The sequence below is a fragment of the Limnothrix sp. FACHB-1083 genome (genome assembly GCF_014696485.1).
Classification (GTDB): Bacteria; Cyanobacteriota; Cyanobacteriia; order CACIAM-69d; family CACIAM-69d; genus CACIAM-69d.
In genome coordinates, this window is record NZ_JACJQD010000003.1 from 1 (window position 1) to 57,671 (window position 57,671).

The window sequence follows — 57,671 nt, forward strand, 5'->3', positions numbered from 1 at the left end:
ATGTCCATTGGGCATCCTGCCGTGTTTATGGGCTTTGCTGTGACCGCACAGAGGGCATTCCATGGCGTGAACCTTCATCCATCAGTCTCTCTACTCTATCAATCCCACATTAGATTGACGTACGACCACCCTTTCCACCTACTATTCACTTAATACTTTACATTGGTAAGGCAGCTCCAGGGTTTTTGTCGGAGCGTTTTGACTCCTATCTGAAAGAAAAAAATAGCTCAAAAGCCCGTAAAAAACTCAGCTTTATGTTGAATAAATACGAAAATCAGCTTTTCTTCTGGTGGGCTGCATTGCCTCGGCTTTACGTTGATGTTGTTGAGGAACATTTACTTATGTGCTGCCAGCCTCCGTGCAATGAAAGAATACCCTCAAGAGAACGTTTATGGGGTACATTTAGAGAAGCTTTCTAGATTCAATTTTGGCTTTTAAAGACAAGCTATTGAGGAGCTAATTATGTCTCACTATGTTGCGGCGATTGAAGCACGGATGGGCGACTGGCGTTACTATGTCACCGTCATGAACCTTGGAGAAATTGCTGCTAGATGCCAACTAGCAGAGGAGATTCATGCCAATCAAGATCTCGATGACATGATTCAGCGTGAGATTTCTGATCGTGTTCAGAAGGAAATGGTTCCCTACCTTCTGAACAACTCACAGCGCTTTTACGGTGCTTTGGTCGTCGCAGTGTATGGCGGAGAGCCTGAGTTTTCTATAGTTAAAGTCACTGAACATGAGCTGATTGATGATGTAGAAGACAAGCATAGTTATGGCTTTGGTCTATTGAGATTTGATGGTAGCCAAGCTTACTATGCTTTAGACGGTCAGCACCGTTTAAAGTCAATTCAAGAAGCAGTGAAGAAAAATCCTGATCTGCGCAAAGAACAAATTGCAGTCATCCTCTTGAAGCATGAAAATACGCAATCTGGTCTTGAAAGAACTCGTCGATTATTCTCCACGCTAAATCGACGTGCCAAGCCAACATCATCAGGGGTGAACATTGCAATTGATGAGGATGATCCAATCGCAATAGTCACCAGAAGATTGGTGAAAGAGAACGGCTACCTCTCGTCCCTTGTCCATTGCAAGAATCTTGGTTCAAAAACATTATCATCAGCTAAAAGTAACGATCCTTATGTAACGACGATTTCATCTCTTTATGATACTAATGAAATCTTTCTTGCCGCTTACAATAGTGGACTAGAAATCAGCCCAAAGTTCAAGCAATTTCGACCTTCCGAGGATGAGCTAGACGCTTACTACAATTTCTTGGAGGATTTGTGGACACATCTCCTAGAGTCTGCGCCGGGTTTCGATGAAGTACTTAATGGGCGGAGAAAGCCAGGTGACTTGAGAAAAGCCGTTGACTCTGAAGGCTTTATTAAAGTTGATGATCAAGGTAAAGCCATTTCAGGTGGTAATGTTCTTGCACGTCCTATTGGTCAGTTTATTGTTGCAGAGACTATGAAGCGTGCTGGAATACAAGGCAAGTCCATGAAGGATTGCGCAACGGCTATCTTGAGTAGCATCTCAATGGATATTGATGATGCACCTTGGGAAAATGTCATCTGGAATCCAGGGACAAGGACTATCAACGGTAATAAAGCTGGGCGACGATTATCAGTTGATATAATTTCCCACGCACTAGGATTGAAAACACAAGTCAAGGTGAGTGAGTTGCGTCAACAGTATCGGGACATGATCAACAATCCCAAAGCTAGTCTTCTATCACCAATCGAGTGGAGTGGTCGCCAATCACTGACCAGTGAGGAGTCGTCTGTAGAAACTCAACCTGGCACTACACCTTAACTGTCGTTTTCAATTCAAGGATCTAAGAAATTGTCCTAAATGATCTCCTTGAGTTCAGAGCCTATCTACTTTGACTATCATGCAACAACGCCGATCGATCCGCGTGTTTTGGATGTGATCGCCCCTTTCCATACTCACCACTATGGAAACCCTAGCAGTAATGATCATTTGTGGGGAGATCATGCAGAAACTGCGGTCAAATTGGCTAGTCAGCAGATTGGACAACTGATTAATAGCAACCCACGCCAAATCATCTTTACTTCCGGCGCTACCGAAAGCCTGAATCTTGCGATTCAAGGCACAATTGCTGCACTTTCTCCTAGAAATCAACTGCCCCGTGTTGCAACATTAACCGTTGAGCACAAAGCAGTTCTAGATACCTGCTATGCCCTAGCTCGACAAAAAAGAATCGAACATATCTTGATCCCTGTAGACAAACAGGCACGCCTTAATCTTGACGACTTGGATAAACTTTGTGCAGAGCAACTGGATTTACTTTGCATCATGGCAGCCAACAATGAAGTTGGCACAATCTATCCTGTAGCTCAAATTGCGGCGATCGCCCAAAGCCATCAAACTCCCTACCTCTGTGATGCTACACAGGCTCTTGGAAAAATCCCCCTCGATTTTGATGGCTGGGGAGTCACGATGTTAGCGATCTCAGGACATAAATGCTATGGACCCAAAGGCATCGGAGCCTTGATTGTCCAGCGTGGACATAGGATTGCGCCTCTTTTTTATGGTGGTGGTCAGCAAAATGGTCTTCGGCCAGGCACATTCAACGTGCCAGGAATTGTTGGTTTTGGTGAAACCTGCCGACTACGAGCTAGCGAAATGCAAGAGGATGAATGGCGCATTGCTCAACAGCGCGATCGCCTACAAACATTGCTAGAAGCGCAAATTCCCGGCTTGGCAGTTAACGGTGATCTCAAAAATCGCCTTGCCGGAAATTTACATATTTGCGTACCTGGTCTTCCCAACGGGGCAATTGTTGCGCGAGTTCGTCAGCAGCTTGCTATTGCCACAGGCTCTGCTTGTACCAGCGGCGTTGAAGCGCCTTCCCATGTTTTGCAGGCAATGCAGTTGCCCAGCGACCACCTAGAAGGCGCAATTCGGATCGGCCTTGGTAAATTCACGACCGATGATGAAATTGATCGCGCTGCTCAACTCCTCAGCAACGCGATCGGTCAAATTCGAGCCTTACTCTAGACTGCTCAACTCAACGACAACAGCCGCCTCAGCAAGCTCATCACCTCACCGGGATTTTGGGTCGGCTGCATCGGTGACCACTCATACAACTCCGCAAAGCCGCGCAGATACAACACTCGAATCGTGTTTTCCACCGCACGCGGCGACCCAATCACCATCACTTTCACCGTTTCGCGCCCATCCAATCGCGCGGGCAGGGAATCGAGCGCGAATTGCCCCTCAGTCAAGGATTCCGGGGCGATCGGCGTTTCCACAAAGTCAGTTACAGTCGTCATGGCCGTTCCTCCTGAAATGAATTGGCCGTTGGCACAAGCAAAGCAAGATCAATGAGGCATCAGTCTCTATCCCCCGTTGAATGTGGGATGTACAACAGCTTTGTCAAATCTCACTTACTTGGACTTGCCTTAAGTTTAATAGTCCAATCTGTATACGTCAACCGATCAATTTACTAGTCCAAATGGTAGCCAATTTACGAAACCTATAGGCTTTTGAGAGGATTGAGCCTATGGGGAAAGCCGGACAAGTTTTAAAGCAAGTTTTGACCTCGCACGAGGTCAGTCAGTATGCTCTCGCTGCCAGATTGAATATCGAGCGAACCACCGTATATCGCTGGTGCAATGGCGTTCGCGACCCTAGCGGTGACACGATCGTGGCGATCGTCACAGCCTTAAAAAAGCTAAATCCAGAAGCAGCGCGGGATTTCGTGCGGTTATATTTGGGCGAAATTGTGGAATAGCCGATCGCCCCACCCACTGTTCAACTCAACGACAACGGCAAGATTGGGGCATGGGGAAAGCAGGCAAAGCACTCAAGCAAGTCCTCGAGACTTACGGAATTACTCAGGGAAAGGTCTCCTCAGCCCTGGAAATTAGCACCTCGAACGTTTATCGCTGGTGCAACGAGGTGCGCGACCCAACCGCTGAACGGGTTTACGAATTGGCTCAGGCACTTCAGGAGATTGATCCAGCCGCCGCTCGGGACTTTGTGCGGTTATATTTGGGCGAATTCTTAGAGGAGCGTTAGCGATCGGGATCGCATTTACGGAAACTCCAACCTTTGCGACGATCGAGGGCATGGGACGTGCCGGACAAGCACTGAGAGCAATCCACAACATCAGCCAAAATCGACTGGCTGTTGAGCTGGGGTTGCGGCGATCAGTGCCCTATCGTTGGGTTCATGAGCTGAGCGATCCCACAGGCGCAACGATCGTGGCGATCGTCACAGCCTTAAAAAAGCTAAATCCAGAAGCAGCGCGGGATTTCGTGCGGCTATATTTGGGCGAAATCGTGGAATAGCCGATCGCCCATTTTTTTGAGTTTTTAGCCCCCAGCGCCTCCAATTTTGGCAAGTTGACGATCGGGCAATCTAAGAAGATCAATAGACAGTATTCAAGCTTCAAAAAAGATTTGCCCTTCAATCCACTGCTATGGAAACCAATGTTTTAGTCGTCGGAGCTGGGCCGGCAGGCGTGGCCAGCTCAATCACCCTCAGTCAGCGGGGAATTGACCATGTGCTGATCGATCGCGCCGTTTTTCCCCGCGACAAAGTGGACGGCAATGCCTTTGGCCAGGATCTGTTGGCCGCGCTCAATCGCCTCAATCGCCCTGATTTGGCAGCAGCCCTCCTCGCCAGCCCCGACCTGTTGCCTTGTCCGGCCGGCGCTTGGATTTTCAGCGATCGGGGCGATCGCTACCAACCCCCCTTGCCCCACCCGGCCGACCAAGCCCCGATTTACACCATGGATCGCCAGGCCATGGATGCCCTGCTGTTAGGGTTTGTGGATCGATCGACTGCGGATCTGCGGCTGGGCTGTGAATTGGTGACCCTAGAACCGGCCGGCGATCGGTTGGCGGCAGTGGTGAAAATCGGTGAGCAAACGGAAACCCTGCACACCAAGCTCGTGATTGGAGCCGATGGGGCCCGATCGCGCGTGGCCAGCCTGTTGCTGAACCAAACCGAAGACCCCACCGATCGGGCCCTGACGCTCCACCGCTACTACCGCAACGTGGCCAGCTTCGAGCAGCCTCACATCGAAGCACACTACATTCAGCCCCTCTTGCCGGGCTTTGTGTTCATTGCTCCCTTGGCCCATGGGCGGTTCAAAGTTGGCTTGGGCACTAGGGCCGATCGAATTGGTAACGACCCCGCCCGCCTGTCCGGGTTGCTGTCGGAAGTGATTGCCGCCAAACCCTGGTTGCGGGAACGCTTGGCAACCGCAGAACCCATCAGTGAGCCGGAAACCTGGCCCATGACCTTTGGCGGCTCGGCCCAGATCCGCCGATCGGGCGATCGGGTGTTGCTGGCGGGCGACGCGGCCGGCCTGTGCAATCCACTAACGGGGTTTGGTACGGCCAAGGCGATCGACTCGGGGCGGCTGGCGGCAGCCGTGGCCGCAACGGCCATCCGAGTTGGCCAGTTCGATCGCGCAGCCCTCTCCGCTTACGATCGCGACTTGCAACGACTGTTTGATCAGGAGTTTGTCCTGTCCCGTCGGATCAATCGCTGGAACCAGTCTCCTTGGTTGATGAACTTCCTGACCGGGCGATCGCTCCCTCGGCGCTTGCTGCAATCGGCAAAAACGCTTCGCCGTTGGGATGCCTTGGTGCAGGTTTAAGCAGGGGCGATCGGTTGCCCTGGGGTCAGTGGCCTTGAGCCTGAATGCGCAGATTAAGCAAACAGCAATCCAGTGTTAATGGTTGCTTAAGCCCAGACCGATAGAGTGGCCAAGCTCCAAGGCGCGATTCGATCGCTTGGGAGCCTCTGCCCACCATTGTTTCCTGTGCTGTATGGCCACCACAATTTCAACCTTCGATTGGAATAACCGTCCGCTGTTGGGCACAACAGCCACGACCAACCCCCGCAACCCTTCCCAAACCACGCCCGGTCAACAGATTTTTCTGGGCGGGTTTTCCGGGTTAGCCTTCGAGGGAAGAGATGCCAACGGGCGGTTGCAATTCCTGACCCATACTGATCGCGGCCCCAATGGTGAACCCACCAACCTGTTGCGCGACGTGCCCGGCAACGAGCGCCCCTTCGCACTGCCCGATTTTCAGCCGCAGTTAATTCGCTTTTCCTTGGATCCGGCCACTCGCACCTTCACCCTCACCGAGACGATCGGGCTGAAGGCCGCCGACAATCGCCCGATCACCGGCCTGCCCAACTTGCAAGCGGCCGCCTCCGGTGCAGCCTACACGGACGAAGTGCCCGTGGACTTGTTTGGCAACCGGCTCACAAATGACCCCGTAGGCATTGACTCGGAAGGGGTGGTGGTGGCCCCCGATGGGTCGTTCTGGATGGTGGATGAATATCGCCCCGCCATCTATCAGTTCGATCGCACCGGCAAACTCCTCAACCGCTTCATTCCCCAAGGAACCGCCGCCGCCGCTCAACAACCCACCGGCACATTTGGCACGGAAATCTTACCCGCCGTCTATGGGTCGCGCCGGGCCAATCGAGGGTTTGAAGCCGTGGCCTTGGATGGCAACAAACTCTATGCCTTCATCCAAAGCGCGATCGACAATCCCGACAGCACCGCCGACACCACCTCCCGAGGATCGCGCAACCTGCGGATTGTGCAGTTGGACATCAGCACCCGCGAAGTGACCGCCGAATATCTCTACATCCTCGATGACATCACCCGCAGTGGCGATGGCCGCACCGACAAAATTGGGGATGCCGTGGCGATCGGGGGCGGTCAATTTGCCGTCATTGAACGCGACGACCTGACCGACAACAGCTCCAACAAATTGATCTATCAGATCGACCTGGCTGGCGCGACCAACATCAACTCCCCCGCCAACTTGCGTCAACTGCCCCCCGGCAAAACGATCGAGCAGCTAACCTACGCAGAACTGAAAGCGGCCGGCATTGAACCCGTTGCCAAGCGTCTGCTCGTGAACGCCGCCGAAGCGGGCTATGTGAACGTGGACAAACCCGAAGGCCTGGCGCGGGTTGATGCCAACACCCTCGCGATCGTCAACGACAACGACTTCGGCTTGGCGGCCGACACCCTGCCCGGCAACGGAACCGTGCCCTTTGAAACGGAAGTCACCCCCGTGCGATTGGGCCTGATTCGGTTTGATGAGGCCCTGCCCGTAGCGCGGGAATTTCGCGGCACCAACGCCGCCGATCGACTCGATGCACGGGGTGGCGACAACCTAGTTTTCGGCAACCAGGGCAACGACAGCCTCGCGGGCAACCAGGGCAACGACACCCTCTACGGCAACCAGGGCAACGATTTCCTGCGCGGTGGTCAAGATGTCGATGTCTTGTTTGGTGGCCAGGGCGATGACCAACTGTTTGGCGACCTGGGCAGCGATTCCCTGTCGGGCGACCTGGGCAACGACACCCTGACGGGCGCGGGCCTCGACAGTCTCCGGGGCACTGGCGAAATCGACACCCTCGTCGGCGGAGCCGGTAGTGATTTGTTTGTGCTGGGCAACAGCAGCGGCGCGTTTTACAGCAACACCAACAACAGCAATCCCGGCTTGGGTGACTACGCCCTGATCACGGACTTCAGCCCCACGGACGATCGCCTGCAACTAACCAGCGGAGCCACCTACGTTCTCGGTACTACCACCGTGGATGCCACGGCCCTGGGTCTGTTCATCGACAATGACGGCACGGCGGGCCTCAGCGGCGGCGATGAACTGATTGGGGTGTTGCGCGGTCGCTCAACGGCGGAAGCCAGCGCGATCGCCAGTCGATTCCTACTGGTCTAGATCGGTTCCTCTCGCTCGGGTCTCTCGTTTTCACAGGGGGCAACGGCCCCTTGTGAAGCCCCCAAAAACCAAGCATTTCATCGTTTCGGTAAGGGGTTATCTTTTGCAGATTGCCGCTCGCTGGACTGCATTGGCAATCCGCCAGCGAAATTAGCCCGCAAGATCCGTATCCTCATAAATATCCGCGATCGCGATCGAAGCATTAACGCTCATCAATTGCACCGGATCGCTGGGGTTTGCCAGTTGCCATTCACCGTGATCGCTCTTTTGAAACACCTCGATCGCCTGGCAATCCGTCGAAACGAGCACGTATTCAGTCAGGCTGGGAATGGTTCGGTAGTCGGCGAATTTTTCAGTGCGATCGAACCGGGCTGTGCTGGGCGACAGCACTTCGATAATCAGGCGCGGATAACTAATATATTGCTCGTTATTCGGGCGATCGCGATCGTCGCAAGTCACCACAACATCGGGATAGTAGAAAGCGTTACTTGCCTCAATTCGCAGCTTCATTCCTACCAAGAAAACACGACAACCAGAACCCCGAAGCTGAGTTTTCAGGGCAACGAGTAAGTTACCAATAATTGCGTTGTGGTTGCGTGTGCCACCTGTCATGGCAAAGACTTCACCATCGCGGTATTCGTGGCGGATTGGGCTGATTTCTTCGGCAGCAAGGTAATCAGCCGGGCTGATATATAGCGGATCGGTGGCGAGCATGATGAGTCTGGTAGGGCATGGCTCGATCGTAGCAAGTCATAAATCCTGATCTCATCACCATCAAGCTTGGGATTGACCATCAAAGATGTATGAATATCGCTTCCCCGAAACAACAAAAATGGTTTGGCATGAAGCGCAAATGCCAAACCATCATGATTCAGTTTTATGCTGTTTTGACCGCTCATGGGCGCGATCAGGAGTGCGGGAAAGGAAGTGAAAAAAGACACCATGAAACGGCGATCGAGCGGGTTCAGAACGCCATAAGCAGAGTGGCATGGTTCAGCTCAGAAGTCAAATTCCGTCCGGATCCCCATCATCACGCCACACTTCCAGATCCAAATCGTTGAAATACAGCAAGGCGCTTTGAATTTGAGCGTTGGAACCGCTGAGTTCTAAGTCAAACCAACCATCGCTCTCTTGGTCGGATCCCAGCAGGGCTGCCAGCACATTCACCGTCAGCCCAAACCGGGAAATGATGGTGGAAATGACGGGATCGGGACGATAGTTACTGGGCACACGGATGCGCACCCGGACTTGCGATCGATGCCCCGGTTCTGAGTCGATCGGGGAATTCGTGACCGGAGAATTGGTGTGGATGGGGTCAGTCATCGGATTGCCTCCCGTCCAAAATCGGGATTGTGGGAATGGTGCGGGGCGATCGCGCTGGAGCCGTTGAGATCCATGGGCGATCGCCCCCCAAAACCTATTGCTTGGTTTGGATCTTGTCGAAAATGGCTCCATCGGCAAAGAACTGCTTTTGGACGGCATCCCAACCACCCAGTTCCTTAACCGTGAAGAGTTTGGTCACCTTGCCAAAGCGATCGCTAAACTGCGCTTCAATGGCCGGGTCGATCGGGCGGAACCCTGCTTCCGCAAAGGCTTTTTGGGCTTCGGGGGTGTAAAGGAACTTCACGAAGGCTTCTGCTACCTCCCGAGTACCCCGTTTGTCCACCACCTGATCCACCACAGCCACGGGGCTATCGATCGAAATATTCGTCGCCGGAACCACGTAATCGACCTTTTGGCCCTTGGCTTGGGCCAACAGCAGTTCGTTTTCGTAGTTAATCAGCACATCGCCTTGGTTTTGCTTCAAAAACACGTCCGTGGCTTCTCGCGCATCCCGAGGCAAAATCGGCACATTGGCATACACCGACTTCACGAAGGATTCTGCCTTCTCCGGTGTGCCGCCCGTTTGGGTCACTGCGCCCCATAGCACCAGGAAATTCCAACGGGCCCCGCCCGAGGTTTTGGGGTTGGCGGTAATCACCTTCAATCCCGGCTTGGCCAAGTCGGGCCAATCTTTCACGCCCTTGGGGTTGCCCGGCCGGGTCACCAGGGCCGCCACGGACTTGTGCACGATCGCGTCGTTCGGCGCTTCCTGTTGCCAACCGGGTTCAATTAACTTAGCCTTTTCAATTTTTTCCACATCCTGACCCAATGCCAGGGCCACCACATCCGCTTCCAAACCATCGATTACGGCACGGGTTTGGGAGCCAGAACCGCCATAGCTTTGGTTAATTTTGACCGTTTGGCCCCGTTCTTTTTGCCACTTTTCGACAAAGAGCGGAATGATTTTTTCATAGGCCGATCGGGTCACGGCATAGGACACCAAGGTAATTTCGATCGGTTCGTTATTAGCAGCCGATGCGTTGGCCGCTGGTGTGCCCGTCGCGGGCGAGCTACCGGCAGCCGGGGAGCCGTTGGCGTTGGGATTGTTGGAGCCAGTGCAGGCGGAAATCATCCCACTCGCGAGCAAACCCATGCCCAAGCAGGCAAGCAGGCGGCGGCGGCTGGGGCGATTTAAGCGAAAAGGCACAGTCACGATGCAAAACTCCTTGCAATTAACCCTGTTTAAGCGTGGGTCGCAGGGTGGGGTAAAAAAATCGGGGGTGGGGTGATTGTACGCCCCGAATTGAATTTCCAGTAAATCAGTCGGTTTACCGGAGATTAAATCGCCTCTGAGAATAACCCATGTTGATCCAAAAGTCCAGATACCCGATCGAGTTACCGGTGTTTTGATTGCAAGGGGCTTGGTCAGGGCAGCCACACCAGTAAAACTCGCCCCTAAAACCAGCGATAGCGCATCAGAATACTGAAACCGATGGCCACGGCGATCGCCCCCAGGAGCACCGATCGCAAGGGATGGGCATCGGGTGAAACCAGGCTGGTGGTGCTGGTGAGCCGACCCTGCACGAGATTCAGGCTTTCCACGTCAATCCAAGGAATGCCGCCCCGCCGCAGCCAACCGGTGACCATCACGGGGCTGCCGATCGGGAGTTCTTGGCGACTTTGACGGATCAAGGTTCCCAGCCAACCCCAACGGCTGGCCAGGTGCAAGGGCAAGAGGCCGCTGGGGGTTTGTAGCCACAGATCTTGCCATAGTCCATTGGCCCAGCCCGATCGCCCCAGGAGTCGTCCTGATACTTTCACCATCACCGCATCGATCGGGAGGGCGTTGGGTTCGGCCAAGGCGCTGGCCAGGGGCGGCCCATCCGCATGATTAAAGATCAGGGGTAAGCGGCCGCGAATTTCTGGAAAGAAGGCATTCAGCCGCAGGAAAATCCCCAGTCCGCAACCCATCCAGGCCAGGCCCCACAGCAGGGAGCGATCGGCCCACATCCAGCCGATCGGGTGGTTCAACAGCCGCCCCAATCCCCCAATCACCCACAGCAGCAGCGCCACCCCCACGCCGGCCACCATGCCCACCCAAGGCCCGGACTGTAGCCAAAGGGTTTGAGGGGTGGTGGGTCTCAGGGGGCGGGCCCGGGGCAAGGGTGGCAAGTAGCGTTGTTGTTGGTCTTGGGCCGCTCGATCGCTGGCTTCAAATTCCGGTTCCAATCGCCAGCGCACGGCCAATTCCGCCAGGGTGGCCATTCGCTGGCCCGTGAGCGGATGGGTGTGATTGAGCTGGAGCCAAGTGCGATAGGGATTGCGTCGGCCCCAGGCCCACAGGGGTTCGGGGGGCGCGATCGGGTGGAAGCTGCCTTCAATGGCGGCACAGGTGGGGCTGAAGGGCAACAACAGCTCGATCGCCACCAACCAAGGGGATAGGGCCCGGTTCGCGATCGCCTGTTCCGCCACTGCCACACCGCACTTAACCAGGGCCCGCGCCAGGGCATTGGGATCCCCCGTTTCGGCGGCCCCGAGCCGATCGGCTTCGGCCTGGCGCGATCGACTCCAACCAAACAGGGCCCAACGCTCCACCCGATACAGCCCATAGGCCAGGGCCGACAAACCCACCGCCCCCAGCTTGGCGGGCCAAAGCTGCCAGGTTTCCGCCAATTGCGCCGCCCATTGATGCAAACCATAGGGCAGCAGCAACACCACCGTGGCCCAACTGGCGATCGCGCTGTCGCCGCGATCAATTTGGCTATATTGAGCGGCCACCAAAGTTGCCAGTTCTCCATCACTCAGACCATCGATCGCCCCTTGACTAATGGCTAGGCGAGCTTGGGCCGGCAACCAACCGTAGACCACCACCACCGGCAGATCCGTGGTTAGCAACCGGAGATAGGGAACCGGGCGATTGCGCGATCGCACCAGTCGCTGCAACAGGCGCGCCGTTTCCGGCCGCTGGGCAGACAGTTCTGAGAACTTGCGTGTTTGGCTGCCCCAACGGTGCATCACCTCATCCAACAGCCAGGGCGACCCCAAAAACAGCAGCCCCAAGGCAATCCAAGCCGAAACTGAGGGATCATCGGTGATGTAGGGCGTGGCCTCTCCCCAAATGGGCAACCAAGGCAACAAAACCGACAGCCAATCCAGCAGTTTGTTATAGGTGGCGGTTCCCAACAGGACAGACTGTTGCACGATCCAGGCCAAAAGCACGATCGCGATCGCCTGGCTCACCAACCGCTGACCCCAAGGCCTTGGGGTCAAAGCAGTGCGGCGATCGGCTCGGCCCCCGTTGCGCCATTGAACGCTATAGGGTTCGGGGGTTTGGGCATCCGTCGCCGCCGGGGGTTGCGCTTCCGGTGCAGTCGTCTCTACCGTTGTCACCACCGCCATCACGGCCGGCGGGCGATCGGGATTGGGAGACAAAGGCGGGGAACCAGCTACGGCACTTGGGGGACGATCCGATTTCGATGGGGATGTAGGTGCGGTTGCAGGGGCGATCGCCGGATTCGTCCCCGGGTCAGCGCTCGCAGATCCCGATGAGGAGGCCAAAGCAGAAGACCCCGAGGCTGGAGACCCCAAAGCTGGCGATCCGGGATGAGGATTCAACGCCACCCGCACCACCTGGGTTCGCTTCCCGATCGCCTGGGGATCCGTTAGGGGCACAAATCCCGCATTTCCCGCTTCCAGGGGCACAAATCCCGGATCCTCGGCGGCTTTGGGTTTTGGGGTGGGCGGCGGTGGGGGCGGCGGTTTCAGTTGAGATCGCGCTTGGGTTGCCCATTGGCGCACCTGGGGGTTGGGATGGTTCAGCAGCGATTCACAAAGGGCGATCGCCTTGACCCATTGCCCCACAGCTCGATAGGCCCCCACGAGGGCCGCCTGGGCCCGAGCCTGCTCTGCCCCCGTCAAGGTGGCGCTGGCCGTTTCCAATGGGGCGATCGCCGCCGCCGGTTGCCCCTGCTTCAGGGCCGCCAAACCCGCTTGGAGCTGCGATCGCGCCCCCTCTGCCCCCAACTCCGCCATAGTTTCAACCCAAAACTAGCCAACCCAAGACGCAGAATTCGACGGTTGCTCAACCGTTCAACTTCCGAATCCAAATCTAAAGGCTAGTGTGCCCATCAGGCTCCCCCGGCCGCCACCGATAGACCCGCAAATTGACCCGATCGGCTGCATCAAACTGCACCCCCTCCCGTTCCAGCAACGCCCGCTGCAAATAATCATTGCCCTGCCGAAACGGTGAGTAGGAAATTTCCCCCCGCACATTCACGACCCGTTGCCAAGGAATGTCTCGATCATCCCCCGCCACCCGCGCCAGGGCATAGCCCACCAACCGCGCCTTGCCCGCCAAGTTGGCCAGCTCGGCCACTTGCCCATAGGTTGCCACCTTGCCCGGGGGAATTTGCTGAACCACCGCATAAATTTGGGCATAAACCGTCATTGAATTGCCATTGCTCCTCAACCGCCCGATCGCTATTCAATCCGATACTCAAGCCAAGATCAAAGCCAAAATCTAAAATCAGACTTTCAAGATATTCGCTAAGATTTCAGGCAGGTTTCACCTAGGGCTGAAAGCGGCCACCACCGCCACCAGCCATATTTTTAAATTGCGTAAACTGCGAATCAAACAATAGGCGAACTGTGCCCGTTGGGCCGTTACGGTGCTTGGTTAGCAACACTTCTGCAATTCCCCGATCGGGAGTATCTGGGTTGTAGTACTCCTCTCTATAAAGCATTAAGATTAAGTCCGCATCTTGCTCAATACTGTTATGAACAATGATGTTATTTGCCACGAAATTGTGATGCTCTGGGACTGTTAAATCAAAAACCTCTTCTTCTCCATCTGGCTCGATCGAAACCACTTCATCCCAATAGACATCACTATTAGCCAGATTTTTTAAGCTGCTCGAATCCAGAACTTCTGCAATTCTATTCAAACGTTCACGACTGAGATTCTGTTGATAAAGTGCTGTTCCACAATATCGAGTGCCCAAAGCATTTTGGAATTGTCGCTGAGTCATTCCAGACTCAGAAATTATTGCCAAAATCTGGTTTGACCAAACTCTAGACGGAATAACATCTCGATTGGTATTCGCAGAATGTGAATCAAGGTATTCACAAACCGACTGTAGAGCAGTTTGTTTTCTAATGCCATAGGCTCCAACTTGTTGAACAAAGCGACAAAGATCTTCATGACCTGTAACAACCACATGATATTGATCTCGCCCTTTACCCTTCTGAGAAATTTTCTTGAGCCTTGCATTGATGCCTAGTCTAAGCAGAAGTGTTTGTACGCCTTCTGCCAAGTGCCAACTGCTGGAAGAATAATAAGCAAGGGGGCGTAGATTTTTCCCACGCAGGAGATGAATCGAGCCGTCGGTAGCCCATAGGTGTTTCAGAAATTTGGCAATGGTCAAATCATCCTGACGAAACATCAGCTCTGGGATGTATTTTTCCCATGACCGCAATCCAAAAATTCCAAACTGATCTAGCCACTCTGCTACTGGATTCCGAACACCATGCGTTAAAGGAGTGGCAGATGATAAATAGACTTGATACCAGTTTCGCTCAGGTTTAATGCGTGCTTGGATATCGTCGCCAAACACTTGAACCGCAAGTTCTTGAACAGCGGTTGCCAAGTCTAAATCCACTGTTGTGTACTGAATCGCGTGGCGCGGAAGAGTACAACCATCACCAATGAGATGACCCATCAGGGCAACTTCTGGCTGTGTGATAGTCGTAGTTTGATTCGGGGCAAGCTGGCGCGGTAGAGCAATTCTCATGCGCTGTTGCAAGCAATCGAGCCGCAGCCAGCCATCTAAAGTTAGAAATTGATGGTTAGCCGTTGCACGAATTTGACGACCCAGACGAGTTGTTAAACGGAAGACCGGTTTAATTCCTGTTGAAAAAGCATGGCTAACTCGCTTAGACTCTAGCTTCCAGGTAATTGGATTTAAAGCCAGTACAGAGAAGTTTTTTCGTCCAACGAGTTGACGAATGGGTACTCGCTGGCCGCTATCAGCCATGAGCACCAAAGTATCGCCGGTTAAGCAACCTGACTCGCGCAGATCCGACATCATTGGTCGCTTATTTGTTCGTGATTCTACGCTACGACTGAGCTGAGATAGGGCCAAGATTGGCACATTTAATTCCCGAGCCAGGGCCTTGAGCGATCGGGTAATTTTTGACAACTCCTGTACCCGGTTATCTCCGCCTCCTTCCATCAATTGCAGGTAATCAATCACAATTAGCCCCAATGCGCCGCCGCGTTCCGCTTGCAGGCGACGGGCTTTTGATCGCATTTCTGTAATTGAAATATCCGCTGTGTCGTCAATATAAAGCTTCAGATTAGAAAGACCTTGAATGGCCGACCCAATTCGCCCCCATTCGTTTTCGCTAATCCGTCCCGATCGCAGGCGATTGCTTTCAATTTGCGCTTCGCTGGAGAGCATCCGATACATCAGTTGCTCCTTCGACATTTCCAGACTAAAAATGGCGATCGGGAGGTTATGAATTGCGGCCACATTGCGAGCCGCATTCATCACAAAGCTGGTTTTACCCATTGAGGGCCGACCCGCCACAATGATCAAATCCGATCGCTGGAATCCCTGAGTCATCGCATCTAGATCATAGAAGCCGCTGCTCAGTCCCGGCATCTGAGATTCCAGGGCCCGACTTTCCAGCTCAAAGAATGCTTCCGAGAGAATCACCTCCGCAGAAGTCAAATCGTTTTTGGCTTTGGATTGGGTGATATTAAACAGGCGCTGCTCTGCGCGATCGAGCAATTTTGCCAACTCTTCCCTATTGTCAAATGCCAACTGCGCAATATCACCGCCCACAGAAATTAGCTGTCGCCGCACATATTTATCGGCAATCAAAAGGGCATAGCGATCAATATTGACTGCGCTAACGGTGCGATCGAGCAGTTGCGATATTTTTTGCGAGCCGCCTACTTTTTCTAAGAGGTCTCGATCCTTCAACCAAGTGGTCACCGATAGCAAATCCGTAGGATTGCCCCGGGCGTGCAATTCACGCATGGCTTCAAAAATGGTGCGGTGGGCACTTAAATAAAACGCCTCCGGTGTCAGAATTTCAGCAACGCGGTTCATCGCTTCCGGATCTAGCAAAATGCCGCCGAGGATCGACTCTTCCGCGTCAATATTTTGCGGCGGCAGTCGATCGCTCACGGTCGAAAAATCAAGCGACTCACTCATATTGCAAACAAGTTTGATCGATGGGTTCGCGATCGCAAAAACAAAGAAAATAGGGAATCTAATAGGAAATTCAGGGCCATGCGCATTCTGATCGGCACTATGCCACAGAAATGGGGGCTGGAACTAGCCAGACCCCCATGGGCGTGAGTTGCTCGGAATCCCGCTGGGGATCTGAGCGATGGATAGGATATTCAGGACAGGCATGATGGAGAGCGGGCCACCAGCGATCGACCATGAGCGATCGCCTAGCTGATGTGCCCAGACATCCCGGCGGCAATCCTACTCGGCAATCACTTCGATCGTCGCCGTTGCCACCACTTCCGGATGCAACTTCAGCGACACCGTGTACTTGCCCAGCTTGTTAATTTCAGGCAAGGTCATATCGCGGTGATCCAAATCGATCCCGGCGTATTCCTTCACCTTGTCAGCCACTTCGCGGGTGGTCACAGTTCCAAAGATCGCATCGCCTTCGCCCACCGACTTGGCAATCCGCAGCGTGCCCACGGTAGACAGAGCCGTTTTGTTGGCTTCTGCGCGTTGTTTTTCTTCAATCTTGCGTTGGCGCTCGGCCTCGCGGCGGCGCTCCACTTGCTTCAAAATTCCAGGGGTTACGTTAACGGCTGCCCCCTGAGGCAGCAGGTAGTTGCGGGCATAACCGGGAGCCACTTCTACCAAATCGCCGGTCTTACCCAGCTTGCTAACGTCTTTGCTCAGAACTACTTGAACTCGCTTAGCCATGGTTGAGGATATCGTGTGTTGGGCTGTTGATGGGCGGGTCGCTGGGTAAGCACTCGGGCACTGCGCAATTACGGTGTAGGAGCGATGTCACGCGCACCGATCGCGCCCCACTCAACAAACTTTTAGACATTGCCAGACAAAAGGCAATTTCCAATATTAACAGCTATGTCGAGCTTGGCAGCAGTCTGAGGACGAAGATTCATCAGCGAAGCCTGGCGGAAATTGTCTAAATCCTTAGCGTGTGCCCGATCCCTGGCTGCGGCTGGGGCCGCCGGAGTCTGGAGGGGTGGGCGCTGGCTGTTGGGCGGCCGCTCGCACTAACCAACTCTGCTCGGGAGAACCGGCCAGGGCAAAGCGCTGGCCCCGACCCAGCCAAGACCAGGGTTCCACCACCGCCAACAGCCCCCAAACCAAAATCACCATTCCTTTGATCAGGGGTTGCGATCGATCCAGGATCGCAGCGGATCGACTTTCGCCCATGACCAATCTTGCTGATTCCCCTTCCGATCGGTGCATGAGTCGTTGGGGGCGAACCACTGTCCTTCGATCGCAACAGTCCAACATCACAAACCTCCCTAGTGCTTTCAAAAACACAAATTAAAGGGCGAAGCTTAACAAGCAATCAAACCGAAACTGAATGGTTAATGGTGATTTTTGAATAGCAATGATTCATTTCAGGCATTCATTTCAGTCATTTATTTCAGTTATTCATTGTTGCAATCCATTAAAATCATGAATTGCAAATCATCAATCGCAAATGATTGATCACAAGCGGCTGATTACAACGGTTAACAGCATGGTTCACAAGCTGATCACAGTTGGTCACGGTTGGTCAGAACCGCTACCACCCAAAAAAATTGATGACCTAGCGGGGGATGCTCCCGATCGTGATGTTGGTTTCCAAACAGTCCATCAAATTACGAAACAATCAACAAACATCATGATCAGAGTGATCTTGACTGATCTTTGATTGTCCAAGCTTGATGATGAAAACTAAGTTAATGGAACCTAATTGGCACAAACTCAGTCAGTGGTCATCAAACTCAGGCTTTCAAAGGTTGCAATCAAGAGTCGTAACCCAAAATTGCAGCTTCAAGTTACAACTTGTAATCGCGACTCAGAATCTTGACCCCGAATCTCAACTCAAGATTGCAACTCAAGATTGCGGCTTAAAATCGCAACTTTAGGGCTGCTTCTACGGTTTCGTGGGCAAGCTTTGGAGCTTCGGTTTTAGCACTGATTTTACGCATTGACCATAGCCCTCTAGTAGTACCGTAGAACGGATATGAGTAACTCATCAGATCTCTTGGGAATTCTGAAGAAAATCTTAATATCCACCATCATAGCCACTACTAGTCTGGTGAATTTCCTGTGCCTCGACCGCTAATTCACCTCAGCACAAAATGCCTGAAGCCTTTGCCAAAGCTGGGTTTCCAGGATCAGTAGGTGGACTTTCTTATATCTGATAAATTGCTCAATTAAACCCACAATTATTCCCGACTACGGCCCCATCGGGCCGAGCCGCAACCGTCGCCCAAGCTCCGTGCTCCTATTCCGTACCCCCGTTCCGTGCCCCTGTTGCGCCTAAGTTTCCCATTCCCAATCAGGGCTAATCATCGAAGAAAAATCCGGTTCATTAGCCCTGAGCGGGATTGGTTAAACTTTTTGAGCAATTCATGACATGGGATTAAAGAAAATACCAGATCTTGGCGAAAATTCGTAAAAATTCAGAGACGATCGCCTGTGGAAATCCTGCAAGTGATTAATGGTTGGCGATCGGCGCTTTTTGCTGCGGCTAGGCTGCTTGTTGCGGCTATTGATTTAACCACTCCATGAGTTCGGTGGGGCTGAGTCCCAAATCTTTGGCCAGGCGATCGGTGTCGCTGCTGCCGCCAGCATCGCGGATTTCGGCCAGTTCTTGCGCTGATCGCCCCACAATTCGGGCAATGTTTTTGAGCTGCCCGTCATTAATCGGCCGCCCTTCGTAAATATCCTTCAGCTCGGGAGGCGAAAGACGATAGGAATCGCAAAATTGCACAAACTCCTGGCTCCCCATGCCCAGGGCGGCTTGGCGATCGCGCAGCAGATAGGCAATGGCGCGGGGGCCACTGGTGGGGCGAATGGTGGTTTCCAAGTACCGCAACATCAGTTGGCCCACCTGTTGGGAGTTGCCGCCCATTTTGGCCACCATGTCGGAGCAAAGGCGCTTGAAAGCTAAGCGCAACACAGTGTTGGTCGCCTCTAGTTTCTTTTCGCGATCGAACAGCTCAGACAACTGGTTAGCAAATTCACTGGTGCACCATCCCACCTCTTCGCCGTTGATGGTGAGGCTGGAATACCAACGCTGGGGGCCAAATTGCACCTTGGGGCTGTCTGTCGCCACGATCGTCTCCTTATGCAAACGCAGGTATATGCAGGGCCTGAAAATCCTGAAAACACTGAGCGGGTTGGGTCGATCGGGGTTCGGGGCGTTGGCGACGCAGAATTCTGAATTCGCAGCTTGCCTTGGCCTTGGTCGATGCAACCCTCTCCATCATCATCATCCATGATCCACTCTGACCATTGAGAGATCATCTCAGAGATTATCCCCGGCCCTTCAGCATCATGGATGATCAAAACCAGGGACGATCAGACGATTAAATGATTTTCTAACGATTTTATGGACGATTGAATGCTGATTGGATGATTTGTTAATGATTATGGGGATTTCAGGCGAAACTGGCCGCATCCGCCACCGAAAGCCCCAACCACAAGCGGCGGCCGAAACGCCCAGAACCGCTTTTTCGATGTTTTGCAATTAACTCTCGGGCAAATTGGGTCGATCGAGGGGCCGACAAAAGGTTTCGACTCCTTGATGGCTGACCCACAGAACCACGGGCAACAGCAACACGGCCGGACAGGGGGGCTGATCATCCAAATAGCCCAGGGTGGCTGCGATCGCCCCTTGGGCTAGGGATTGGCGAACCGGTTCTTGCACGCAGAGCCGGGCACGACATCGCTTGGCCAGGCCTTCCAACCAACCATCACTGCGATCGGGCTGTTGACCGGCCCGAATGGCCAGGGCGATCGCCGCATCTTCGAGATCGCCTTCACAGTCTTCAATCTCTGCCAAGGCCTCCAAAGCAGTGGGATATTCTGCTAACTCAACCCGCAGTTGGGCGATTCTGTCCGTTGACACTACCAAACGATTTTCGTTGCTCATAAAATCCGCAATTCGTCCGCAATCGATCGGCCTGCCTCAGTCCAGTACCCGCGAGCTAGAGACTGGCGACCCCTTCTAGCAACCAACATCAACAGAAATATCAAACAGAAAAATCAACCAGAAGAAATATCAAACCGATCATCAACTCATCAACAAAAACGTTAGCCAAGCCCATGTACTCAACCATTGACCAAGCCCATGTACTCAACCATTGACCCAGTCGATGGACTAAACCAACTCAGTGATTTGGTTCGTCTAGTCCGCCGGTCAAGGCCAATGGTCAAACCCATGGGCCGCTGTCCATTTAGTACAAATACACTTCGCCCTGTTCGGTCACGTTCACGTAGTTCACATCGTGATCAATGTTGTCGGTGGCGGTTAACACCAGCTCCAGATCGCCTTGGGGGGTCACGGTGGGGCGAGCCAACAAAAAACCGCGATCGGCCCGATATAACACCAGATTGCTCGGGGTGGGCAACATCTCCAAAACGCTGGTGGCGCGATCGGGGGAGTCTAGCTGACCGGTCAACAGGCGATCGCCCGTTACGCCAATCACCTCAAAGGCCACCTTGGCATTGGTGAAATTCACTAACCGCACAGTCACCTTGCCACCCTTGAGGGCCAAGCGCGAGGCGGGCAATGGAAAACGAGCTGGCAAGGGCAGCCGGTTCGCTTCGGCGCGCGTGTTGGGGCTGTTGGGCACGGCGCGGGCCGGTGCGGGGGTGGGGGTTTGGGGACGGGCTGGCGGGCTGGCGGGCTGTTGGCCAGCGGCACAGGGACAAGCGCACTGGCATTGGCCAGCGGCCGGTGGCCGAGGCGGGGCCGTTTCCGCCGTCACGGACTGACTTAAACCCAAAACACCGCCATACAGAAGGGCCACCGACCCGATCGCTCCCATGCCCGATCGCCCCAGAAAACGCCGTACCATCGCTTTACTCCTCAAAAATCGAAAAAAATCGAATACCCACCACAAGGTTGTCTCAATGCAGCATCAAGCGGCATCTGAATTCAATCAAACTCAAACCAGAATCAAACTCAAATCTCAACGATGCCGATGAAGACCCTTGGGCCCATCCTCTCGCCAAGGCGGAATCAGGGTTTGAAGACCCGATCGAAGATCGTTAATTAGCCCTCAAGATCCTAATCCTAGAGATCCTGAATCCTAGAGATCCTAGGGCTTTTGGAACTCCCAAGGCTTCCGAAAATCTTCCGCCGGCACGCCTTGCAGCGCCTTCAGCATAAACTCCCGCCAGATGGGAGCCACATAGCTGCCCCCCGTGGCCCCATAGCCGATCGGGCGGTAATTGTCATTCCCCGCCCAAACCGCCACCGACAGTTGCGGCACATAGCCCACAAACCAAATATCCCGCTCTGAGTCCGTTGTGCCCGTTTTGCCCGCCGCTGGCCGGCCAATATTGGCCGTCTTGGCCGTGCCGTTGGTAATCACCCCCCGCAGCGTATCCGTGAGGGTTGCCGTCGCCCAAGGATCCAGCACCAGTTGCGGCCGGGGCGTGTTGTCTAAGAGCACTTTCCCGCTGCTGTCGGTCACCTGCACAATAAACGTGGTGTCCGAATGCCAGCCATTATTGGCAAACGTGGCATAGGCTCCCGCCATTTCCAACGGGGTCACGTCCTCCGATCCCAACGGCAAGGACAGCACCGGCTCCAGCGGGCTTTGGAAACCCAACAGCCGACAGGTTTCAATCACCTTGTTCAGCCCCACCTCCTGGCCCAGGCGCACCACGGGAATATTCAACGAAATTTCCAAGGCCCGCCGAATCGAAACCGAGCCGGAAAAGCCGCCCCCGTAGTTTTTGGGCCGATACATCACGCCCCCATCGTTGTAGCTGACGGGTGTGTCATTCACGGCGGAGTTGGGCGTGTAACGGCCGGTGGCAAAGGCCGCGTAATACACAAAAGGTTTAAAGGCAGATCCCGGCTGGCGCATGGCCTGGATGGCCCGGTTGAACTGGCTCTTGCGATAGTCCACGCCGCCCACCATGGCCTTCACGAAGTGAGTGCGCGGATCCACCGCCACCAGAGCCACTTGATCCGCTCGCAACCCGCGCGATCGCATCCGGGCGTGGGCCGCGCTGACGGTGGCCTCAGCCATGGTCTGAAAATCAAAGTCCACGGTGGTTTGGATCCGCATCCCCCCCTTGAACAGATCTTCGCGCCGGAAGCGTTTCTTTAGCTCTTGGGTCACCGCCTCGGTCACGTAGGGCAACTTGCTGGACTGGAAGGAAGTGCTTTTACCTAAATTCAGCGGTTGATTGCGGGCGGCCAACTCCTCGGCGGGCGTGATCCAACCCAAGTCCAGCATTCGCCCCAGTACGATCGCCTGGCGTTGCTTCGCTCGCTCGAAGTTCAGAAACGGACTGTAATCCTCGGGAGCTTGGATCAGGCCCGCCAGCATGGCGCTCTCGGCCAGGTTCAAATCGGCGGCCGCCTTGCCAAAGTAGCTGCGGGAGGCGGTTTCAATGCCGTAGTTATTGTGGCCCCAATAGACTTGATTGAGATATAGCTCTAGAATTTCGTCCTTTTTCAGGATTTGTTCCAAGCGCAGTGACAAAACCGCCTCGGCCACCTTCCGGCTAATTCGGCGCTGGGGTGACAGAAACAGGTTTTTGACCAACTGCATGGTCAGGGTGGAGCCACCTTCGGAGGTGCGTCCTCGCTCCAGGTTGGTGACCAGGGCCCGCATAATGCTGCCGGGGTTGATGCCAGGGTGCTGATAGAAGCTGCTGTCTTCGATCGCAATGACGGCTCGCTTGAGGTGGGGCGAGATTTGATTTAGGGGGACCACGACCCGGTTGGCTTCGTCGTGCAAGCTGGCCAGCACACGCCCTTTGATGTCGTAGATATAGCTGGTTTCGCTGGGGGTGTAGGTTTGCAGAATCCGCACGTCCGGTAGGTTGCGGAAGCTAACGGCCAAGCCCACCAAGGCTCCGGCCACGGCGGCGCTGCCCAGCATGGTGACGGTCAACAGGGTGCCGCCGGTAATTTGCCCCGCTCCAACGACCAAACGCCACAGGCCCGGGCTGGGAGGCTCGATCGGGGGAGATGGGGCGGGTGTTGATCGGGGCAAGGGGCGAACTCCCGATCGGGGACGACGGGGAGAAGGCTTGTGTGAAACGTTGGAAGACACAGGCGAAAGCAGGCTCCTAACCGATCGCGATCGATGGAATTGCACCGTATCCTAGCATTTGAATTTGTGGGTCAAGTTTAAGATCTCAGCCCTGCGGGGCCAGGAGCGCGATCGGTGACGATTCAGGAATTGGGTTTGCTGTTGGGGTCAATTGTGGCCAGCGTGGTGGGGCAATTTTTGCTAAAAGCAGGGGCCCTGCGCTTGGGCAAAGTGACCGGCGACAACTGGCTCAGTCACTTGCTGTCCATGGTCACCACCTGGGAACTGGTGGCAGGGCTGACGGCCTATGGTCTCGGGGCGATCGCCTATATCCTGCTGTTGACCCGAGTTAAGCTCAGCATTGCCGCCCCTTCCGTCTCCCTGATCTACGTGTTCACGGTGCTGATTGGGGTGGTGGCCTTTGGGGAATCCCTCCCGATCGCTCGGCTCGTCGGCGTTGGACTGATTATGACCGGGGTGGTTTTGGTGGCCTCTCAGTCCTAGGGAACAGCTTGAGCCTTTTGGGTTTTGGATCCTGGGGTCTCGACGGCTCCCCGACCCGGCCACCAAAACTGATTGGGCAAGCGATAGGCCCGCGCCTGATTGGTATCAAAGGCCCAAGCACTCAACTCCGTTGGCTCCGCTGGCAATTCCTCCGGCGTGAAAGCCGCTTGCCAACCCGAAACCCGAAAATCAGCCCCAAGCTTGCGGGCCACATCCGGCCGCGATTCCGTTACCCAAGCGAGGGCGATCGGGCGATCGACCTGGGTTTTGGGATCCCGCGCCGCCAGAATCACCACATCAGCCGATCGTCCCGATCGCCGCAAAATCGCCCACCCCTTCGCCACCCAATGGGGCGATTCAGGATGACTCAAGGGGCGTTGTCGATCCTTTAACACCACCTTCGATTCCCAAGTCCAGCTATCCCACTGTCCTTCAGCCACGCCCGCCAAATCTCGAGAGCCAAACGCTGCCAAATTGGGTGTTTCGATCAGGGGAGGATTAATCACCCCCAAATCATTCAGCGGTCGCAAATATTGCCTCAACAATTGCAGATCCGGGTGAATCTGCTGCAAACCAAATGAATCATAAACAACGGGAAATAAAGTAATACAGGCTTTACCCAACCGTAATTGTCGATTCAAGATTTGCATTCCTCCCAAACCGGCGCGGTAGCTGTTAGATTCCAAAATTAGCCACACCCCCAATAGAAAAGCAGCTCCCCAAGAGAACCAGCGCCAAAGTTGGTTGATTTTTAGGCTGTTGAAACCAGTTCTAGAACTCGTTCTGGAAGCGATTGTTGAATCGGCTTCAGCAGCAATCCCTTGCGCAGGTCTCAGAGCATATGAATTGCTTCGACCCAGGCTAGTGACAATCAGTCCAGTAATAGCAACCCACAAATAATTAGAAACCGTAATATAGCGCGGAGAAAACGCCTGCTCAATCCCAAAGCCCACTCGCCCCAATGACGTAATGGTTCCACTCAGAAGGCTATAGCTGCCCAAAGATAGCCAAGGGATCATGGCCATCAAAGTACTGTGGAAATTTGGGCGATCGCTTGATTTCTGAAATTGTTGCCAAGCACTCCAGGCGTAAACAGCCACACCCCCCACAAAAGCGATCAGCGCAAAGGCTCCCAAGACCTGAGCCAATTGCTGATCAGAAAAGCTCAGGGGCGCACCCAGAAAGCCCAAAAAATATTGCACGAGCTTGAATGGATCTTCTAAGCCCGACAACAAACTTGGCGAATCGGGTGGTTTCACATAGCCATGAAAATAAAAAATCAACGTCCCAGCAAAGCAGGCCAGCCAACCCAACAGAAAAGCCCATGCCTTGCGATTAGGTTGTTGCCAAATTCTAAAACCGATCGGGATTAGGGAAATTAACCAAAAGGTCATGCCATTGGCAAATGTGAAGGTGGCAAACCAAGCCAAACTCGCCATGGTCAGGAAAATTTGCCATTGGGGTCGATCGCCCCGCATCAACAGCAACATGCCCACCAAGCAAGCAGGTGTCACAAACATGATGTATTGCAGACCCCACAGCAGATTTTCATACTGCAATGGACTACAAAGAATTGTGGCAGTTACGGCGGTGGCAACAGCAACTAGCCTCGGTTCGTTAGGAATTGAAAATCTGAGCAGGCGATGAATACCCAACAGAATGAGTAATAGAAGCGTGATCGTTAGGCCCACTTCGTAAGCAGCGTTCCAGTGAGTTAATTCTGCCAACCCAACAAGTATTAAGCGTGGAAAAAATTTGCGACTTTCATTATGTTGAGCAAACAAACTTTCAAGCGTTATGTTCCCATGCTTCCAAGCATGAAAATAAACTCCGATCATCCAACCATCAAAAAAGGGAATATTGACGACATATTTGGCTAGCCAATGCAGCAGCAGTGCAACGGGTACACCAGCCATTCCATAAATCAAGAGGTTGGCTGAAGAAATTCCCATGAAGTGGGCTTGATTGACCCGGTTTTGCAAAATCGAAAAACATTGAAGGCGTTTTTTGAGAGTGATTAACCAAGAATTTAGGATGGTCAACATTGATTCTTGAGCTGAGTTACTGAGTCTCAGAGTTGTCTAATTTTTAGAGAAGGTTTGAACAGTGTCAGATATGAATTTTTGAACCATAGGCACAACAAAACCAGGGATCTACATCCCTTGTCTGAGTTGGTTACTTGCGCAATTACGGGCTTAGGATCAGCCGTTTAGACATTTCCTAAGTCCGTGAGTTCCCGTCACTGTAGCGCGAGTTCTGTCCTTTCACCGATCGCAACTCGAAAAAAAAACGCCACCGAGTCAAACTCGATGGCGATTTGCTTCCCTGGGTCAAGCCATGGATCCCGAAAAAGCGGGTGAATGTGCCTAAAATTTCACTCCGATTTCCTGGATCTTAATGGCTTTGAATGCAATCAGAACGCTGACTGAGCCATGATCTAGTAGGAACTGAGGCCCCTTGAATGGAGCACCCGATCGCCCTGTTATGCACCCTGACGGTCAACAGTTGAGGGTTGATCGAGGTCGATCGCGGGGCCAGTTCCTCAGATGGCAGACAAAGTGAGATGCGGTAGATGCACGATGCACCCCGATTGAGAGGCAGAATCAGAGCTTGCGATCGCCTGAGTGATCGATCGCAATTAATGGAGGAGTCGGGCCTGCATTCACGGTTCGATCGGGCAGGCCAACTCCAGGCAGATACAGCTTGGCAGATGCAGAAGAAGGGAATGAACCCGAACTTTGGCGGAGACTGTGTAGATGCAAAAGTCGCCTGAGCGAACCTGATGAGTGGGAGAGCCTTGGCGACCATCGTGCTCAACGGCTCATTTGCGGAGGCTGGTTGAGGGCGCAGAACCTTATGAACCCAAGATCTTATGAACCCAAGATTTTGAACTCAAGAACTGGCCGGTTAAACCGCAATTCCACAAGGGCGTTGCTGACGATGACCCCACACTTCAACTCAAAACGCCCACCCCTTTTGGGGAATGGCAACGGCGTTGAGGCAATTGACCCTAAACCCTCATTCAGCAACTTCCCAAGGAATTTGCAAGAAGTTTGAGTTAGTGTTTTGCCTTGAGTTTGAGTATAGCAACTTTTTTCCGAGAATTTACGGAGATTACTCAATTTTTTTGAGAAGCCCCGGCAAAGCCTGCTGCTTTTCTCCGTACAGATTCTGGGGGCGATCGCACAGTCTAAGGCGCAAAAATTGTTACCGGTCAATCTTTTCGGGCTTTTAGCTGTGCGATTCAGCATTCATCACTCATTTCTTGGCGAACGATGCATGTATTAAAAATCACTTCAAAAACCGTTACAAATTTCACACCCCATGAACGGGATGAGCGGGATGATCTGCCCGCCTGCCCTGGCATCCTTACCATCCCCAAGTGCCGGGCGATCCTTTGAAGGGGCCAACAATCTCAGAGGTGATCCAGCCGCCATAAAAATCACCGGGCTGGGCCTGCACCAGCTCGCCATCCACATAGCAGGCATCCACGTAGCTCGGGTAAATTGCCACGTAGTTTTGAATCTCGGCAAAGGCGGGGGTCGGCGCGGGATAGAACCAAGCGGCGGCCTCAGCCCGGCGATCGCCCACTTGAATGCTGTAGTACCGGGCGGCCCCTTTCCACTCGCAAAAGGTCGATCGGGCAATTAGCTCAAAATATTCCTGCCGCAAATCCTCTGGGGGAATGTAATAAACCGGCGGGTGGCTGGTTTCCAAAACCCGTTTCGCTTGGTGGGTTTCGGCAATCACCACACCATTGAACTCCACCCGAATTTGCTTACCCGAGTCTTCCCAGCGCGGCGGCCGGGGATAGTCCCACACGGATTCTTGGCCAGGGCCGGGAACCATTCGATCGGGATGTGCCATCACTCAAAACCCCAGTTGAATCGTTTTGTTGAATTTTGCCGCTGAATCCTTTGAAAGTCACTGGGAATGGCCTGAGTGCAACCACCCCCAGCCCGAACACTGCTACGACATCGCTTTGCTAGACTGAGAACCGGGGCTTAACGTTTCTTAAAACCCAAGCCCACAGCAGAAAATTTTCATCGGTTTCCTGGGGTTAGGAACTGTCGTTGTTTCGCCCGAAACCTCAGATCTGCCGTTAGCGGATCGTGGGGAGCAAGGGGCTTAAGCCCCTTGTTACAACGGTTAGGGGGCATGAAAAATCAAGGGTTTCAGCCTCACCTCGAGAAATGACGACAGACCCTAGCCCCCTTGAGCAACCCCTAATTCTGTTTGCTGCCCTTCGCACCGTTTGAGGAATCATTACATGGCTCCAACTTTGCTGCTGTCTCGGGATGTGCCCGAGTTGCGTTACCTGCCCACGGTCGATCGCTTCGATGAAAGCTGGCGATCGCCCCTTTCGACCTTGCTGGGTTGGGGGCGCGCCGCCGGAGCCGATTTTGTGGAATTTTTCCTGGAGCGCAGCAACTACATCAACTGCCTGGCCGAAGACGATGCCATCACCAGCATTGCCCCCCGACTGGCCACCGGCGCGGGGGTGCGCGTGTTTCGCGGCCATGCCGACTGCTACGTCAGCACCAATGATCTGACCTTTGCCGGGTTGCGATCAGCCTTGGAAAAAGCCCTGGCCATCCTGGGGTTGAGCCTGCCGGGCCCCAATGCCTACATCCCCGAAGTGAACCTGGAACCCCTGCGGGACTACGTGGCCACCAAGGGCAAGGATGATTGGTTGGGCCAATGCAGCTCCATGAAGGAAATGGGCGAGGTGCTGTTGGCGGCCAATGGCGCACTGGCCAAGCAAGGCAGCCATGTGCAGTCGCGGCGATCGAGCTATTTTCGCGACTGGCAAGAAGTGTTGGTGGCCGCCAGCGATGGCGTGTTTGCCCATGACATTCGCCTGACCCAATCGGTGGGGTCGAGCCTGCTCTGTGCCGATGGGGCCAATCGATCGTCCATTGGTCAGCGGGCCGGCGATGCCAGCAATCCCCAATTTTTGCGGGATTGGGACTACGAAACCTTCACCAGTGGCATTGCTGAATCGGCGGGCAAAATGCTCTACGCCGACTATGTGGAGTCGGGCAACTATCCCGTGGTCATGGCCAATGCCTTTGGCGGCGTGATCTTCCACGAAGCCTGCGGCCACCTGCTGGAAACCACCCAAGTGGAGCGCAAAACCACGCCATTTTGGGACAAGAAAGGCGAAAAAATCGCCCATGAAAATTTGACCGCTTGGGATGAAGGCTTGAGCGACAACGCCTTCGGCACTTTGGATATGGACGATGAAGGCATGCCGGTGCAGCGCACTTTGCTGATTGAAAATGGCATTCTGAAAAACTTCATTTCCGATCGCGCGGGCTTTGTGAAAACCGGCCATCCCCGCACCGGCAGCGGCCGCCGTCAGGGCTACACCTTCGCCGCCGCCTCGCGGATGCGGAATACCTATATTGCACCGGGCGAATTCTCGATCGATCAGTTGTTTGGCTCGATCGATCGCGGCATTTATTGCAAGCGGATGGGCGGCGGCAGTGTCGGCCCCACCGGTCAATTTAACTTCGGTGTGGATGAAGCTTACTTGATTGAAAATGGCCAGCTCACCAAACCGCTGAAGGGCGCAACCTTAATCGGGGAAGCGGTGGAAATCATGCAGAAAATTTCCATGTCTTCCAATGATTTGGCCCTGTCGCCAGGGTTCTGTGGATCGGTCAGTGGCAGTGTCTATGTCACCGTGGGTCAACCCCACATCAAAGTGGATGCAATTACCGTGGGAGGTCGCTAAGTCGTGGCAATTTCAATTGAACAATTGGCAACGGATGCCCACGATTTGGCAACCAATTTGGGCATCAAACAATTTGATTTGTACGGATCATCCGTCGATGAAACCAGCGTCAAAGTGCGCGACGGCGAGCCGGAACAGGTGAAGGCCTCCCAGCGATCGGGCGTGACCGTGCGGGTTTGGAACCAAGACGGGCGCGTGGGCATCACCTCCACCACCGACATCGATCGAGCCGGGCTGGAACTGGCCCTCCGCACCGCCAGTGAGGCCAGCGCCTTCGGAGCCACGGACAACGTGCCGGACTTCAGCCCCGAAGCCACCCAGCCGATCGATGGCAACACCAGCGACATGGCCCCGCCCGCCCCGATCAACACCCTGATCACGGCCCTGGCCGATGCCGAAAAACGGCTGCTGGATGCCCACCCGGCGATCACCTCCGTGCCCTACAACGGCCTCTCCCAAAGCGACACGGAGCGGTTTTATCTGAACAGCGAAGGGGCCCTGCGGCACGAGGCCCGTTCGATCGCCTCCATGTATCTCTACGCCAAAACCGAGCAGGAAGGGCGCAAACCCCGCAGCGGCGGCGCATTCCGCATGGCCCGCAGCTTCGATCGCCTCGACCTAGAAGGCTGCCTGCAAGAGAGCACCGAAAAAACCCTCAGCCACCTGAACTACGACAAAATTCAGTCGGGCAAATATCCGGTGGTCTTTTCGCCAGAAGCTTTCCTCAGCTTGCTGGGAGCCTTTTCCAATCTGTTCAACGCCCAGAGCATTTTGGATAAGCAAAGCCTTTCCACGCCGGATTCGCTGGGACAAACCCTGGCCGCGTCGATCCTGTCGCTGGCGGACGACGAACACCACCCCGGCAACATTGGCGCAAGCTGGTTCGATGGCGAAGGCACACCCACCCGCCGCATCCCGCTGATCACCGATGGGCAACTCAGCAACTTCCTGCACAGTGCCGGAACCGCCAAACGCCTGGGCGCACAACCCACGGGCCACGCCAACATGGGGGCTAAGGTGACGGTCAGCCCTGGCTACTGGCACGTGTTCTCGAACCAACCGGGCGACCTTCGCTTGGCCGATGCCGAGCAGGTGATCTTGGTGGACGATGTGACCGCCCTGCACGCGGGGGTGAACGCCCTGGAGGGATCGTTCTCGCTGCCCTTTGATGGCTGGCTGGTGAAACGGGGCGATCGGGTCAGCATCGAGTCCGCCACGATCGCGGGCGACATCCACGACCTGCTGAAGTCGATCATCTGTGTGGAACCCGAAGCCGAAGTGCTCCCCGGCGGCACTTGCCCCCGAATTTGGGTGGCGGAACTGTCGATTACGGGCGACTAACATCGGGCAACTGGGGCTAGGCGCGAAATCATCTGCCTAGCCCCATGTGATCACTAGGAGTCCGTTAGGGCAGATTACTCAGCCAATTTTCAAAAATCTTAAGTTGCTCATGGAAAAATTAATCATTCAAGGCTTCGCTGGCTTACAAGACATTGAAATCATTCCAAAAAAAATCAATCTTTTGATCGGCCCACAAGCTAGCGGAAAAAGTATTATTGCCAAATTACTGTTCTATTTCAGAAGCTTTGTTCAAGAAATTTTTTTTGCTGGCTTTAATTCAGAATCAAAGTCAGAATTTGACAAGACAATGAAAATTTTATTTGAACAATATTTTCCTTTAGGATCTTGGGGGGATTCAGAATTCACTATTCAGTATTTGCTATTTAGTGAACACATCGCAATCAATCGCAGTAAAAACATTAAGAGAAATACTTCTAGATTAGATTTGACTTATTCGGATTTTTATAAGAAAGCATTATCTCAAGCTAGACTTATTGTCAGAAAAGTTGAAGACTCTCCTTCTTTTTGGAAAGTGATCAGAGAGTCAGGACTAGGAGTTTATCCTCAAGCTCAAATCAAATTTCTAACAAAGACTTCGGAAAAGCTAAATGCAGAGGCAGTATTTGATCAGCTATTTATTCCTGCGGGTCGTTCACTGTTCGCAATTTATGATAACAATATTTTCAGTTTTTTGTCTAAAGACCTAACTATTGATCCTCTTCTTGTGCAATTTGGACGATACTATGAACAGGCAAGAAATTTCGCTGTCAAATCAGGTCATGAGTTTGAAGACCAAAACATTGATGCTTTGTTTTTGGAATTTGCTTATTTGAAATCTCGAATTTTGTCAGGTGAATATATACGCCATCAAGGCAAGGATTATATTGAATCTTCAGATGGAAGGGCTGTGAAATTATCGCATTCTTCCTCAGGTCAGCAAGAGACTCTGCCTTTGATTCTGATTTTAGAGAACTTGTTATTTTCTTCTGTTTTTAGTAGTACAACAATCACTTCATTAGGTCATTCAATTTATATTGAAGAACCTGAAGCACATCTGTTTCCAAGTGCTCAAAGGGACATTGTAAATCTCATTGCCACTGCTTACAATGCCAAGTCCAATCAATTCAGATTTTTTCTGACAACCCACAGTCCTTATATCCTGACTTCATTTAACAACTTGATTCAGGCGGGAATTTTGAGCAAGGATGGGCATCGTGACCAAGTTCTCAAAGTTATACCCGCCTCTCAGATTCTTGATCCTGATGATGTAGCTGCCTATCATGTCGTTGATGGCAAGGCTCGCAACATCATCGATCCAGAAACTCAGTTAATTGATGCTCAAATTATTGACTCCATTTCTGAGGAGCTAGCCATTCAGTTTGATCAACTACTGGATATTGAGTAGGGATCATGGATTTTCCAAAATGCACCCGAGAATATGAAGGAAAAACCATTTCTCTGAGTGATCCTAAATCCAAAAACAGCAAAGCAAAGCTAACCTTAAAGAACCCCAGACAGCTTCTGATTAAGGTTATTGACATTGATGGGTGTGTTATTAGGGAAGGTATTCGCTGCGATCAACTAGTGACCCTGCCTAATAATAAGCTGATCTATGTTGAATTTAAAGGAAACGATGTTAAACATGCAGTCAAGCAAATTGAATCCACAATGGGATATATTTCGGGAGTTTGTAACTTGTCAAGAAATTCAGACATCATTTGTATGATTGCTTGTAATCGATGCCCTCTTAGTTCAACAGACATCCAAAAATATAAGCGCCTGTTCAAGGATAAGTACAAAGCCAGATTATTTATTCAGACAGGAGAAATTCAATATGCTGTTGAATAATAATTAGTAGTAAAGCGAAAGGCAATTTCTTTGTTTTGCAATTCTTGAAATCATTCGATTTGATTAAAGGTCTTCTTGATTCTATTCAAATATCAGAAAAATAGGCGAATGAGTTAGTTTAAGCTGGATTACTGATAATTTTTTATCTAAATTTAGGAATGAACGGATTGATTGGCATGGGAGAGCCAACCCGATCGATCCTAGTATTGGGACTTGCGGCGGTGATTGATTGGCTGGTGGGTGACCCTTGGAGTTGGGTGCATCCGGTGCAGGTCATCGGGGCATGGATCGATCGCTACCGTCGTTGGGTTTGGTCTTTGACCGCTCCCGATCGGGTTCAGCGCTGGTTAGGGGTGGGGTTGGCATTGTCCACGATCGGGGGCGCAGGGGCCCTGGCTGGGGCGATCGGGTCGCTAGCCTGCAAGCTGAACCCCATTTTTGGCTTAGGGGTCGAGGCGGTGATGGTGGCGGCTTGCTTTGCGGGTCGCAGCTTGCGGGATGCGGCGGAAGATGTGTTGGAACCGTTGGCCCGTGAGGATTTGCCGGAAGCGCGATCGCGCCTCAGTCGCTACGTGGGCCGGGAAACAGAGCATCTCGATCGCCCAGAAATTTTGCGAGCCGTGCTGGAAACCGTAGCGGAAAATGCCGTGGATGGTGTGTTGGGGCCGCTGTTTTGGGCCTTGGTGGGTGCTGGGGCAACGGTAATTTTTGGGTGGGGCCCTGGGGCGATCGCAGCGGTGGCATTGGGTTACAAAGCCGCCAGCACGCTCGATTCGATGGTGGGCTACAAGGACTCACGCCATCGGGATTTGGGTTGGTTCAGCGCTCGCTTGGAAGATCACCTCACTTGGTTGCCCTGTCGATTAACCGTGGGATCGATCGCCCTGATTTCAAGAAAGCCCTTGCAGGTTTGGGGTCGCTGTCGGCGGGATGGGGCGCTGGATCCTAGTCCCAATTCCGGCTGGAGCGAGTGCGCCTATGCGATGGTCTTGGGGGTGCAACTAGGGGGCGAAAATCGCTATCGCGGTCAAGTGAAATACAAGCCCCTGTTGGGAGACCCCCAGCGACCGATCGAACCGGAGACCGTGCGATCGGCTTTGGGGTTGACCCGGGTGGTCTTTTTGGGGTGGTTATGCGGGGCGATCGGGCTATTGGCGCTAGGATTTTTGCCATGACCACTGTTTCCCACCCAATCCATGGGGGCAACCTGGCTTGGGCCGCCGCGATCGCCCATTGTGCGCCCTCTGAAATTCTGGACTTTTCCGCCAGTATCCATCCCGGAGGCTTGCCACCCAGCATTTTGGCTGCCCTCACTGCCGCCTTGCCCTCCCTGGCCGCTTACCCGGATCCAAACTACGGCGAATTGCGCCGGGCCCTCGCTCAACACCATAACCTCGACCCAGATTGGATTTTGCCAGGCAATGGGGCGGCGGAACTCTTGACTTGGGCCGCTCGGGATTTGAGTCAGTTGGCCGCAACCGTGCTGCCCGTGCCGGCCTTCGCGGACTATGGCCGAGCCTTGCGGGCATTTGGGGCCAAAATTGTGCCGATCGCGCCCGTAGAGCCTTGGGTTTGGGATTGGGGCGACTGGCTAAATCGCGATTGCGCCGCCTATGGTTTGGTGCTGAACAATCCTCACAACCCCACTGGGCAACTGTGGAGCCACGATCTTTTGCGGCCCCTTTGCGATCGTTTTGGGTTGGTGGTGGTGGATGAGGCATTCATGGATTTTTTGCGACCGATCGAGCAACCCACCGTCGTGAACTGGGTTCAGGACTATCCAAACCTGATTGTGATTCGATCGCTCACCAAGTTCTACGCCATTCCGGGACTCCGGCTAGGCTACGCGATTGCCCAGCCCGATCGGTTAACACGCTGGCAACAATGGCGAGACCCCTGGTCTGTCAACGGTTTAGCCGTGGCCGCCGCCCTTGCCGCCCTTGCCGATCGCCCCTTTGCCGAAAAAACCTGGACTTGGCTGGAATCGGCCCGATCGGAACTGTTTCTGGGTCTACAAGCCCAACCGGGCCTGATCCCCTATCCCAGCGCCGCCAATTATCTGTTGGTCAAAACCGCCCTGCCCAGCAATCAGCTCCAGCAGCAAGTGCTCCGGCGCGATCGGATCTTGATCCGAGACTGTTCAAGCTTCCCAGAGTTGGGCGATCGCTTCTTTCGAGTTGCGATCAGAACCACCGCCGATCATCAGCGACTGTTGCGATCGCTTCAGCAGGCGCTTAGATCGCCCTTGAGTAGTTGCAAGGAATGATTTTGTCAAGTCAATCTTTGCGATCAGTAGCCTAGGCTACCAGTTCACGAAGCGCTGAATTCCTCATTAACTGGGAAATTCAGCGCTTTGTGTTTTTTCAATAAATTCAAATTTACAAACAGCAGTATTTAAAGATTTCGTGAATATGCGTGACGTTTTTCTTCATTCAAATTAGTTTGATGGGGTCAGCAACTAACCCTTAATACCCATCAAAACACTATGCGACTCACCATATCTGCGGCCATTATTTCAATTGCAACAGCGATTGCCTCGGCCAATCCAGCGGCTGCTTTAACACTGCTAAATAGCTCTGGCTCTTGGGGCACTCCATCGGGAACACCCTTTTATGGCTTCCAGACGGTGGGCGCTGAAAACCAAGTTCGGTGGGGTATTCCAGCAAGCGAGGCCGGCCCCAGCGGACTGGGATTTACCGGTGTCGGTGCAACGCCCATCACCCTCGGCAGCATTTTTCAGTTAGGAACTTTGCGGCATTTCAACAACCCAATTTATGATGCAGCCAACTCCGTTGGGTTGTCAGTAACGCTCGATTTTGCAGAAATTGCTGATGAGATCTTTAACTTCACAATGAACATTGACGAGACCACAAACTCGGGCACTTGTTCTTACTTCAGCGTGACTCCTTGTGCGGACAAAATCAGTTGGAATAACGCCTTGGGCGATCGCTCCTTCTCCTACGACGGCAAGGAATACACCCTTGAGCTATCCGGCTTTAAGCTTTCGCCCGATGGTGAGTTAGTGTCCGACTTTATTTCCCAAGAAGGCGGAACTAGCGAAGCCTATCTCTATGGTCGAATTCGTGAAGTGCCCGAAGAGCGCAGCACACCGGAACCGTCGCTCATGTTTGGCTTAGCAGGATTCGCCGCTTTGGGTTTGCGTCGCCGTTGGGTCAATTCCTAGGGATTTTGTCACTGTCTCAGTGCTCTGTAGCTCTGGGAAATCATAGATTCAACATCACATTTTTGGTCTTTGCTTAATTGGGTCTTTGCCCAAAAAACACAGTCCCAAAAAGTAAAGACTACAAAAAGGGTCTCAAGCGTTTAATCATTTGCTTGAGACCCTTTGGAATTTTTGAATTTTTCTGGAACTTACGAGTCTGTCGTTAACCAAGAGACAGACTCTGAGCTTTTATTCGCCGACGGGAGCGAAACGGTTGCGATCGTTCATCTTCACCGGCGCATCGGGGCGGGGACGATTGGGGTTCGGGCGGCGATCGCCACCCCCACCAGCACCCCGACGACGGGAGCCACCCCCGTAGTTACGGCCACCGCGATCGCCTCGGCCGCCGCGATCGCCCCGTTCGGGACGCTCAGTTTCAAAGTTATCGTCACCAAAGACCCCTTCAACTTGCCAAGCGGGCCGTTCCATGTCGTAGAACATTTGCAGCGCCGCCGCCGCAACTGCCCGAGGATCGTACTCCTCACCCAGTTGCGACACAATCGGCAGGAACGAGGCCACCCGATCGCTGGTCAGCGCTTCCTTAACCCGGTTCTTGAGGCGATCGATCCGGCGCGCTTCAATCTCGGCACGGGTCGGCAAATTCACCGGCTGCATCGATTGGCGCGTGTGCCGCTCAATCTGCCGAATCCGGTAACGCTCCAGGCTGTAAGACAGGGTAATCGCACGCCCCGTTCGACCTGCGCGGCCCGTCCGACCAATCCGGTGAACGTAATTTTCCAGGTTATCGGGCAGATCGAAGTTGAACACGTGGGTCACCCGATCCACATCCAAACCCCGAGCAGCAATATCCGTCGCCACAATCAGCTTCAACTGCCCCCGACGGAAGCGCGTGATCAGGCGTTCCCGTTGGGCTTGGTTCAGGTTGCCATGATATTCATCGGCGCTGTAGCCAGCCGCTTGCAGTTGCACGGTCAGTTCCGCAGCTCCCTGCTTGGTGCGCACGAAGATCATCGCCGACTCAGGATCTTCTAGCTCCAGGATCGGCAACAAGGCCCGAATTTTGTTGCAGCCCCGGGGAACCGTATACAGCACCTGTTCAATTCGGGTGGGAGTCGCTTGGGGCTGCTCCACCGTCACAAACACCGGATCCTTCAGGAAGTTCGCCACCAGACGACGAATTGTCGGACTCATCGTTGCGGAGAAGAAAGCTGTTTGGCGCTCGGCGGGCAGCGAGCTACAGATCTTTTCAATGTCCTGAATGAAGCCCATATTCAGCATTTCATCGGCTTCATCCAACACAAAGTAACGCACCTGGTCGAGGCGCAAAGCACCGCGATCCATCAAGTCCATTACCCGACCGGGCGTGCCGATCGCAATTTGCGCGCCCCGTTGCAGTTGGCTAATTTGCCGATCAATCGATTGGCCACCGTAGACCGTCACGGTTCGCAAACGAGAACCAGGGCCCACAAACTTCTCGATCGCCTGGGAAACCTGTAACGCCAGCTCACGAGTTGGGGCCAGAATCAATGTTTGAACAGTGCGATTGGCATCATCAATCTGCTCCAGCATGGGCAGCCCAAAGGCCGCCGTCTTGCCAGTTCCAGTTTGAGCCAAGCCAACCACATCTTTTCCTTCGAGCAAGGCGGGAATCGCGCGTGCTTGGATGGGGGTGGGTTCAGTAAAGCCAAGGGTTTCCAGATGAGCAGCACGGGTTTCCGAGAGGCCGAGGCTTTGGAAGGAAAGGGTCATGAGTACGCTTCGTAACGGATGAACAACCAAAACCCAATCTCGCAGTTAGCCCCGAAAACCCGCAGCACGATCTAGATTGCACGGCTGGGAATCTTATTTGAATAGCGGTCGTCTGTGTTGCCGCAGAGTCAATACGTCCTTTCTGATGGGATGACGTGTTGACCCTAACCGCACGATCGCCCCCCGAGCAAGCGGGGCAGATTAGGCAAAATTGGGCGCTTTAAACAGTCAGACGAGTGTTAACTCGTTCTTTACTTAAAATAACTTAAAAAATGGCAATACGATCGCAAATGCCCTAGATTTTTCTGGGATCACGCCATGTCAGGAAACCGCGCGATCGCCTCAATCCCTTCATTCGTCGGGGTTTCAAAACGTTTATCCTCTCAGCGAGGCAACCTTCGCAGATGCCCAACAGGCAGCCCGCTGGCTATTGCAGCAGCTTCGACGGAACCTTGTTCACCGTGCCTCGGTTCAAAACTTCAGTTTTGACGGCCGCCAGCCGACAGGTCGTCTGTTGAGTCTCTTTACCCAGCTCCGTACTCAAATTCTTTTCCCCAGCCGCCGGATCATCCTGAGAGCAACTCCGCCGATCCAAACCATAGCGCCCTTCTGGGTTACCGCGAACTGCCAAAATCACCTTTTGGTTCTGGTTACCCTCGTTTTTCTGGAGCTGTTGCAAACTAACTGCTCCAGTTTCGTCCAGCACACAGGCATAGACACTGCGAACCCCTTCAAAATCCCCCGTTAATGACTCAAGACTAGGCGTAACTTCATACTGGGCAGGACATTCCCGCTCTGCGCTCAGCGTTTGATCCCGCGTATCGTCTACAAAATCCACCAGCACCTGTAATGGATCAAAATCCGGCTCACCTGAGTTTGGTGGTGTGTTGCCTTCAGCCGTTTTTGGCCAAGTCTGCAAAGTCAAGCCTAAGCCTGCATCTAGGGGATCATTGAAGGTGTCATTAAATTCTTCCCTGTGATCAAACCGCTTGAGAACAAGTCGAGAAATTCGAGCACGACCGTCCCATATCTTGTTCTTATTACTTTTGTCCAGGAAGTAAACAACCAAAGTGTACGTCCTACCCGACAACTGATATGTCTTACACTTAGATTCTGATTCACATTCAGAAGGTAACGGATGAGGTAGCGGATCGAGCTTCCAAAAGGCGATCAGTGGAAGGCTACTATCATTTGGTAATTCCAAGCCTCCATCACCACCGAATAGACCTGGACAATAATCAGTTTGCCCGGGAGAAGATTGCCCCTCCCATAGACATTTACCGGTGTAGACATAAATCGCCTCTCGCAGTTCATTACTCATGAACTCCGCAGCAATTCCCATATCACGCATGGTTTCCGATCGCGCCAACTCTCGACGATTGGTCGAAACCAGCTCCACCACAATCCCTAACAAGCCTGAAATGATCAGCCCTGCAATCAACGCTGAAATCAACAATTCGATCAGCGTAAATCCAGATGTTTGGGTTGAATCAAGCTGACGGTTTTGGATTGCGCCTTTGCGTTTACCTAAAAATGCAAGGCCATGAGGTAGCTGAAATGCTTGGTAACGACGCTTAACTCGTTTGAGGACTCGTTGAAGGGTAATCATGGGGTTTCTCCACCACTCGTTTTCGTCTTACAGTCTTCAGCCCCCCCGTTGAGGAGATAACACATTTTTTCGTAAGCACCTTTGGTGTCCGAAACGGCCAGTTGTGTGTAGAGCACTGCCAAGGGCTTAATTCCCTGCTCACCCGTGCCACTGGTTAATTGCAGAGAAGCGGCTTTAATGTCCAGGGGCTGAGTTCCACTCCGGATGGGTTGATAAGCCCAAACTCGCACCCCAAGCCGAAAAGCCACGGGAACTAAGCCAGCCGCACCTTCAATCGCGGTTTTATCGGAGGCAGCACTTCGAAAGGTTTGAACAGCAAAATCTGGCAAACAATCGCCATCCACATCCACAGGCCGCAACTCCAAAGCGCCCACAAATGGCACGCCTTTGTCACAACTATTTCGAGTAGACTCCAGATTTTTTAAATCGGGAACTCCCGAAGGTGCTGGCGTTTTTTCAAACTCACTGGCTCCGCTACTACTTTCTTGGGGCAGCAGAGACAAATTATTACTAAAATCTCCTCGCTCCATGGTGACGCGCACTTTGTCCACTTCGCCCTGAGCCACTTGAATGGCCTGTTCTGCCCGATTGCTCTGGACTCGCGAGGCTGTTGCCAGAAATAGGGGAGGCGTGATCGCCACCGCCACCACAGACATCATCACCAAGGCCACGATGCATTCGAGCAACGTCAGCCCAGATTCTGAGCCTGAGATTTGGGACTGCCTGCGCCAGCGGCGAACCCAGTAATTGAACGCGGCGTTAGACATGACGGGTAAGCCTCGCAAGTTCATCGGGACAGATTATCAGCAACCATCAGGGGTGGTCTCAATTGAACGTCGTAAAGCACAGATGTAAGGATCACCGGCTTCCGGTTCGTTATAGAACTCACTGCGCGTATTCCCGATCGTAATAAAGCGACTGGAAATGGGGCCCACTGGAGCATATTGCAATCCCACGTCGTAGCCCCAGAGTCGTCTTGGGGTCTGGTAGTAGGGAATATCATCCTGGCCGCCGACTGGGCGCTGATTGATTTCCCAGGCATCATGCTCATAGGGGCCTGTTGAGGACGTGCGGAAGTTTAGCTGCAAGAAGGCTCCCGAAATGGTTTGAGACTGGCTGGAGCTACTGCCGCCCCAGTTTTCCAGCATGGGGAGGAAGTTATGGAAACCGCCATAGCTCTGGTTTTCGCGGCTGGAGCCAATACCGCTGATAAAGATGGCATTCGCCTCGGTTGTGCTCGCACCGGGTAACACACCATTTGCGCCACGACCATAGCGTTGGCCCAAGGGAACTGTTTGGTAGTTACCGGTGTAGGGATTGGGTCGTCCAAACTCTGGACGGGCAGCGTCTTCATTGATTCGCTGTAGGGGCTTGCCAGTGTAATCCACTGCCACAGAGCTGGTGAAGTCAAACCGGTTTTCATGCCACCAATCCAGCACCAAATCCCGTTCTTGATCGGACATTTCTAGGGGACGGTTTTGGGCATAGAACGAAGTGGTGGGAGAAGAAAGCGAGCCAACCCGCTGGCAACCATACCAATCTGCAAGTTTGGGCGAGGCATTGAGGAAGGTATCTCGAACACTGCCGTCGCAGAAGTTACTAGAGACCAACGTGATCGAGTCTGCTAGCAATTCCACGGGTCGCCATGTATCTACCCCAAGACGTGCAAATTGAGTATTCAGATCATCCTGAGGACTGCGACTACCACGGGAGTAGAAGTTGCCGTAGTTGTCGCGATTCAGAAGGGTCTTGAATTCTTCAACCATGACACCGCTTACTCGGTGCAGGTTGAAGTCACCTTTCACAAACAAGGGGTTATCTGTAATGAAGGACATCCCGGCAATGTTGGACTTCTCATCCCCGCCACCTTCGCGCCTTACTAAAGCACCGTTGATCAATCGGAACCCATGGGGTCGTCGATCGGGATCGGCGTAGTAGTCCACGGGTTTAGGACTAATGCCGGTCACGTCGCTGATCGGCGGATCTTGCCCCAAGGGGTTGCCACGACCGATGCTCATGCGAGCACTTTCGGTGTCTAGGTTATAGCTTGACCAGGTGGTAGAGGGAGATCGCTCGATCGCATCTTCCCGGGTATTGTCCTCCCGGAATGCATAGACGATGCCGCCTACCTCGTTCTTCTTCAGGTTGCCAAAGGTCAACCACAGATCTCCGAGGGCAGATGGGGCGTAGGTTTTTTGCCGCAGCATGTCGATATCAATATCCAGCACCCGCTCTACGAGGCGCTCTCGCCCGTCCATCAAGGCTGCATCCTTGAAGGCAACCCGGTGATACTCGATCGCCTTGTCTGCTTTGGCCCCATCGTTGTCCACTGCCACAAACAGCATCTGGGAGCAGTTAGGAGCCGAATTGGTACAACTACCCGTTGGCGTGAGATTGTCGTCCACAGGTAGCAGCCAATCGGCCACTTTCCGAGGCTTGATAATGATTGACTCCAGATCCTTATCACTCAGCACCTGGAAATTACCCTGAGCAACCGTCAGATAGGGATCGAAATACAGCTTGTCGTAAGGCGCATAGAACGGATCCGTAGCCCTAGGTTGGGCATGGTCTACCTCCACAGACAGGGTAGCAGTGCCCACTTCCAAGTCGGGGATCAGCGTTTTATCTCCATCCGCATCGTGAGCGATGAAGTCTTCAGACAGGGGCCGCGGGAACAGGTAGTACAGCGCAGGATATTCGGGTTCTACGGGGCAGAGAGTACCTGCCAGGTGCAAGAACCGCTTCTCTTCCGCAACCGTTCCAGGAACTCCGTAGCCGAAGTAGTTATTTCCCGTTGTCTTGCTGAAATCGCAACCAAACTCATAGGTTTTGGCTTGCTCATACACCCGGCCGCCAAAAGCATAGCCGACGGTTAATGATCCGGAGGGCGGCGTGGGGGTCAGGTCATTTTGGACGGTGTAGCTGTAGTGATGTTTGGCGGTTTCCGCAGGGATGCTGCCAGCGGTGTTTTTGACCCGGCCGAAGTGGGTGGCAAAGCCAAAGGTGCGATCGCGCTGGATTTGCTCTCGGAGTGCAATTAACCTGGCCCATTGTTGCAACTCGGTGGGTTTCAGGGGGTTACTGTCCAAACGGTTGAGGGCCGCTCCGCTCGTGCTCTTATCTGCCAAGGCCGCCACATAGGCTTCCGGAGGAACCAGTGGTGTCACCAAATCAGTGGAAGCCGTGGTCGCCGCGAACGGATTCTCACCAGGTTTCAGGGCCGGATCCGCAGCCGGAATCCGCTTCAGCAGGGGCGGACTAGCCAGGGGTTGGCCGCCCTGGGTTTTGAGGCTAGCCAACTGCACTTCCACAAAATCTGCACCCTCCTGATTACGGCTATTGAAGTCAGAGGGACTGCGCAGCCCGGAGTTTCCTGGATAAACCCGTACAGAGAAGGGCCCCGTGGTGTCTCCGGGGCGAAAAATATCAACCCGTCCCAGCTTGCGGTCATTGGCGCTGTCGGTGCGTGCTCCCGAGAGCCAATCCGCACGGGAGGGGTCTTCCTTTTTATTCCAGGCTGGATCGTTGTCCCCAATTTTGCCGAGGGCTTCCGCCAGCTTATCGAGAACGGTGGTTTGGAAGTCCGGATCGCTGTAGTCGATCGCATCCAAATAGGCAATGTTGTAAGCCAACATTCCAGTACTCAAAGCCGCAGTCTGCTGGGTGGTCGCATCAGCCGGACTGTTGTTGGTGTCATAGAGGGCCCGACGCAAATTACTAAAGTCGCCCCACTTCACCAACTGCGGGAGCGGGTGAGTTTTGCCTGCTTCCTGCTTGGCGGGAAATGCACCATCCTTGTCCCCCGCAAAGGTCGCCAGGTTTTCCAAAGCTTTCCGCAAGGTCGCGTTTAAATTGACCGGGGTGCTGGTGGGGCCAGTGCTAACACTGACCAGCTCATTGAGCCGATCCACATCCATTTCCCAACCATTCGTGCCGCGGCCATGGAAAAAGTCGATCGCAAGTTCCTCTGATTCGTCTCCAAAGCGCTCCCCAAAGGCTGTCCATTCCGGTTTGGTCTTGACACCAGCCGTGACAGGGAGTTTCTCAAAGGTTGCCGACTGTTTCAGGGTGTCGGGAGTCCCCGGGTGAACAGTACTCGTCAAGGCAGCCACCGGCTTTACCCCTTGCCCAACACCCTTGTGAAAAAGCAACGTGCCTTGGACGGCGGCCGGATTATCTTTATAGCTACGACGCTGTAAGGCCTGAAGCGGCGTTGCTGCATCAAATTCATCCGCTTGAGAGGGATAGCCCAGAGGATTTTCCAGGGGATTTTCCAGCTCTAGGCGCTGACCGGTAATGATCCGAGTCCCCTCGTTGATGGCACGGCGTTCCCAATAGCCATCTGCTCCCACTTCTGCCGGTTGCTCCGTATTGGTGTTGCGGGTTAAGCGGTCACGTTGACTGTCAGTAATGTTGTCACCCACCTTCTTGGTGCCGGGTATCCTCAATTCTGAGGTTCGACCGTAGGTTGGCCGAGGGCCATAGCGATTGTCGGCCCGATAGAAGTCGTCTAGGTAAGGTTTAGGAACAGCCTGTCCGCTGAATCTGGTTGAATATTCCGCTCCCTCAGCCGTGTTCCAGCCGTCAGCGCGTACCTTGCCCGATCTGCGCCGAACACTGGCATCTTGGGTGTAGAGCAAGAGTGGGTCTAAGGCGAGATCGATCGCTTTCCCTCCAAAGTTCACGGAATCCGTTTCGGTCGTGAAATTGAGATTGCCTGGGGTCACACGGCCGCTAGTTTCTCGATAGTCGATCGAGACCCTTGGATTACCTCCAAAGTTGCTGCGGGGGCCCGAAACAGCACTGGAAATTAGATCTCCTTTGAAGTTTTTGCAAATTCCCTCGCCAGTGTAGTTTTTGCAGGTTTCTACTGAAGCATTGCCTTCAGGATTTTCCGGCGAGGCGCTAATGCTGGAAGCTTCGGGATCTTGGTAGAGGCAAGATGAAGGGGCGCTCACCCAGAATAGGCGCGTCGGGTTGTTAGCCCCAGCCAAAAACATCGAGCCTTCCGTGTGCATCGCACCATTCCAGTTGAAGGCAGCACCTGAAAACAGCTCTAGATCATTACGGAACCAAGCTCCCCATTTATTGCCTTTTTCCACAATCCGGTCTTGCTGGAATTCAAGGGTTGCAATGGTGTTGGTTCCAGCCCCTGACCGAGCAGTATTGCGCTTTGGAATTACAACAGCATCCACCTGGAAGTTCTTCCGAAGGGTAGATGTTTTCTTTTGGTCTTGATACCAGCCCGCTTCAATGGGAGGCAAGATTTCGGCACTCAGACGACCCGCGAGGTTACAAGGACTTTCGTCCGATTCCTGTTGAATCAAAGGCCCCGTACGAGTTCGCAGCGCTGCAACCCGCTCTTGCAGGGCAGCCTTGCTCATATTAAACTCTAGCCTTCCCGAAGAGTTGGGAGACGGTGTATTGAAGATTAGAGAATATGCAACGTCTGCATCTTCTTGCCCGTCCCCGTTTGTATCAACTGGAAATTTCCAAGCTGGATCTTTTTCTCCATCCCCGTTTATATCAATCTGGTCTTCCCCAGGAAAGGTGTAGCTCTGCTCAAGTCCTTCTGGCGGAAAGGTTGAATCGAATGATTCGTTACCAGTCAAGTTTTTGTTCAGCAACATACTGAGCAAATACTTCTCAGATGGTGCGCCGTTGGATGTTAGGCGAGGGTCTTGGGTAAAGAGTTTTTCAAGTTTGGCTTTGGCGCGATCGATTGCGGGGGTGGCGGCGTTGTAGATCACCTTTTGGGCCCGATCGGCTGCGACTTGATCCGTGCGGTTGAGGGTGCGCAACGAGAGAGCAGTAATCGTAAGGGCCACCACCACCAGCAACAGGGCCGTGGTTGGCAACACGAAGCCCGCTTGCGATCGCAGCCGTCGCCAATAGGGATTAGAAGCCAGGATTTGGGGTCGATCGCCCGATCGCCCTCGACGATGCAACAGTCGCTGGAACTGCGCGATCGTTCGTCCCAATTGGAACGAAATAGCCAAAACTAGCCGCCGCAGGATCATCATATTGGCTCTACCAACTTGGCCTGAGAGTTCTTGAAAAACTGACCCGAAACACACCCATTACAGCAAAGGGCGGGGCGTTGGAGAGTGACCGTCAATCTCAGAACGGTTTCTCGCTACCCCAACATGACTCACTGTCCCTAGACCGGCGGCGCTCCGAATCGGTTCCATCCCAACCACGCCAGGTGGCTGTGCTTGAACCGCCCAAAAATTATCGGCTTGCAGCCTTGAAGTGTCGCGCTTCAGGGGAGCAACCAAACCGGAGCATCGCCTAGGGCTTGAGGGAAGATCTAAGCACTTAGCCCAAACGTACCCATCCGCGATTCTGGATCGATCGGGAAATCAGAAGTTTTTCTTAATTCTTTACATTTTAGGGCTTGACAGATTCCAAGTCGAACGGACCAGCTACCTCACTGGAGCGATCAGCCCGTCCATCCAACCTGATTGGCTTCCGCCTAGCCATTGCCCCAAGTCAGATCAGCAACCTGTTTAGGCACAGCGGCCGTCAGCACGTCATGGCCACCCTCGGTCACCAATACATCATCCTCAATCCGAATCCCAATGCCGCGCCACTGTTCCGGCACTTCCGGTTGAGCGGGCCAATCATCTTCCTCGCCGGGCTGCTTCGGTTCGATGTCCGGGGCAATGTAGAGGCCTGGCTCCACCGTCAGCACCTGGCCCGGCTGGAGATAGCAGGGATCATCGCCATAGGTGTAGACCCCCACGTCATGCACATCCAATCCCAGCCAATGACTGGTGCGGTGGGGATAGAAGGGGCGATAGAGTTCTTTTTCAATAATTTGTTCTACGCTGCCGACCATCAGCCCTAAGTCTAGTAGACCTTCAACCAGGACTTTCAGGGCCGCGTCATGGACGTTGCTGTAGGGATCACCAGGTTTGACCGCTGCGATCGCCGCCATCTGGGCCGCCAACACTAGCTCGTAGAGGGTTTGTTGCTCGGGGCTGAAGCGGCCATTCACCGGAAAGGTGCGGGTGATGTCGCTGTTGTAGTAGCCGTAGGCGCAACCGGCATCGATCAGCAACAGATCGCCATCTTGAAGTTGGCAGTTGTTTTCCACGTAATGCAGGATGCAGGCGTTTTCCCCGGCAGCGACGATCGCCGGGTAAGCCGGCCCCCAACCACCACGCGATCGACAAAGCCGATCGAGTTCCGCTTGCACTTCATATTCCCAAACGCCGGGCCGGGCCATCTCCATGGCCCGCTGGTGGGCCTCGGCGGCGATGTCGGCCGCTTGGCGCATGGCCGCCAGTTCCAACGGGGACTTGATGTTTCGCAGTTGGTGCAGGCGGGCGATCGGGTCTTCGAGGGCTACCGGGCCGCGCCCTTTGCGGAAATAGCTCCGGCGCTGCTGTTTCCACAGATCCAGAATCTGCGCATCGAACTGGGGATCATGACCCAGACTGTAAAAGATGCGATCGCCCGTTTGCAGGTATTGCGGCAGCTTGGCGGTTAACTCTTCGATCGGGTAAACCACGTCTGCCCCGATCGCCTCTTTGGCCGCTTCCACCCCCAGCCGCCGGCCCGACCAAGTTTCCGCCAGCCGATCCTTAGGACGCACAAATAAGATGAATTGATGTTCCTCGTGGTTAGGAGCTAGCACCGCTACGGCCGCTGGTTCATCAAACCCGGTCACGTAATAAAAATCGCTGTCCTGGCGGTAGTTATATTCCACATCGTTGTGCATCACCGCATGGGGCGCACTGCGGAAAATGGCCACGCCGGAGCCGATTTTTTCCAGCAACCGGGCTCGGTGCGATCGATATTCCTCTGCCCAACCGGGAGCCATGTAACCCGTGGGCGATCCGCTGCTAACCCTTGCTGTGGCGACCATCGGCGATTGCATCCTTAAGCGATTCCTAACTCAAGCCAAAACTGATAGACAGTGGTGGCACGACAAATCTAAAACGTTCAATCAGGTTTGGAGAGCCGTTTTGGCAACCCAAAGGCCTTGGAACCGTTGCCAAATTCCCAAAATCCTGATGTTGCCGTTGAGAGACCGTGAGCAGCAAGGGGCTTAAGCCCCTTGTCTACGATGTGATCGAGGCATGAAAAATCAGCCGCTTCAGCCTGCCCCTAGGCGATAACGACAGCCCCTAGGCCGCTTCACCACCCACAACCACATTGCGAATCCGCAGGCTGGGGCCACCGCAACCAACCGGTAATCCACTTTGGCCGCCCTTGCCGCAACCGCCGGACTCATCCCAATAGAAGTCGTCCCCGATCGCCTCAATATCTGCCAGGGTCTTGAAGGCATTGCCCGACAGGGTGACATCCCGCACCGGCTCGGCCAGTTCGCCGTTGCGCACCATCCAAGCCTCGCCGGCCGTGAAGGTGAACATTTCGCCGTTGGTCATGCCGCCCAACCAGTTGCGTGCATAAACCCCCTCTTCGATCCCGGCGATCAACTCCGCTGCGGGCGTTTCGCCACGCTCGATCCAAGTGTTGGTCATCCGGACGATCGGGGCGTAGTGATAGTTCAAGCAGCGGGCATTCCCCGTGGGTTGTTCCTCCAGTCGGCCTGCCGTTTCCCGGGAATGGAGCCGCCCGGTCAACACGCCGTTGGTGATCAATTGGGTGGTGCTGGCCGGTGTGCCCTCGTCATCGTAGGCATAGCTGCCCCGATGGCCGGCAGGTGCAGCACCATCAAAAATTTGCAGATTTTCGGGGCCAAAGCGGCGACCCAGGCTCATGGTTTCCAGCAAATCGGGATTTTCGTAGGCCATATCGGCTTCGGACAAATGCCCAAACGCCTCATGCACAAACAAACCCGTCAAGATTGGGTCAATCACCACCGTATAGGTTCCGGCCTTCACCGAAGGGAGCGACAGGGCATCCACCGCCCGCCGGGCCGCCCCGCGCACCTGGTCATCTAATTGGGTCAGGTCTTCATAGCCGTTGCGGGAGCCGGTGGTTTCCCGGCCCGTTTGCACCGTTTCGCCATTGCGGGCCGTGGCCGCAAACCGCATCTCCATATCCACCCAGGATTGCTCCAGCATTGTGCCTTCGGAGGTGGCTAGCAGGGTGCGTTGGGTGCTGTCGCCGTAGCGCACCATCGTGGTGGCGATGCGACCGTCAACGGCGCGCAAAATTTCTGCATAGTGGTCGCAAAGGGCCTTTTTGTCCGAGAGGGACACCTGCCGGGGATCAGTGCCGGCCAAGGGCAAGGTGCAGGTGGTCTGAACCGGCGCGACCGAAGCCAGGAGGGTTTCATCATCCCCCACCAGATGGGCCGCCGCGATCGCCTCTTCCAATCGTTCCAGAAGGGTATCCAGTCGGTTAAAGCTGGCAAAGCCCCAACCGCCCTTGTGGCAAGCCCGCACTTGCCCCCCGATCGCCACGCTTTCGCTGAGGGTTTCCAGGCGACCCCCGCGCAGCAGAATATCGGTTCCCTGAGATTCTTCGAGGCGGATGGCCAAAAAGTCCACCCGATCGCGGTAGCGGGCGATCGCCTCAGTCAGTCGGTTACGAGCATCGGTCAGCCAGTCAGTCATAACGCGGTTGCGGATTCAGTTCGCTGGAACGCTTGCGAGCACTCACTTTGGGCAGTGGCTTCTATTATGGCTTGGCTGGGGCCTTCCGGGCCGGAACCGGGCCCGATCGCCCAAAGCTTGCCTAAAGGTGGCTTGGTTGCCCGCTGGGGACAAGTCAATTGCCCGCCAATTGCACGCAAGTTGCACTATTGTCGATCCTAGGCTTGGGTTATGTTGCTGGCTTTCAGTTCCCATGGCTCCCCAAGGCTGCCAACTCCTTAAATTCCACCCCAGATTTAAATTCCACCCCGAGATCATGAATTCCGTTGAACGTTTGATTGTGATGGCCGAAGACGAACTCACTGAGTTCAGCACCGATGCCCGCAAGGTCGAAAAATTGCGCCGCAAAATTGGTCTGACCCTCTCGGCTGCCGAACAACGCCAAGCCAAGGAGCAATTAAAAGCGGAGTTGGCTGAAGGGGGACAATTGGCGGAGTTTGTGGAGAAACAGCGCCAGTCGATCGCCCTGCCCTTTTGGGGGGTGACGGGTCTTGGGTTGCTGATTGGTGTGTCCATGGAACAGCCGGCCGCCTTTGTGTTTGTGATTGCCGGAACCTTGGCCGCCTGGACGGTGCAAAAGTGGGGATGGCGTTTGCAAGCCAAGCGGTTGATTTTGAACACCCTTGAGGACTTGACCAAAGGCGGTGGGAATGGCGGAAATAGTGATTCCGCCGCCGCCAACTAGCCCCATGACGGCAGTAGAAGCAGGGCGATCGCGCACTCTCATTCAACAGCGAGTGATCGCAGTTCTGGATGATTTGGAAACGCCCCTGAGCCGTTGGGTCAATGGGGCCATTGCCGTTTCAATTCTGTTGTCGGCCGTGACCTTCGTAATTGAAACCTTCACGATTGATGATCAATTGCGGATGGTTTTGACCGTAGGCAACCGCATGTTAGCCGGGGTGTTTGCGGTGGAATATGCCCTGCGACTGTGGTGCGCAGAACAGAAGTGGCGCTATGTTTTTAGTCCTTACGCGATCATTGATGCGATCGCGATCGCGCCGCTGCTGATTGGGTTTTGGGATGTACGGTTTTTGCGATTGTTGCGGTGGTTTCGAGTGTTACGCCTGGTGCGCTTTCTCGATCGCCGCTACCTTCCCCAATGGCTGGCGGCGGACGATCGCCTGATTATCACTCGTATTTTGTTTACTCTTTTTTCCATTGTTTTTATTTATTCTGGCTTGATTTATCAGGTTGAACATCCCAAAAATCCTACCGTCATTGAAAATTTCCTAGATGCCTTTTATTTTGCGGTGGTGACCATGACCACCGTGGGCTATGGCGATATTACACCCGTTTCCAAGGTGGGAAAATTGGTCACTGTTTTGATGATTTTGTCAGGAATTGCCATTATTCCTTGGCAAATTAGTGACTTGATCAAGAGCTTTGTGAACACCAACGATAAAATTCGGAATGCTTGCGATCGCTGCGGCCTAATTTTTCATGACCCAGATGCCAGTTATTGCCGTCGTTGTGGAGCGGCTTTGCCCAGTTCTGCCGATGACATTGCTGATTTGTAAATCACGACTCTTGGTATTAATTTAACTAGTCTTGCCCCAATTAGCATTAAGCCAATCAACCTATGATCTCTAGTTCTGAACCCATCCTGTCACCCGATTTATTAGCTTTGGACTTTGATGGGGTGCTCTGTGATGGACTGTTGGAATATTTTGAAATTGCTCGCAAAACCCATCAGGAACTGTGGCAATTCGCTGACCCGATCGCCCCAGAGCTAGCGGAATCGTTTTATCGGCTCCGGCCCGTAATCGAAACAGGTTGGGAAATGCCCGTTTTAATTCAAGCCTTGGTGGATGGGCAATCGATCGCGGAAATCCAATCCCATTGGCGATCGATTTCGGAGACCATTGTGCAACGCGATCAATTAACAGCGGCCCAACTTTCACAACAATTAGACAGCAACCGCGATCGATGGATTCAAGAAGATTTGGACGGCTGGTTGGCGTTGCATCGCTTTTTTCCAGGGGTGATTGAGCAATTAAAAACCTGGCTCAATCCAGCTAATGCCTACTCTTCTTTAGAGGTTGTGATTATTACCACCAAGGAAGAGCGGTTTGTGCGGCAACTGCTCGATCGGGCAGGGGTTCATCATCAATCCTTGGCAATCTTTGGCAAGGCAACCCGGCAACCGAAAGCCAGCACCTTAAAGCAGTGGATTGGGCAAAAGTCTAATATTTGGTTTGTGGAAGATATGCTGCCAACCCTGAATAAAGTGATCCAAGAGCCGGCCTTGGATCAAGTGGAATTATTCCTAGCCAATTGGGGCTATAACACCGAGGGCGATCGCGCCCAGGCAACCCAGAGTGATCGGATTCATTGCCTCAGCCTTGAGCAATTTGCCCAACCGTTTTCCCAATGGTTAACCATAACTGATTCAGCTCATTAATCCTCAAAGAAGCGCTGAAGAACCAAACCTGAGCGATCGAACTTGAGCAATCAAACTTGATACGCTACCAACTCAAATCGACCTAACCAGACAAGGGGCTTAAGCCCCTTGCCCCTGTGGTTCTTGGTAACACTACAGTTTTGGTTGCAACTCAGGCTGAGTGAACCAAATAGGTCAAGAATTGCGGCCAGTTGGTACACCGGGAATTGCGACATCCAAAGCGGTTACCGGCTGTCCTAATTGATTGAGTGGTGGCTGAATTGACTTCTGATTTCCCACCACCAAGGTCACTAATTGATCAGGTTTTAGATAAGTCTGTGCTGCCCGCTGCACATCCTCAATAGTGGTAGCTTGAACGGCTTTTTGGTAGCGGAAAATAAAATCAGAAGGATAACCGTAGTAATCGTAGGTCATCAATCGGCCGAGGGTTTGAGACGGGTCAGCAAAGTTGAAAATGAAGGAATTGAGGGCTGATTCCTTGGCAAAATTCAACTCTTGATTACTAATTGGTTGGCTACGAACTTTGGCAATTTCTGCCTTTAAGCCTTGAATTAGGGGCACAGTTCCTTCGGAGCGAGTTTGGCCACCGGCTTGGAAAGTGCCAGGAAAGTCATAATTCGGACTCCAGTAGCCATAGACCGAGTAAGCAAGACCCTGGCGCGATCGCAGTTCGTTAAACAGGCGACCCCCAAAGCCATTCAGCACATCATTGAGGACGGCCATGGCGGGGTAGTCGGTGTTGCTGACGAGGCCGCCCAGGTGACCCAGAACAACGGAGCTTTGGGTGAGCTGGGGCCGATCGACCACAAATACGCCGCTGGTCTGCACTTGGCTGACGGCGGGTAGCGGATTTTCACGGTTGGGGCCCGGCTGCCAGTCGCCCAGGCGGGCTTCGATCAGGCGGCGCATGGCTGTGCGATCGAAGTCCCCGGAAATGCCCAAGATGATGTTCTGGGGAACGAAATAGCGCCGATAGAACGACTCCACAGCCGGGCGATCAATCCGATCGAGCGTGGCATATTCCACCGTGCGGGCGTAGGGGCTGTTGGCTCCGTAGAGCAATTTGTCAAATTCACGGCTGGCGATGCCGTCGGGGTCGTCGTTGCGCCGGGCAATGTTCCCCCGCAGTTGGGTTTTGGCGAGGGCAATTTTTTCCGGGGCAAAGGCGGGCGATCGCAACACTTCCGTGAACCAGCCGAAGACCGACTCCAGATCCTCGCTGAGGGCGCTGAAGCTGACACTACCGGAAGCAATGCCAATGCCGGACTCGATCGAGGCGGCCCGGTCTTCCAGGAGTTGATCCAACGTGGCGGCATCATGCTGCTGAGTGCCCCCCGATCGCAATACATCCCCCACCACGTCGGCCAAGCCGGCCAGGTCTTCCGGTTCCCACCGGGATCCCGTCCGCACAATGGCTCGGCCCCCAACCAAGGGCAGTTCATGGTCTTCCACCAAATAGACCGTCAGGCCGTTGGGCAATTGGAAGCGATCGTAATCCGGCAGCTTCACCTCCGGCGGCGGCGGTAATTGCAACTCCGTGTAGTGCCTGGGGGTATCAGCCACGGCCGGCTGTCGCACTCCCAACACCAACACCCCCACCAAAAGGGCAATGGCTAGCCAGCGCCAACGCCGATCACGCCGAGGCTGGGCTGCGAACTGGTGCGGGGAACGGCGCGCTCCGATCGAACGAAAAACCTTCATGGCTACTCTGTACCCTCAATGAACCTTGCGCCTTGCGTTTTGTTCTCGATTCTGGATCTTGAATTCTGGATCTTGAATTCTGGATCCTGGATGTTGGAATGCTGGCTATTGGGCGACAGCGTTTGGATCGCCGCTTTGTAGATCGCCACTTGTTGAATCGCCGCTGCTGGCTAGGCGCTCTTGAATCGTGACTGAATGGGCAACTTTTGCGCCATTCAGCCTCCTCAACCGATCGCCCCAAAGGCTATTTGGGCAATAGCTTCAGCACCGTGCGATTTTCAGGGGTGAAGGTCTTGCGAGCCACCCGTTGCACATCGGCCGGCGAGATCGAACCAATTCGATCTAGCTCCGCAAACAAATTGCGCCAATTGCCCGTTTTGGCTTGATATTCCGCCAGCAGGGCCGCCATGGTGCTGTTGGAGTCGATCGCCCGCAGTTGGTTGGCCCTGGCTTGGGTTTTCACGCGCTCTAGTTCCGCCTCGCTCACCGGCTCATTTTTCAGGCGATCAAGTTGGCGATGCAGTTCCACCGCAATTTCATCCACAGAATGATCCGGCGCACTCAGGGCATAAAACAGCATCAGCGTCGGGTAGCGATCGCCCGGAAACCCGTATAAACCCGCGATCGAGAGGGCCAATTGCTTCTCCTGCACCACTGACTGATAAAGGCGAGAAGTGCGCCCATCCGACAGCAAACTAGCGATCGCCTCATAGACCACATAATCGGGATCCGTCTTGGCCGGTGCGTGATAGCCCTCCAAGTACCAAGGCTGAGATTCAAGCTGCAAATTGACCGATCGAGTGGCTGTTTGGCGCGGCTCCACCGGAATTGGCAAATTCGGCAGGGGTCGCCGTTGGAATCGACCGAAATAAATTTCCGCCAGCCGCTTCACCTCCGTCGGCACCACATCCCCCACCACCACCGCCGTCAGATTATTGGGCGGGTAATGGGCCTCATAGAAACGGCGCACATCCAACCGGGTCAGGTTGCGGATGTCTTCGTCATAGCCAATCACCGGCCGATGGTAGGGATGAACCTTAAAGGCTGATTCCAAAAACACTTCCACGGCCTTCCCGATCGGGGAGTTATCCGTGCGCATCCGGCGCTCTTCCAGGATCACATCCTGTTCCTTATAAAACTCCCGAAACACCGGATCCAGGAAGCGTTCTGACTCCAGCGACATCCACAACTCCAGCTTATTGGCTGGAAAGCTATAGAAATAGCGCGTGGCATCCGCAGAAGTGGTGGCATTGAGACCCACGCCGCCCGCCTGTTCCACCAACCGCCCAAACTCGTTTTGTTTCACGAAGGGTTGGGCCTGCTGTTCCAAGGCCAGCAACTGTTGGCGCAGTTGTTGGGCTTCGGCGGTTTTGCCCTGGTCGCGCACCGTTTCGTATTGGGCCATCAAGGCATCCATTCGATCGAGAATCGCCTTTTCTGACTCAAAATCCGTTGTGCCAATCCGGCTGGATCCCTTGAAAGCCAAATGCTCCAGAAAGTGGGCCACGCCTGTTTTGCCGTCCGGCTCTTCCGCACCGCCCACATTGGCATAGGTCATGAAGGACACCACCGGAGCCTGGTGACGCTCCAGCACAATGAATTTCATCCCGTTCTTGAGGGTGAATTCAGTGATTTGCTGTTGCACCCGATCGAGGTAGGGCTTAATCGATGCGGCCTTGGCTGTGGCCGAGTGGCCATTCAGCCCCGCCGTCGTTACGTCTTTGCTGATCACGTTGCTAACCACCGGGCCGCTCGTCGGCTCAGACGTGGGGGAAGTAGAAATGACGTTAGCAGCAGCATCGGGGGCAACAGTCGCCATGGATGGCGCAGAGAGCCATGGCGATGTGTCCAGGGCCCAGGCCGCCGAAACCACACCGGAACCCAACCACAGGGATCCCGTGAGACCCGCCAAACCGGCCACCAGCCCGATCGCCCGGACAAGGCCCAAACCCTGATCCCGCAGGACTTGTCCCAGATGATGCACCAATGCCGAGCGATCGCCCGATCGCCCTAACTGCTGCCATTTGCCGTGATTTATGCCTGACAACATGCCTGCCAATCGTGGGTATATGTTGAAGTGAGAATTACAGTGCCGATCGCGTTCAAAGAGCGTTTAAAGGTGGAGAACAGCCGCACCCGCCTCAGGCAAATTTAAAGAAATATTGCCTTGATTGAAACACCAGCCTGGTGACCCAAGCTGGCGAGCAGCTTCCAGCATAGTCGAGCCGCCGGATTTCATGGGTAATTCAAAGCCATCGGCCGAAACTTACGGAATCATGAACTTCGGTAGGCAAAGGATCAGTTTTATAACGTTCCCTTAATCCCAGACCCAGTATCCCCTGGCCCCGTTGACAATAGCGATCAATTAGCCCCTTGCCATTTTCTCTTGACCTTCTGTTGTTCACCCATCTTTTTTCCTAATGGTCGATCACCCCTTTTTGCACCCCTAATCCCACTGGCTTGCGTCCAAGGAGTCCTAGCCATGCTGCGTATCGCTCACCGCCCATCCCCTTCTGAAACTGAAACCCGCACCCGCATTCTGCAAGCGGCTCAGCAGCTATTTGCCCGCCAGGGTTACGATGCCACCACCACCCGCGATCTGGCCCGGGCGGCTGGCGTGGCCGAAGGAACCCTGTTTCGGCATTTTGATCACAAAAAATCGATTTTGGTGGAAATTGCCACCCAAGGTTGGGTCGAAATCCTAACAGACCTGTTGATGGAACTCAGCGAAATGGCCAGCTATCGAGCCATCTCGCAAGTGATGCGCAAGCGGATGAGCAACTTGAAGCAAAACGCCGACATGATGCGGGTTTGTTTCATGGAAGCTCAATTTCACCCAGAATTGCGCGATCGGATCCAGGTGGAGGTGATTGCCAAAATGATGGATGTGACCGAAGCCTTTTTCCAAACTGCGATCGATCGGGGAATTTATCGCCCCATGAATCCCCGCATCATTGCGCGGGTCTTTTTGGGCATGTTCGCGATCGCTGGCTTCAGCGAGTTGACAATTATGGAGCCGAATATTTCCCCCCGAGAACTTCAGGAAATGGCTGAAGGCATTGCTGATATTTTCCTCAACGGGGTGCTCGACAAAACCAACACTTAGTAACTCCTCAGCGATTAGCTCAGCAGGGCAAAAGTTAAAGAAAATTTGACTTGGCCCTTTTGACCTGCCGTGCCCCTAGGCTTGGTGCAAGGTGGCAATCACCCACACATCGCATAGCAATAGCAATAGGGCGCAACCCAGCAGGGCAATGTACATCCAAGGTTGCGCCAAGGGCCTGACATCACGCATATCAAGGCCCGTTTGTCTTTGCACTTGCTTCACCAAACGGGAAAAGCCCGCAACCCGCATGGGCAGCAAATAACCTTCGCCCGATCGACTCAGGAAGTAGTAAACCAAGCCACCTTGACCGGTCGTTTTGGGTTTCAGCGCTTGGATATCGCTCCAGGGCAAAAACCAACCCTTGCGAATCAGCCAGCGAAACCAAACGGGATAGGTGACGCGGATCCCTTCTGTGGTTAGCTCCACCTGTTCAGACAAGGCTCCCCACAACAACACCAGCCCGATCGCCAGGCCAACCCACAGTGTCGAGGGCGAAATGCTTGGGGAAATGCTCGGATCGTTGGCTGCCCCATTCACCTGGGTCAGAAAAGGCAGCGGAAGGGTTAGGGCCCCATAAAGCAAAACCAGGGTGAGCCGAATCAAAATTGAAATTCGGTAGGTTTTGGGGAGGGGGAGTTCTGGGGCGATCGGGGGTTGGGGATCCGCTGCGGACGAGGACGGGGCGATCGAGTTCGGAGGTGGCGAAGACATCCAGCAAACTCCTCAGGCTTCACAATTCTTGATGGTTTTCGCCTCTAGGGTAACGCGCTGGCTCGATCGCCCTCAGTATTTCCGCCCCACTAGCGGTTTGTTCATCAGCGGTTTGTTCATGGACGCTTTCTTGATGAGTGCTTTCTTCAAGAACGTTTTGCTCAGAACCCATCAGCCACCCAATCGCCCGCCAGGGATCAACCGCCAAACATGATAAACCCCCGGTCGCGATCGCCACTGGGGGTTTGCTCAACCGATCTTGAACAGGCTCGCGATCGCGCCCCCCAAGACCAAGAACTCAATGATCGAGAGCTGTCGATTAGCTGCCGATCAACGGACTCGAACGGACTCGAACTTACTTGTACAGTTCGGTCGAAAGGCGGAAAGCCAGAATGCCGGGGATGATGGCAATAACTAGGGCGACGTAAACTTGCGTATCCGAAAGCATCGCTCTAAAGACTCCAGATGTTAAAGGGACTGACTTCACTACTTTCAACCACCCGGCTCAATTCAGGAATAGGTTCGTTACAAGGCGTAATAACAGCGTTAGGCTAGTAGGAGTTGCAAAATTTGCCATCAGACCATTGGCCCGAAATGCTCGATCAGTTCCTCGACTTTTACCCCAGCTTTGGCGTTGACACCGCGCTGTTGTTATTGGTGTTGGTGGCGTTGGAGGCCGTGCTCTCGGCAGACAACGCAATCGCCCTCGCTGCGATCGCCCAAGGATTGCAGGATCCCCAACAACGCACCCGGGCCCTAAATTTTGGGCTAGTGGCAGCTTTCATTCTGCGCATTGCCCTGATTTTGCTTGCCACTTGGGTGATCCGCTATTGGCAAATTGAAATGG

At 53.9% G+C, this 57,671-nt stretch carries 45 protein-coding genes (1 of these 45 running past the window's edge); 20 read left to right on the forward strand and 25 right to left on the reverse strand.

Going from position 1 to position 57,671, the window contains the following annotated elements; genetic code table 11:
• The first annotated feature begins 462 nt into the window (after nt 1-462).
• Both H6F46_RS04230 and H6F46_RS04235 read left to right on the forward strand, forming a co-directional pair.
• On the forward strand, nt 463-1,815 hold the full coding sequence (locus H6F46_RS04230) for a DNA sulfur modification protein DndB (protein ID WP_190353695.1): 1,353 nt from the start codon (nt 463-465) through the stop codon (nt 1,813-1,815).
• Between the two features lie 39 nt (nt 1,816-1,854).
• On the forward strand, nt 1,855-3,024 hold the full coding sequence (locus H6F46_RS04235) for a cysteine desulfurase family protein (RefSeq protein ID WP_190353696.1): 1,170 nt from the start codon (nt 1,855-1,857) through the stop codon (nt 3,022-3,024).
• Between the two features lie 5 nt (nt 3,025-3,029).
• On the opposite strand, the gene H6F46_RS04240 is transcribed toward H6F46_RS04235, so the two are convergent.
• A complete protein-coding gene (locus H6F46_RS04240; protein ID WP_190353697.1) occupies nt 3,030-3,299 on the reverse strand; it encodes a hypothetical protein in 270 nt (89 codons plus the stop codon).
• A gap of 230 nt (nt 3,300-3,529) precedes the next feature.
• On the opposite strand from H6F46_RS04240, the gene H6F46_RS04245 reads away from it, so the two are divergent.
• The 5 genes from H6F46_RS04245 to H6F46_RS04265 all read left to right on the forward strand — a co-directional run bounded on the left by H6F46_RS04245 (nt 3,530) and on the right by H6F46_RS04265 (nt 7,745).
• The gene (locus H6F46_RS04245) at nt 3,530-3,760 is read left to right on the forward strand and encodes a helix-turn-helix transcriptional regulator (protein ID WP_190353698.1); all 231 of its coding nucleotides are present in this window, start codon (nt 3,530-3,532) and stop codon (nt 3,758-3,760) included.
• 50 nt (nt 3,761-3,810) lie between these two features.
• Nucleotides 3,811-4,047, forward strand: a complete 237-nt coding sequence (locus tag H6F46_RS04250; protein WP_190353699.1) for a helix-turn-helix transcriptional regulator — start codon at nt 3,811-3,813, stop codon at nt 4,045-4,047.
• Nucleotides 4,048-4,097: 50 nt separating this feature from the next.
• Complete coding sequence (locus H6F46_RS04255) at nt 4,098-4,319, forward strand: helix-turn-helix transcriptional regulator (protein WP_190353700.1); 222 nt, start codon at nt 4,098-4,100, stop codon at nt 4,317-4,319.
• 131 nt (nt 4,320-4,450) lie between these two features.
• Nucleotides 4,451-5,638, forward strand: coding sequence for an NAD(P)/FAD-dependent oxidoreductase (locus H6F46_RS04260; protein ID WP_190353701.1), 1,188 nt, complete (start codon nt 4,451-4,453; stop codon nt 5,636-5,638).
• Nucleotides 5,639-5,810: 172 nt separating this feature from the next.
• A complete protein-coding gene (locus tag H6F46_RS04265) occupies nt 5,811-7,745 on the forward strand; it encodes an esterase-like activity of phytase family protein (protein ID WP_190353702.1) in 1,935 nt (644 codons plus the stop codon).
• 150 nt (nt 7,746-7,895) lie between these two features.
• Here the strand turns inward: H6F46_RS04265 and H6F46_RS04270 are convergent, their stop codons facing one another.
• The 12 genes from H6F46_RS04270 to H6F46_RS04330 all read right to left on the reverse strand — a co-directional run bounded on the left by H6F46_RS04270 (nt 7,896) and on the right by H6F46_RS04330 (nt 23,262).
• Nucleotides 7,896-8,459 carry a Uma2 family endonuclease gene (locus H6F46_RS04270; protein ID WP_190353703.1) on the reverse strand — a complete coding sequence of 188 codons (564 nt, stop codon included), beginning with the start codon at nt 8,457-8,459 and terminating at the stop codon, nt 7,896-7,898.
• A gap of 291 nt (nt 8,460-8,750) precedes the next feature.
• Nucleotides 8,751-9,068, reverse strand: a complete 318-nt coding sequence (locus tag H6F46_RS04280) for an NIL domain-containing protein (protein WP_099533912.1) — start codon at nt 9,066-9,068, stop codon at nt 8,751-8,753.
• Nucleotides 9,069-9,162: 94 nt separating this feature from the next.
• Complete coding sequence (locus H6F46_RS04285) at nt 9,163-10,221, reverse strand: sulfate ABC transporter substrate-binding protein (protein WP_190353950.1); 1,059 nt, start codon at nt 10,219-10,221, stop codon at nt 9,163-9,165.
• Nucleotides 10,222-10,523: 302 nt separating this feature from the next.
• Nucleotides 10,524-13,100, reverse strand: a complete 2,577-nt coding sequence (locus tag H6F46_RS04290) for a M48 family metalloprotease (protein WP_190353704.1) — start codon at nt 13,098-13,100, stop codon at nt 10,524-10,526.
• A 76-nt stretch (nt 13,101-13,176) separates the two neighbouring features.
• Nucleotides 13,177-13,515 (reverse strand): MGMT family protein, encoded by a 339-nt coding sequence (locus H6F46_RS04295; protein WP_190353705.1) that lies wholly within the window; start codon nt 13,513-13,515, stop codon nt 13,177-13,179.
• 121 nt (nt 13,516-13,636) lie between these two features.
• Complete coding sequence (locus tag H6F46_RS04300; protein WP_190353706.1) at nt 13,637-16,288, reverse strand: replicative DNA helicase; 2,652 nt, start codon at nt 16,286-16,288, stop codon at nt 13,637-13,639.
• Between the two features lie 279 nt (nt 16,289-16,567).
• A complete protein-coding gene (gene rplI / locus H6F46_RS04305) occupies nt 16,568-17,026 on the reverse strand; it encodes a 50S ribosomal protein L9 (RefSeq protein WP_099533812.1) in 459 nt (152 codons plus the stop codon).
• 234 nt (nt 17,027-17,260) lie between these two features.
• Entirely contained in the window at nt 17,261-17,506 is a 246-nt protein-coding gene (locus H6F46_RS04310) for a hypothetical protein (protein ID WP_206753571.1), read from the reverse strand.
• A 1,333-nt stretch (nt 17,507-18,839) separates the two neighbouring features.
• Nucleotides 18,840-19,409, reverse strand: coding sequence for a hypothetical protein (locus tag H6F46_RS04315; RefSeq protein ID WP_190353708.1), 570 nt, complete (start codon nt 19,407-19,409; stop codon nt 18,840-18,842).
• 414 nt (nt 19,410-19,823) lie between these two features.
• The gene (locus H6F46_RS04320; protein ID WP_234406971.1) at nt 19,824-20,204 is read right to left on the reverse strand and encodes a hypothetical protein; all 381 of its coding nucleotides are present in this window, start codon (nt 20,202-20,204) and stop codon (nt 19,824-19,826) included.
• Nucleotides 20,205-20,532: 328 nt separating this feature from the next.
• Entirely contained in the window at nt 20,533-21,156 is a 624-nt protein-coding gene (locus H6F46_RS04325) for a hypothetical protein (protein WP_190353709.1), read from the reverse strand.
• A gap of 243 nt (nt 21,157-21,399) precedes the next feature.
• Nucleotides 21,400-23,262 carry a penicillin-binding protein 1A gene (locus H6F46_RS04330; RefSeq protein ID WP_347278284.1) on the reverse strand — a complete coding sequence of 621 codons (1,863 nt, stop codon included), beginning with the start codon at nt 23,260-23,262 and terminating at the stop codon, nt 21,400-21,402.
• A 228-nt stretch (nt 23,263-23,490) separates the two neighbouring features.
• On the opposite strand from H6F46_RS04330, the gene H6F46_RS04335 reads away from it, so the two are divergent.
• Complete coding sequence (locus H6F46_RS04335) at nt 23,491-23,859, forward strand: EamA family transporter (RefSeq protein WP_099533921.1); 369 nt, start codon at nt 23,491-23,493, stop codon at nt 23,857-23,859.
• Here H6F46_RS04335 and H6F46_RS04340 read toward each other — a convergent pair.
• Together H6F46_RS04340 and H6F46_RS04345 are read right to left on the reverse strand one after the other, a co-directional pair.
• Complete coding sequence (locus H6F46_RS04340) at nt 23,856-25,586, reverse strand: hypothetical protein (protein ID WP_190404980.1); 1,731 nt, start codon at nt 25,584-25,586, stop codon at nt 23,856-23,858. The two genes, H6F46_RS04335 and H6F46_RS04340, sit on opposite strands and share 4 nt — an antisense overlap.
• Before the next feature lie 1,642 nt (nt 25,587-27,228).
• Entirely contained in the window at nt 27,229-27,726 is a 498-nt protein-coding gene (locus H6F46_RS04345) for a DUF427 domain-containing protein (RefSeq protein WP_190353711.1), read from the reverse strand.
• A gap of 403 nt (nt 27,727-28,129) precedes the next feature.
• On the opposite strand from H6F46_RS04345, the gene H6F46_RS04350 reads away from it, so the two are divergent.
• The 7 genes from H6F46_RS04350 to H6F46_RS04380 all read left to right on the forward strand — a co-directional run bounded on the left by H6F46_RS04350 (nt 28,130) and on the right by H6F46_RS04380 (nt 35,972).
• A complete protein-coding gene (locus H6F46_RS04350) occupies nt 28,130-29,599 on the forward strand; it encodes a TldD/PmbA family protein (RefSeq protein ID WP_190353712.1) in 1,470 nt (489 codons plus the stop codon).
• Between the two features lie 3 nt (nt 29,600-29,602).
• Complete coding sequence (locus H6F46_RS04355; RefSeq protein ID WP_347278279.1) at nt 29,603-30,940, forward strand: TldD/PmbA family protein; 1,338 nt, start codon at nt 29,603-29,605, stop codon at nt 30,938-30,940.
• A gap of 109 nt (nt 30,941-31,049) precedes the next feature.
• Nucleotides 31,050-32,345: an AAA family ATPase gene (locus H6F46_RS04360; protein WP_190353713.1), complete on the forward strand. Its 1,296-nt coding sequence runs from the start codon at nt 31,050-31,052 to the stop codon at nt 32,343-32,345.
• Nucleotides 32,346-32,350: 5 nt separating this feature from the next.
• Nucleotides 32,351-32,788: a hypothetical protein gene (locus H6F46_RS04365; RefSeq protein WP_190353714.1), complete on the forward strand. Its 438-nt coding sequence runs from the start codon at nt 32,351-32,353 to the stop codon at nt 32,786-32,788.
• A 158-nt stretch (nt 32,789-32,946) separates the two neighbouring features.
• Entirely contained in the window at nt 32,947-33,963 is a 1,017-nt protein-coding gene (gene cbiB, locus H6F46_RS04370; protein WP_242027780.1) for an adenosylcobinamide-phosphate synthase CbiB, read from the forward strand.
• Entirely contained in the window at nt 33,960-35,054 is a 1,095-nt protein-coding gene (cobD, locus tag H6F46_RS04375; protein WP_190353715.1) for a threonine-phosphate decarboxylase CobD, read from the forward strand. Before cbiB ends, cobD begins: the two co-directional genes overlap by 4 nt.
• Nucleotides 35,055-35,273: 219 nt before the next feature.
• On the forward strand, nt 35,274-35,972 hold the full coding sequence (locus H6F46_RS04380; protein WP_190353716.1) for a THxN family PEP-CTERM protein: 699 nt from the start codon (nt 35,274-35,276) through the stop codon (nt 35,970-35,972).
• 228 nt (nt 35,973-36,200) lie between these two features.
• Here the strand turns inward: H6F46_RS04380 and H6F46_RS04385 are convergent, their stop codons facing one another.
• The 6 genes from H6F46_RS04385 to H6F46_RS04410 all read right to left on the reverse strand — a co-directional run bounded on the left by H6F46_RS04385 (nt 36,201) and on the right by H6F46_RS04410 (nt 48,863).
• Entirely contained in the window at nt 36,201-37,721 is a 1,521-nt protein-coding gene (locus H6F46_RS04385; RefSeq protein WP_190353717.1) for a DEAD/DEAH box helicase, read from the reverse strand.
• A 427-nt stretch (nt 37,722-38,148) separates the two neighbouring features.
• Entirely contained in the window at nt 38,149-39,330 is a 1,182-nt protein-coding gene (locus tag H6F46_RS04390) for a PilW family protein (RefSeq protein ID WP_190353718.1), read from the reverse strand.
• Entirely contained in the window at nt 39,327-40,097 is a 771-nt protein-coding gene (locus tag H6F46_RS04395; protein WP_099533939.1) for a prepilin-type N-terminal cleavage/methylation domain-containing protein, read from the reverse strand. Before H6F46_RS04395 ends, H6F46_RS04390 begins: the two co-directional genes overlap by 4 nt.
• A 36-nt stretch (nt 40,098-40,133) precedes the next feature.
• A complete protein-coding gene (hpsA, locus tag H6F46_RS04400; protein WP_190353719.1) occupies nt 40,134-45,329 on the reverse strand; it encodes a hormogonium polysaccharide biosynthesis protein HpsA in 5,196 nt (1,731 codons plus the stop codon).
• Nucleotides 45,330-45,805: 476 nt separating this feature from the next.
• Nucleotides 45,806-47,158: an aminopeptidase P N-terminal domain-containing protein gene (locus H6F46_RS04405; RefSeq protein ID WP_190353954.1), complete on the reverse strand. Its 1,353-nt coding sequence runs from the start codon at nt 47,156-47,158 to the stop codon at nt 45,806-45,808.
• A 307-nt stretch (nt 47,159-47,465) separates the two neighbouring features.
• Nucleotides 47,466-48,863 (reverse strand): TldD/PmbA family protein, encoded by a 1,398-nt coding sequence (locus tag H6F46_RS04410; protein WP_190353720.1) that lies wholly within the window; start codon nt 48,861-48,863, stop codon nt 47,466-47,468.
• Between the two features lie 295 nt (nt 48,864-49,158).
• Between H6F46_RS04410 and H6F46_RS04415 the strand changes: the two genes are divergently transcribed.
• The 3 genes from H6F46_RS04415 to H6F46_RS04425 all read left to right on the forward strand — a co-directional run bounded on the left by H6F46_RS04415 (nt 49,159) and on the right by H6F46_RS04425 (nt 51,306).
• Nucleotides 49,159-49,587: a hypothetical protein gene (locus H6F46_RS04415; RefSeq protein ID WP_190353721.1), complete on the forward strand. Its 429-nt coding sequence runs from the start codon at nt 49,159-49,161 to the stop codon at nt 49,585-49,587.
• Nucleotides 49,588-49,591: 4 nt separating this feature from the next.
• Complete coding sequence (locus tag H6F46_RS04420; protein WP_190353955.1) at nt 49,592-50,422, forward strand: ion transporter; 831 nt, start codon at nt 49,592-49,594, stop codon at nt 50,420-50,422.
• Nucleotides 50,423-50,484: 62 nt separating this feature from the next.
• On the forward strand, nt 50,485-51,306 hold the full coding sequence (locus tag H6F46_RS04425) for an HAD family hydrolase (RefSeq protein WP_190353722.1): 822 nt from the start codon (nt 50,485-50,487) through the stop codon (nt 51,304-51,306).
• Between the two features lie 174 nt (nt 51,307-51,480).
• Here H6F46_RS04425 and H6F46_RS04430 read toward each other — a convergent pair whose 3' ends face one another.
• Both H6F46_RS04430 and H6F46_RS04435 read right to left on the reverse strand, forming a co-directional pair.
• Nucleotides 51,481-53,007: a pitrilysin family protein gene (locus tag H6F46_RS04430; protein WP_190353723.1), complete on the reverse strand. Its 1,527-nt coding sequence runs from the start codon at nt 53,005-53,007 to the stop codon at nt 51,481-51,483.
• A 244-nt stretch (nt 53,008-53,251) separates the two neighbouring features.
• A complete protein-coding gene (locus H6F46_RS04435; RefSeq protein WP_242027781.1) occupies nt 53,252-55,057 on the reverse strand; it encodes a pitrilysin family protein in 1,806 nt (601 codons plus the stop codon).
• A 432-nt stretch (nt 55,058-55,489) separates the two neighbouring features.
• Between H6F46_RS04435 and H6F46_RS04440 the strand changes: the two genes are divergently transcribed.
• Nucleotides 55,490-56,113 (forward strand): TetR/AcrR family transcriptional regulator, encoded by a 624-nt coding sequence (locus tag H6F46_RS04440; RefSeq protein WP_199291392.1) that lies wholly within the window; start codon nt 55,490-55,492, stop codon nt 56,111-56,113.
• 75 nt (nt 56,114-56,188) lie between these two features.
• On the opposite strand, the gene H6F46_RS04445 is transcribed toward H6F46_RS04440, so the two are convergent.
• The gene (locus H6F46_RS04445; RefSeq protein WP_190353724.1) at nt 56,189-56,824 is read right to left on the reverse strand and encodes a hypothetical protein; all 636 of its coding nucleotides are present in this window, start codon (nt 56,822-56,824) and stop codon (nt 56,189-56,191) included.
• Between the two features lie 355 nt (nt 56,825-57,179).
• Nucleotides 57,180-57,272: a photosystem I reaction center subunit XII gene (gene psaM, locus H6F46_RS04450; protein WP_099535010.1), complete on the reverse strand. Its 93-nt coding sequence runs from the start codon at nt 57,270-57,272 to the stop codon at nt 57,180-57,182.
• A gap of 146 nt (nt 57,273-57,418) precedes the next feature.
• On the opposite strand from psaM, the gene H6F46_RS04455 reads away from it, so the two are divergent.
• Nucleotides 57,419-57,671, forward strand: partial view of a TerC family protein gene (locus tag H6F46_RS04455; protein ID WP_190353725.1) — the 5' portion only. The gene runs 536 nt beyond the window's last position; only the first 253 of its 789 coding nucleotides appear in the window; its start codon is at nt 57,419-57,421; its stop codon lies beyond the right edge, outside the window.

Excerpts from the sequence above, each read along its gene's own strand:
- H6F46_RS04230 (WP_190353695.1), top strand. The coding sequence starts at position 463 with ATGTCTCACTATGTTGCGGCGATTGAAGCACGGATGGGCGACTGGCGT.
- H6F46_RS04235 (WP_190353696.1), top strand. The coding sequence starts at position 1,855 with ATGATCTCCTTGAGTTCAGAGCCTATCTACTTTGACTATCATGCAACA.
- H6F46_RS04240 (WP_190353697.1), bottom strand. The coding sequence starts at position 3,299 with ATGACGACTGTAACTGACTTTGTGGAAACGCCGATCGCCCCGGAATCC.
- H6F46_RS04245 (WP_190353698.1), top strand. The coding sequence starts at position 3,530 with ATGGGGAAAGCCGGACAAGTTTTAAAGCAAGTTTTGACCTCGCACGAG.
- H6F46_RS04250 (WP_190353699.1), top strand. The coding sequence starts at position 3,811 with ATGGGGAAAGCAGGCAAAGCACTCAAGCAAGTCCTCGAGACTTACGGA.
- H6F46_RS04255 (WP_190353700.1), top strand. The coding sequence starts at position 4,098 with ATGGGACGTGCCGGACAAGCACTGAGAGCAATCCACAACATCAGCCAA.
- H6F46_RS04260 (WP_190353701.1), top strand. The coding sequence starts at position 4,451 with ATGGAAACCAATGTTTTAGTCGTCGGAGCTGGGCCGGCAGGCGTGGCC.
- H6F46_RS04265 (WP_190353702.1), top strand. The coding sequence starts at position 5,811 with ATGGCCACCACAATTTCAACCTTCGATTGGAATAACCGTCCGCTGTTG.
- H6F46_RS04270 (WP_190353703.1), bottom strand. The coding sequence starts at position 8,459 with ATGCTCGCCACCGATCCGCTATATATCAGCCCGGCTGATTACCTTGCT.
- H6F46_RS04280 (WP_099533912.1), bottom strand. The coding sequence starts at position 9,068 with ATGACTGACCCCATCCACACCAATTCTCCGGTCACGAATTCCCCGATC.
- H6F46_RS04285 (WP_190353950.1), bottom strand. The coding sequence starts at position 10,221 with ATGGGTTTGCTCGCGAGTGGGATGATTTCCGCCTGCACTGGCTCCAAC.
- H6F46_RS04290 (WP_190353704.1), bottom strand. The coding sequence starts at position 13,100 with ATGGCGGAGTTGGGGGCAGAGGGGGCGCGATCGCAGCTCCAAGCGGGT.
- H6F46_RS04295 (WP_190353705.1), bottom strand. The coding sequence starts at position 13,515 with ATGACGGTTTATGCCCAAATTTATGCGGTGGTTCAGCAAATTCCCCCG.
- H6F46_RS04300 (WP_190353706.1), bottom strand. The coding sequence starts at position 16,288 with ATGAGTGAGTCGCTTGATTTTTCGACCGTGAGCGATCGACTGCCGCCG.
- rplI (WP_099533812.1), bottom strand. The coding sequence starts at position 17,026 with ATGGCTAAGCGAGTTCAAGTAGTTCTGAGCAAAGACGTTAGCAAGCTG.
- H6F46_RS04310 (WP_206753571.1), bottom strand. The coding sequence starts at position 17,506 with ATGGGCGAAAGTCGATCCGCTGCGATCCTGGATCGATCGCAACCCCTG.
- H6F46_RS04325 (WP_190353709.1), bottom strand. The coding sequence starts at position 21,156 with ATGGTACGGCGTTTTCTGGGGCGATCGGGCATGGGAGCGATCGGGTCG.
- H6F46_RS04345 (WP_190353711.1), bottom strand. The coding sequence starts at position 27,726 with ATGGCACATCCCGATCGAATGGTTCCCGGCCCTGGCCAAGAATCCGTG.
- H6F46_RS04350 (WP_190353712.1), top strand. The coding sequence starts at position 28,130 with ATGGCTCCAACTTTGCTGCTGTCTCGGGATGTGCCCGAGTTGCGTTAC.
- H6F46_RS04360 (WP_190353713.1), top strand. The coding sequence starts at position 31,050 with ATGGAAAAATTAATCATTCAAGGCTTCGCTGGCTTACAAGACATTGAA.
- H6F46_RS04365 (WP_190353714.1), top strand. The coding sequence starts at position 32,351 with ATGGATTTTCCAAAATGCACCCGAGAATATGAAGGAAAAACCATTTCT.
- cbiB (WP_242027780.1), top strand. The coding sequence starts at position 32,947 with ATGAACGGATTGATTGGCATGGGAGAGCCAACCCGATCGATCCTAGTA.
- cobD (WP_190353715.1), top strand. The coding sequence starts at position 33,960 with ATGACCACTGTTTCCCACCCAATCCATGGGGGCAACCTGGCTTGGGCC.
- H6F46_RS04380 (WP_190353716.1), top strand. The coding sequence starts at position 35,274 with ATGCGACTCACCATATCTGCGGCCATTATTTCAATTGCAACAGCGATT.
- H6F46_RS04385 (WP_190353717.1), bottom strand. The coding sequence starts at position 37,721 with ATGACCCTTTCCTTCCAAAGCCTCGGCCTCTCGGAAACCCGTGCTGCT.
- H6F46_RS04390 (WP_190353718.1), bottom strand. The coding sequence starts at position 39,330 with ATGATTACCCTTCAACGAGTCCTCAAACGAGTTAAGCGTCGTTACCAA.
- H6F46_RS04395 (WP_099533939.1), bottom strand. The coding sequence starts at position 40,097 with ATGTCTAACGCCGCGTTCAATTACTGGGTTCGCCGCTGGCGCAGGCAG.
- H6F46_RS04405 (WP_190353954.1), bottom strand. The coding sequence starts at position 47,158 with ATGGCTCCCGGTTGGGCAGAGGAATATCGATCGCACCGAGCCCGGTTG.
- H6F46_RS04410 (WP_190353720.1), bottom strand. The coding sequence starts at position 48,863 with ATGACTGACTGGCTGACCGATGCTCGTAACCGACTGACTGAGGCGATC.
- H6F46_RS04415 (WP_190353721.1), top strand. The coding sequence starts at position 49,159 with ATGAATTCCGTTGAACGTTTGATTGTGATGGCCGAAGACGAACTCACT.
- H6F46_RS04420 (WP_190353955.1), top strand. The coding sequence starts at position 49,592 with ATGACGGCAGTAGAAGCAGGGCGATCGCGCACTCTCATTCAACAGCGA.
- H6F46_RS04425 (WP_190353722.1), top strand. The coding sequence starts at position 50,485 with ATGATCTCTAGTTCTGAACCCATCCTGTCACCCGATTTATTAGCTTTG.
- H6F46_RS04430 (WP_190353723.1), bottom strand. The coding sequence starts at position 53,007 with ATGAAGGTTTTTCGTTCGATCGGAGCGCGCCGTTCCCCGCACCAGTTC.
- H6F46_RS04435 (WP_242027781.1), bottom strand. The coding sequence starts at position 55,057 with ATGTTGTCAGGCATAAATCACGGCAAATGGCAGCAGTTAGGGCGATCG.
- H6F46_RS04440 (WP_199291392.1), top strand. The coding sequence starts at position 55,490 with ATGCTGCGTATCGCTCACCGCCCATCCCCTTCTGAAACTGAAACCCGC.
- H6F46_RS04445 (WP_190353724.1), bottom strand. The coding sequence starts at position 56,824 with ATGTCTTCGCCACCTCCGAACTCGATCGCCCCGTCCTCGTCCGCAGCG.
- psaM (WP_099535010.1), bottom strand. The coding sequence starts at position 57,272 with ATGCTTTCGGATACGCAAGTTTACGTCGCCCTAGTTATTGCCATCATC.